This is a genomic window from Methylosinus sporium, from assembly GCF_003113265.1.
Classification (GTDB): domain Bacteria; phylum Pseudomonadota; class Alphaproteobacteria; order Rhizobiales; family Beijerinckiaceae; genus Methylosinus; species Methylosinus sporium.
In genome coordinates this window covers 1-57,671 of the sequence record NZ_PUIV01000021.1, presented here as the reverse complement: position 1 = coordinate 57,671, position 57,671 = coordinate 1, and the positions used below count along the sequence as shown (strand labels likewise).

The 57,671-nt window shown below is 66.4% G+C and carries 41 protein-coding genes (1 of these 41 running past the window's edge); 18 read left to right on the top strand and 23 right to left on the bottom strand.

Annotated features, from left to right (window positions below; all coding sequences use genetic code 11):
* The 5 genes from C5689_RS13095 to C5689_RS13075 all read right to left on the bottom strand — a co-directional run.
* Positions 1 to 2,115: the 5' portion of a TonB-dependent siderophore receptor gene (locus C5689_RS13095; protein WP_108917716.1), read on the bottom strand. 438 nt of this gene lie to the left of the window's left edge; only the first 2,115 of its 2,553 coding nucleotides appear in the window; the start codon lies at positions 2,113 to 2,115; the stop codon falls past the left edge of the window.
* A 159-nt stretch (positions 2,116 to 2,274) separates the two neighbouring features.
* A complete protein-coding gene (locus C5689_RS13090) occupies positions 2,275 to 3,222 on the bottom strand; it encodes a FecR family protein (RefSeq protein WP_108917726.1) in 948 nt (315 codons plus the stop codon).
* A 78-nt stretch (positions 3,223 to 3,300) separates the two neighbouring features.
* Positions 3,301 to 3,801 carry an RNA polymerase sigma factor gene (locus C5689_RS13085; RefSeq protein WP_108917715.1) on the bottom strand — a complete coding sequence of 167 codons (501 nt, stop codon included), beginning with the start codon at positions 3,799 to 3,801 and terminating at the stop codon, positions 3,301 to 3,303.
* Between the two features lie 138 nt (positions 3,802 to 3,939).
* Positions 3,940 to 4,335 carry a hypothetical protein gene (locus C5689_RS13080; protein WP_108917714.1) on the bottom strand — a complete coding sequence of 132 codons (396 nt, stop codon included), beginning with the start codon at positions 4,333 to 4,335 and terminating at the stop codon, positions 3,940 to 3,942.
* A 107-nt stretch (positions 4,336 to 4,442) separates the two neighbouring features.
* Entirely contained in the window at positions 4,443 to 8,618 is a 4,176-nt protein-coding gene (locus C5689_RS13075) for an SEL1-like repeat protein (protein ID WP_108917713.1), read from the bottom strand.
* A gap of 411 nt (positions 8,619 to 9,029) precedes the next feature.
* Between C5689_RS13075 and C5689_RS13070 the strand changes: the two genes are divergently transcribed.
* From C5689_RS13070 to pgeF, 7 genes are all read left to right on the top strand, one after another.
* Positions 9,030 to 10,820 carry an acyl-CoA dehydrogenase C-terminal domain-containing protein gene (locus C5689_RS13070; protein WP_108917712.1) on the top strand — a complete coding sequence of 597 codons (1,791 nt, stop codon included), beginning with the start codon at positions 9,030 to 9,032 and terminating at the stop codon, positions 10,818 to 10,820.
* 90 nt (positions 10,821 to 10,910) lie between these two features.
* Positions 10,911 to 12,119 carry an acetyl-CoA C-acetyltransferase gene (locus tag C5689_RS13065; RefSeq protein WP_108917711.1) on the top strand — a complete coding sequence of 403 codons (1,209 nt, stop codon included), beginning with the start codon at positions 10,911 to 10,913 and terminating at the stop codon, positions 12,117 to 12,119.
* Positions 12,120 to 12,144: 25 nt separating this feature from the next.
* Positions 12,145 to 14,352 carry a 3-hydroxyacyl-CoA dehydrogenase NAD-binding domain-containing protein gene (locus C5689_RS13060; RefSeq protein ID WP_108917710.1) on the top strand — a complete coding sequence of 736 codons (2,208 nt, stop codon included), beginning with the start codon at positions 12,145 to 12,147 and terminating at the stop codon, positions 14,350 to 14,352.
* Positions 14,352 to 15,398, top strand: a complete 1,047-nt coding sequence (locus C5689_RS13055; protein WP_108917709.1) for an aldo/keto reductase — start codon at positions 14,352 to 14,354, stop codon at positions 15,396 to 15,398. The genes C5689_RS13060 and C5689_RS13055 overlap by 1 nt, the downstream gene beginning before the upstream one ends.
* A gap of 66 nt (positions 15,399 to 15,464) precedes the next feature.
* Positions 15,465 to 16,283, top strand: coding sequence for a prolipoprotein diacylglyceryl transferase (lgt, locus tag C5689_RS13050; protein WP_108917708.1), 819 nt, complete (start codon positions 15,465 to 15,467; stop codon positions 16,281 to 16,283).
* The gene (locus C5689_RS13045) at positions 16,280 to 17,362 is read left to right on the top strand and encodes a class I SAM-dependent methyltransferase (protein WP_108917707.1); all 1,083 of its coding nucleotides are present in this window, start codon (positions 16,280 to 16,282) and stop codon (positions 17,360 to 17,362) included. Before lgt ends, C5689_RS13045 begins: the two co-directional genes overlap by 4 nt.
* Entirely contained in the window at positions 17,359 to 18,156 is a 798-nt protein-coding gene (gene pgeF / locus C5689_RS13040; protein ID WP_108917706.1) for a peptidoglycan editing factor PgeF, read from the top strand. Before C5689_RS13045 ends, pgeF begins: the two co-directional genes overlap by 4 nt.
* Here pgeF and C5689_RS13035 read toward each other — a convergent pair.
* From C5689_RS13035 to carA, 3 genes are read right to left on the bottom strand one after another with little or no spacing between them, the layout of a single operon-like run.
* Entirely contained in the window at positions 18,153 to 18,515 is a 363-nt protein-coding gene (locus C5689_RS13035; protein WP_108917705.1) for a HepT-like ribonuclease domain-containing protein, read from the bottom strand. The two genes, pgeF and C5689_RS13035, sit on opposite strands and share 4 nt — an antisense overlap.
* Entirely contained in the window at positions 18,515 to 18,808 is a 294-nt protein-coding gene (locus C5689_RS13030) for a nucleotidyltransferase family protein (protein ID WP_108917704.1), read from the bottom strand. The genes C5689_RS13035 and C5689_RS13030 overlap by 1 nt, the downstream gene beginning before the upstream one ends.
* A 16-nt stretch (positions 18,809 to 18,824) precedes the next feature.
* Entirely contained in the window at positions 18,825 to 20,015 is a 1,191-nt protein-coding gene (gene carA, locus C5689_RS13025; protein ID WP_108917725.1) for a glutamine-hydrolyzing carbamoyl-phosphate synthase small subunit, read from the bottom strand.
* A gap of 135 nt (positions 20,016 to 20,150) precedes the next feature.
* On the opposite strand from carA, the gene C5689_RS13020 reads away from it, so the two are divergent.
* Positions 20,151 to 20,600 (top strand): GatB/YqeY domain-containing protein, encoded by a 450-nt coding sequence (locus C5689_RS13020; RefSeq protein WP_108917703.1) that lies wholly within the window; start codon positions 20,151 to 20,153, stop codon positions 20,598 to 20,600.
* A 94-nt stretch (positions 20,601 to 20,694) separates the two neighbouring features.
* Here C5689_RS13020 and metH read toward each other — a convergent pair whose 3' ends face one another.
* Genes metH through C5689_RS13005 form a run of 3 tightly spaced genes read right to left on the bottom strand, consistent with a single transcriptional unit; the run spans position 20,695 to position 26,320 of the window.
* On the bottom strand, positions 20,695 to 24,417 hold the full coding sequence (metH, locus tag C5689_RS13015) for a methionine synthase (protein ID WP_108917702.1): 3,723 nt from the start codon (positions 24,415 to 24,417) through the stop codon (positions 20,695 to 20,697).
* Positions 24,414 to 25,310, bottom strand: a complete 897-nt coding sequence (metF, locus tag C5689_RS13010) for a methylenetetrahydrofolate reductase [NAD(P)H] (RefSeq protein WP_108917701.1) — start codon at positions 25,308 to 25,310, stop codon at positions 24,414 to 24,416. The genes metH and metF overlap by 4 nt, the downstream gene beginning before the upstream one ends.
* On the bottom strand, positions 25,310 to 26,320 hold the full coding sequence (locus tag C5689_RS13005; RefSeq protein WP_108917700.1) for an ArsR/SmtB family transcription factor: 1,011 nt from the start codon (positions 26,318 to 26,320) through the stop codon (positions 25,310 to 25,312). Before C5689_RS13005 ends, metF begins: the two co-directional genes overlap by 1 nt.
* Positions 26,321 to 26,541: 221 nt before the next feature.
* Between C5689_RS13005 and C5689_RS13000 the strand changes: the two genes are divergently transcribed.
* The 5 genes from C5689_RS13000 to C5689_RS18255 all read left to right on the top strand — a co-directional run bounded on the left by C5689_RS13000 (position 26,542) and on the right by C5689_RS18255 (position 35,099).
* On the top strand, positions 26,542 to 27,663 hold the full coding sequence (locus C5689_RS13000; RefSeq protein ID WP_244594691.1) for a GGDEF domain-containing protein: 1,122 nt from the start codon (positions 26,542 to 26,544) through the stop codon (positions 27,661 to 27,663).
* A gap of 176 nt (positions 27,664 to 27,839) precedes the next feature.
* Complete coding sequence (locus C5689_RS12995; protein ID WP_108917698.1) at positions 27,840 to 31,136, top strand: transglutaminase family protein; 3,297 nt, start codon at positions 27,840 to 27,842, stop codon at positions 31,134 to 31,136.
* On the top strand, positions 31,126 to 33,645 hold the full coding sequence (locus tag C5689_RS12990; RefSeq protein WP_108917697.1) for a circularly permuted type 2 ATP-grasp protein: 2,520 nt from the start codon (positions 31,126 to 31,128) through the stop codon (positions 33,643 to 33,645). Before C5689_RS12995 ends, C5689_RS12990 begins: the two co-directional genes overlap by 11 nt.
* The gene (locus C5689_RS12985; RefSeq protein ID WP_108917696.1) at positions 33,642 to 34,529 is read left to right on the top strand and encodes a transglutaminase family protein; all 888 of its coding nucleotides are present in this window, start codon (positions 33,642 to 33,644) and stop codon (positions 34,527 to 34,529) included. The genes C5689_RS12990 and C5689_RS12985 overlap by 4 nt, the downstream gene beginning before the upstream one ends.
* 30 nt (positions 34,530 to 34,559) lie before the next feature.
* Positions 34,560 to 35,099: a hypothetical protein gene (locus tag C5689_RS18255; RefSeq protein ID WP_146188384.1), complete on the top strand. Its 540-nt coding sequence runs from the start codon at positions 34,560 to 34,562 to the stop codon at positions 35,097 to 35,099.
* A gap of 38 nt (positions 35,100 to 35,137) precedes the next feature.
* Here C5689_RS18255 and C5689_RS12980 read toward each other — a convergent pair whose 3' ends face one another.
* Together C5689_RS12980 and cobT are read right to left on the bottom strand one after the other, a co-directional pair.
* A complete protein-coding gene (locus C5689_RS12980; RefSeq protein ID WP_244594690.1) occupies positions 35,138 to 35,662 on the bottom strand; it encodes a restriction endonuclease in 525 nt (174 codons plus the stop codon).
* A 110-nt stretch (positions 35,663 to 35,772) separates the two neighbouring features.
* On the bottom strand, positions 35,773 to 36,804 hold the full coding sequence (gene cobT, locus C5689_RS12975) for a nicotinate-nucleotide--dimethylbenzimidazole phosphoribosyltransferase (protein WP_244594689.1): 1,032 nt from the start codon (positions 36,802 to 36,804) through the stop codon (positions 35,773 to 35,775).
* Positions 36,805 to 36,916: 112 nt separating this feature from the next.
* Between cobT and C5689_RS12970 the strand changes: the two genes are divergently transcribed.
* Complete coding sequence (locus tag C5689_RS12970; protein ID WP_108917693.1) at positions 36,917 to 37,552, top strand: PadR family transcriptional regulator; 636 nt, start codon at positions 36,917 to 36,919, stop codon at positions 37,550 to 37,552.
* A gap of 15 nt (positions 37,553 to 37,567) precedes the next feature.
* On the opposite strand, the gene glmS is transcribed toward C5689_RS12970, so the two are convergent.
* Positions 37,568 to 39,394, bottom strand: a complete 1,827-nt coding sequence (gene glmS, locus C5689_RS12965; protein WP_108917692.1) for a glutamine--fructose-6-phosphate transaminase (isomerizing) — start codon at positions 39,392 to 39,394, stop codon at positions 37,568 to 37,570.
* Positions 39,395 to 39,531: 137 nt separating this feature from the next.
* A complete protein-coding gene (gene glmU / locus C5689_RS12960; RefSeq protein WP_108917691.1) occupies positions 39,532 to 40,890 on the bottom strand; it encodes a bifunctional UDP-N-acetylglucosamine diphosphorylase/glucosamine-1-phosphate N-acetyltransferase GlmU in 1,359 nt (452 codons plus the stop codon).
* Positions 40,891 to 41,142: 252 nt separating this feature from the next.
* On the opposite strand from glmU, the gene C5689_RS12955 reads away from it, so the two are divergent.
* Together C5689_RS12955 and mdoH are read left to right on the top strand one after the other, a co-directional pair.
* On the top strand, positions 41,143 to 42,681 hold the full coding sequence (locus C5689_RS12955; RefSeq protein WP_108917690.1) for an OpgD/OpgG family glucan biosynthesis protein: 1,539 nt from the start codon (positions 41,143 to 41,145) through the stop codon (positions 42,679 to 42,681).
* Positions 42,669 to 44,906, top strand: a complete 2,238-nt coding sequence (gene mdoH / locus C5689_RS12950; RefSeq protein ID WP_108917689.1) for a glucans biosynthesis glucosyltransferase MdoH — start codon at positions 42,669 to 42,671, stop codon at positions 44,904 to 44,906. Before C5689_RS12955 ends, mdoH begins: the two co-directional genes overlap by 13 nt.
* A 3-nt stretch (positions 44,907 to 44,909) precedes the next feature.
* Here the strand turns inward: mdoH and C5689_RS12945 are convergent, their stop codons facing one another.
* Both C5689_RS12945 and C5689_RS12940 read right to left on the bottom strand, forming a co-directional pair.
* Positions 44,910 to 47,420 carry a TonB-dependent receptor plug domain-containing protein gene (locus C5689_RS12945; protein ID WP_108917688.1) on the bottom strand — a complete coding sequence of 837 codons (2,511 nt, stop codon included), beginning with the start codon at positions 47,418 to 47,420 and terminating at the stop codon, positions 44,910 to 44,912.
* Between the two features lie 436 nt (positions 47,421 to 47,856).
* Complete coding sequence (locus C5689_RS12940) at positions 47,857 to 49,101, bottom strand: glycosyltransferase family 4 protein (RefSeq protein ID WP_108917687.1); 1,245 nt, start codon at positions 49,099 to 49,101, stop codon at positions 47,857 to 47,859.
* Between the two features lie 256 nt (positions 49,102 to 49,357).
* Between C5689_RS12940 and C5689_RS12935 the strand changes: the two genes are divergently transcribed.
* Positions 49,358 to 49,810, top strand: coding sequence for an FKBP-type peptidyl-prolyl cis-trans isomerase (locus tag C5689_RS12935; RefSeq protein ID WP_108917724.1), 453 nt, complete (start codon positions 49,358 to 49,360; stop codon positions 49,808 to 49,810).
* 92 nt (positions 49,811 to 49,902) lie between these two features.
* Here C5689_RS12935 and ahpF read toward each other — a convergent pair whose 3' ends face one another.
* Together ahpF and ahpC are read right to left on the bottom strand one after the other, a co-directional pair.
* Positions 49,903 to 51,456: an alkyl hydroperoxide reductase subunit F gene (ahpF, locus tag C5689_RS12930; protein ID WP_108917686.1), complete on the bottom strand. Its 1,554-nt coding sequence runs from the start codon at positions 51,454 to 51,456 to the stop codon at positions 49,903 to 49,905.
* A gap of 210 nt (positions 51,457 to 51,666) precedes the next feature.
* Positions 51,667 to 52,230 (bottom strand): alkyl hydroperoxide reductase subunit C, encoded by a 564-nt coding sequence (gene ahpC, locus C5689_RS12925; RefSeq protein ID WP_024881072.1) that lies wholly within the window; start codon positions 52,228 to 52,230, stop codon positions 51,667 to 51,669.
* 150 nt (positions 52,231 to 52,380) lie between these two features.
* Here ahpC and C5689_RS12920 point away from each other — a divergent pair, with 150 nt between their 5' ends.
* Positions 52,381 to 53,361: a hydrogen peroxide-inducible genes activator gene (locus C5689_RS12920; RefSeq protein WP_108917685.1), complete on the top strand. Its 981-nt coding sequence runs from the start codon at positions 52,381 to 52,383 to the stop codon at positions 53,359 to 53,361.
* 18 nt (positions 53,362 to 53,379) lie between these two features.
* Here the strand turns inward: C5689_RS12920 and C5689_RS12915 are convergent, their stop codons facing one another.
* The 4 genes from C5689_RS12915 to C5689_RS12900 form a co-directional block, all read right to left on the bottom strand.
* On the bottom strand, positions 53,380 to 54,363 hold the full coding sequence (locus tag C5689_RS12915) for a threonine ammonia-lyase (RefSeq protein WP_108917723.1): 984 nt from the start codon (positions 54,361 to 54,363) through the stop codon (positions 53,380 to 53,382).
* Between the two features lie 14 nt (positions 54,364 to 54,377).
* Entirely contained in the window at positions 54,378 to 55,172 is a 795-nt protein-coding gene (locus tag C5689_RS12910; RefSeq protein WP_108917684.1) for an enoyl-CoA hydratase, read from the bottom strand.
* Positions 55,169 to 56,560, bottom strand: a complete 1,392-nt coding sequence (locus C5689_RS12905; RefSeq protein WP_108917683.1) for a DUF2252 domain-containing protein — start codon at positions 56,558 to 56,560, stop codon at positions 55,169 to 55,171. The genes C5689_RS12910 and C5689_RS12905 overlap by 4 nt, the downstream gene beginning before the upstream one ends.
* A gap of 66 nt (positions 56,561 to 56,626) precedes the next feature.
* Entirely contained in the window at positions 56,627 to 57,235 is a 609-nt protein-coding gene (locus C5689_RS12900; protein ID WP_108917682.1) for a hypothetical protein, read from the bottom strand.
* Positions 57,236 to 57,671: the final 436 nt, after the last annotated feature.

Genomic DNA, 57,671 nt, shown 5'->3' with positions numbered 1-57,671 from the left:
GATTCCGCGGCTCGTCACCTCGCCGACGGCGAGAGAGAAGGCGGGGTTGAACGGATCGGACTGCAACACATTCTTCTTGCGCAGATCGAATAGGGCGAGGCTCGTCGACAGGCGTCCGTCCATCCAGAGCTTCTTGACGCCGACTTCCCATTGCAGCCCGCGCTCCGGCGGGTAGATATCTCCCCCCGAGCTCTTGCCATTGTTCGTCCCGGCGGAGCGCGTGTAACTGCCGTAGAGAGAGGTGTCGCGATCGAGCTTGACGAGAAGCCCGGCGCGTGGCGACAGCGGCGTCTTATCGGCGTAACGGTCGAGCGGAAAAGGCGAGCAGGCGGGATAGCATTCGGCGGAATCGCTGCCGTAGGTCGTGCCGTAGCGCTCCTCGGCCTTGTCGTAGCGGCCGCCGAGAAGAAGATGCACGCGGTCGTCGAGGAAGCTGATCTGGTCCTGCACATAGGCGCCGAAATTCTGCCAGCGGCTCGCAAAAAGCGTGTTGTTGCGGCCGAGATCGGCTGTGTAATGCATGAGCGGCCCGACCCCTCTGTAGGACGGCGTCCATACATTCAGCGACGGAAAGGACGAGAGCCATCCCGTGCTCGGCCAGTCGTCGCCATAATGGAACCAGTCGACGCCGGCGAGGAGCGCATGATGGATCGGCCCCGTGTCGATCTCGCCGATCAGATTGAGATTGGTCGAGAGCTGATAACGCTTCACGACTCCGGCGTAGAAGCTGCGATTCAGGGTGACGCCATCGAATCCCGCGTTGAAGATCGCGTTCTGATTCTCATGGGCGTCGACATAGTGAAAGGCGTTCGTCACCTTCCATTTGTCGGCGAGGCGCCATGTCCAGTCGAAGGCGTAGACGGTGCGATGGACGACATAGGGAAATTGCGACCAGTATTCGGGATCGGCCTGATTATAGCGTCTCGGGAGATTGGCCGGTCGATCGTTGAAGCCTCGTATCGTGAGCGGCTTGCCGAGATCGTCATAGAGCAGATTGACTGGAATCTGACCGGGTCGGATCGACTTCATCTGCTCATAGTGCTCGAATTGCACATTGGCTTCGAAGTTTTCGGTGGGACGGAAGGTGAGATAGAGCGCCGCCGCGCCATTGTTCCGATGGTTGAAATTCACGAAAGAATCGGCGCGGTCATAGACGCCCATCACCCGGTAGAGCACGGTTTTTTGATCGTCGATCGGGCCGGTGACGTCGGCGATGGTGCGCGAGAGGCCCCAGCTCCCGAATTGCGTGTCGAGCGTCGCCGCGAATTCCTCCTGCGGCCGCTTGGTGACGACATTGACGAAGCCGCCGGGCTCGATGCGTCCGTAGAGCATGGAGGCTGGGCCTTTCACCACCTCGACGCGATCGGTGAAAGCCATGTCGACCGCGCCGCCGGTTCCGTCGATGCGCAATCCGTTGCGATAGGTGTGGCCATAGCCGCTGCTGAAGCCGCGGATGAGGAAGTCGTCGTAGAAACGTCCCGAGTTGTCGGCCTGCACGCCGGAGACGTTCTGCGCCGCCTCGAGCACGTTGAGAATCTGGCGGTCGCGAATGACCTCGCGCGGCACCACCTGCACCGATTGCGGCGTGTCGATCAGCGGCGTGTCGGTTCGCGTGGCGCTCGTCGTCGAGGAGCGGGCGTAGCCCGTCTCGCGCGAGGGACCGCCGGAGCCGCTACGCCCAGGGCCGCCTCGCTCCTTGGCCCGTCGCCCGTCCTCCGCGCCGATGTCGATCGTCGGCAGCGGTTCCGCCCCACCCGCGTCATTGCGCTGCCCCGCGTTTTGCGCCAGCACGATCAGCACGGAATTTCCGTCCGCCGCCACCTCGTAATTCAGCCCCGAGCCGGACAGCAGCTTTTCCAGCGCGGCGTTCAGCGTATGCGTTCCCTCGAGCCCGCGCGTCGTCAGCGTCCGCGTCAGCGTCGTGTCATAGACGATCAGCACGCCGCTCGTATCGGCGAGGCGCGTCAGCGCCGTCGACATGCGGCCTGCGGGAATCGAATAGGCGCGGACGATCTCGACGATCTCTTTGTCCGGCATTTGCGCATGGGCGCGGGCGTCGTCGGCGCCGCCGATCGCCAATGCGCTCAACACTGTGGCCAGCGCCGTCGCGCCCATGATCGCACTCCCGGCGTCGCCGCCGCTCCGCCTCGAAACCCGTCTCGCCATCGGCGCCCCTCGCATCTTTTCGGGGGCTCGAACGTCCCCTCACCGAGTTGGACGCGGCACGGCCTCCGGCGAGGAGGTCGATCGATGAAGTTTTTTGCGCTGCTCCTCTCAGCCTCCGATCAGCGTGACGAAGCCGAGAGAGACGGCGCGAAGTCCGAGCGATTTTTGGATAGCGCGCAACGCCGCCTCGGGGTCGCGGGTCTCGAAGACGCCGGTCACGCGCCGCCCGCGCAGGCTAGGGTCGACGAGCGCGATATATCCGCGGCGATAGCGCGAGAGGGTCGCCAGCACCTCGGCGAGCGGCTTGTCGTCGAAGATGAGCTTGCCGCGCCGCCAGGCCGTCACCTGATCCGTATCGACCGGATAGGGCGACACCGCCGCCACGCCCGGCGCGAAGGCGCTCTGTGCGCCTTCCTCGACGATGACGCTCGGGCCGGCGCCCGAAAGCCGCACGCGATGCTCGGTCACTGTGACTTCCGTGCGCGCGCCCTGGATCGAGACGTCGAAGGCGGTGCCGAGCGCGGTCGCCGTTCCCGCCGGAGTGGCGACCGAAAAGGGCCGGGCGGCGTCGGGCGCCACGGCGAACCAGGCCTCGCCCCGCAGCAGCGTCACGCGCCGCTCGCCGCCGGCGAAATTCGTCTCCAGAGCGGAGTCGGGGCCGAGCTCCACGCGCGAGCCATCCTCGAGGAGGAGGCTGCGCAGCTCGCCGGTTTCGGTGAGGTGGCCGGCGCGCCAGCGGATCGACAATTCGTCATAGGAGAGGGCGAGCGCCAGAGCGAGGCCGGCCACAGCCGCCGCGGCGCGAAGCCCCGGCCGGGTGAAACGCGGCCGGGGCTTCGCCGCCGGTTGGAGGCGCGGGCGCAAAATTTCCAGATCGCCCCACAGGCGGCAGATATCGTCGAAGGCGACCTTATTGGCGGGCTCCGCGGTCAGCCAGGCGGCGAAGGCCTCGCGCTCCGCTGGCGTCGTGGCGCCCGAGTCGAGCCGCATCCACCAGGCGATGGCGGCGCGCCTTCGCTCCAATTGCGCTTCGCCCGGGGCGTCGTCCTCGCTCATGGTCTCCGCAGAGGTCTCGAGAATGGGGCTCTCATAGGATAGGACGCGCCGATCCTGCAAAAGGGGAGGTCGGCGCCGTCAATCGAGCGCCGCCCGGCAGCGCTCCATGGCGAGCCGCAGATGCTTTTCCACCATATTGCGGGAGACGCCCATGCGCGCGGCGATCTCCTCATGGCCGAGGTCCTCGAAGCGGCGCATGACGAAAGCCTGCCGGCATTTGGGCGGCAGCGCCTCTATCGCCTCCATGAGGCGGCGGGCGAGCTCCTCCGTCTCATAGAGCGCGTCCGGCGCCACGGCGGGCTCCTCAATCTCCTCGGGCGCGTCGCCGGGGATGAAATATTTGGCCTCGCTGTCGCGGCGGCGAGCGAAGTCGCGCGTGAGATTTATGGCGATCTGCTTCAGAAAGGCGGGCGGATCGGCGACATTCTCGAATTCGTCTCGGCGGATCGCGCGCACGAAAGTCTCCTGCAGCAGGTCGGAAGCGTTCTCCGGCCCTACGCGGCGCTTGAAATAGTCGAGCAGCGCGCGCTTGTTGCGGCGAAACAGCTCGCGAAAACGGTCGGACTTCTGATCGGGCATGATCGCCTTTCGGCGGCGGAGCGGCGCGGCTGGAATCGCACGCCGGTTCGGCGTTGCGAGCGCGTCGATGCGAGAGCCTGGAATCGTGTCGGAGGTCGGCGGCCGCGGGCCGGGAGAGGTCTGGCCGCCTGCTGGCGCTCAGGCGCGCGGCGGCGCGCGCGAAAACTGCCGGAAGCCGGTCGCTCCGGCCACCGGCCGCGCGTCGATCTCCACTACGCCGCCCGTCGCCGCGGCGTCGCGCGGCAGCAGCTGGAGCAGCGTCGCCGCCGCCAGCGCCGGCAGCTCGGCGTCGCCATGGGCGTAGGAGAGCGGGCAATAGAGGCAATGGCCGGGCTGGTCGGGCGCGGTCGGCGCATGGCCGCCGTCGGGCGTCACGCTGCAGAGGCGGTTCGCCGCGGCGAGCTCTGGCTCCATCGGCGCGGGACGACTCTCGGAAAAGGCGAGGGCGACGATCTGAATCAGCAGCAGAGCCGCCATCCCCCTGGTGAGGAGAGCGCGCGCGAGCCGCCACAGGCCGGGCCGAAACTTCGCCATGGCGCCAGGGTCGGCAATGGCGGAAGAAGCGTCAAGAGGCAAAACGCCCCGCGGCTGGCGCGAGGCGTCGAATTCTGTCCGCCTGTCGCCGCGGCGACACAGGGACTTCAGAGCGCCGAGACTTTCGGCTTGCCGACGGGCTTTCCCTCCGGCTTGGCTGGCGCCTTGGCGTTCTCCCAGCCGCCGGGCGGCGGCGGCGCGTCATTGGCGGCGCTGTCCGGCTGCTTGGGATGGAAGCCGTCGACGAGGGCTTTGGCGGCCGCCATGTCCTTGGAGTCGAGCCGAGCGCGCACCTCGTCGCGCTTCTTGGCGGCGTCCTCGTCGCCCTGCGCGGCGGCGGCGGCGAACCACAGATAGGATTGCGTCAGATTCTGCGGAACGCCGAGGCCGCGGGCGCAGAGAATGGCCAGATTGAACTGGCTGTCGCGCACGCCATATTCGGCCGCCTTGCGGAACCATTGCGCCGCCTGGTCGTAGTCCGGCTTGCCGTCGCCGCCGCCGGCGAAGAGCACGGCGAGATTATGCATGGCGCGGGCGTTGCCGGCGTCGGCGGCGCGCTTGTACCAGGAGAGCGCCTTGGCGTAGTCGCGCTCGACGCCCATACCCTTCTCATAGATGGAGCCGAGCCGATATTGCGCCGGGGCGAAGCCCTTGTCGGCCGCCTTCTCGAACCATTGGAAGGCGAGCTTGGGATCGCGCGGCGCGCCGCCGCGGCCCTCCGCATAGCGCAGGCCGAGCTCATATTGCGCATGGGCGTCGCCGGAGGCGGCGATCTCCTTGATGGTCGCGAACACATCCTGGCGCGGCGTCACGGGGGCGGTCGCCGCCGGCGTTCCGATCGCGCCGACCGGCAGAGGATCGATGGTCTGCGCGCCGAAACGTCCGGGGGCCGGAACCTGCGGATTGGGCGAGAAGGAGCCGACGCCCGAAGCTCCGGGCGCGAGCGAGGGGACGCCGAGCGGTTTCGGAGAGAGGGCCGGCGCTTTGGCGGCGGGCTCCGCCGCGGAGAGCGCCGCGGGAGCGGAAGTCGCGGCGGCGGGAGCGCTCGGCTCCGCGGCGGCGTCCTTGGCGGAAGGCGCGGGCGCGGCGGCTTCCGGCGCCGATTTCTCGGCCGGGACGGAGGCGGTCGCCTCGTTCGGCTCCGCCTGAATGGCGGAGGCCTGCGGCGCCGGATCGTCGAGCGTGACGCGGGCGATCTGATAGGCGCCATAGAGCAGCACCAGCACGCCGACGCCGAGCAGCAGCGGCCGACGCCGCGATTGCAGCGCCGCGCCCACTCCGCCGCCCGTCGCCGCGACTCGCTCGGGCTCCTGCTTCTGCTCGGCGGCGATCTTCTTGGCCGCCTTGCCTTGCGCCGCTTTGCCCTGCGCCGCGGCGGCCTGGGCGTCGACCGCGGCCTGCTGGGCGGCGCGGCGCGCGGCCGCGATGAAATCCTGCTGCACCGAGCCGGAGCGATCATTCTCGCGGGAAATCGTCGGCTCGCGGCGCGGACGGCGCTCGCCCGGCTCCAGCAGCATGTCCTCGACGTCGCCGACCGGCGCCGCCGGCTTCACCCGCGCCGCGGCGCGGGGCGGGGCCTCGACGGCGACCGGCTTGGCCTTGCGCAGATCGGTCAGCTCGTCCTCGAACATGGAGAGACGTTCGACGACGCGCTGCAGCGTCTCATGGACGGCGGCGAGCGTCTGATTGGTGCGATGGCCGGCCTCGTCCTGGAAATTGCGGAGCTCGGAGAGCTCCTTTTCCAGCGCCTCCTGCAATCCGCCAGGAACGCCGTTAAGGGCGGTCGCGTCGCGCAGCGCATCCTGCGCGGCCTCGCGCGCGGCGATCTCGGCGACGCGCATGGTGGAACTGCGCGTCTCCTCGACTTTGGTCGCCAGCGCGCCGAGGGCGCGCTCTATGGCGGAGAAGGAATCGGCGTTGATATCGGAGCGGTCGAGCCGCTCCGCCAGTCGGCCGATCTGCGCTTCCAGCGCGGTGAAAGTGGTGCGGTCGGCGTCCGGATCGAGCGCCGCGTCCATCTTCTGCGCGAGCTGCCCGACCAGTTCCGCCAATTGCAGATTGGCGTCGTCGGCGCGCCGGCGCGCAGTCGAATCGATGCGCGCCGCGAGCTCGGCGTGGACATGGTCGATACGCTCGGCGAGCGCCCGCAATTGCTCCGAGCCCGCCGATTTCTGCGCGCCGGCGGCGACCGGCTGCAAACGCTGCTCGAGCTTCTCGATCTTGCGGCCGAGCTCGTCGAAGCCCGGATGAACGATTCTTGCCTCTGTCGCCGCGTCGATCTTCTCGGCCAGCGAGGCGAACAGCCGCTCGAACTGATTGGGATCGACGCCGGAGCCGCCGCGCTTGCGTTTCATCTCCGCGCGCAGCTCGTCCATATTCTTGGCGATCTCGCGCAATTGCTCCGCATCGGCGGATTGCTGCGCGGGAGCGGCGGGCTGGTGGAGACGCTGCTCGAGCTTCTCGATCTTGCGGCCGAGTTCATCCACGGGATGGACGATCTTGGCTTCGGCCGCCGCGTCGATCTTTTTGGCGAAGGAGGCGAAGAGCTGCTGGACCTGATCGACGTCGACGCCCGCGCCGCTGCGCTCTATGCGCGCGGCGAGCGATTTGTGGACCTGCTCGATGCGCTCGTTGATCTCGTCGAAGCGCTTGCCGCCGCCCGATTTCGTCGAGATGTTGTCGAGCTTGGCTGCGAAATATTCGAGCCGGCGCTCGAGCGCGGCGAAGGAGCCGCCGATCTCGGTGGAGACGATGGAGCGAATGCTCTGCACGAGCTCGCTCACATCCTTGGCCGTCGCGACATTGACGCCGGCGCTGAGCTCGTCGACCTGCGACGTCAGCGCGGCGATGCCGGCCTCGAGCTTCTCGATCGGCAGCGGACGGCGCGCGACCGCCTTCAGCAGCTCGTGAATTTCGCGCGTCTCGCCGGCGATCTCGTCGAGGGCGGCGCGATCGGCGCCGCCGGCGGCGTGCTGCTCGGCGAGCTTTTCGTTCAGCGCCCGCACTTCCTCATAGAGGACGTTGACGACCCGGCTCGGATCGAGATCGCGCAAGACCGAGACGAGATCGGCGGTGAGGCGCTCGATCGGCGCCAACACGATTTCCTCGACGCCATAGTGACGCTGCGCCGCGACGCACTCGGTCAGCTCGCGCAGAGCGGATTCGACGGCGGCGACGGAGGCGCGCGGCGCGAGATCGACGAGGGCGCGGGAGAGGCCCTCGAGATCGCAGCGCAGAAGATCGATCTGGGCGACGACGGCCGCCTGCTGCTCGCCTTGGACGTTCTGCTCGGCGCGCGTCGCCGCGAGCTGGCGCGAGAGCGCCTCGATGGATTCGGCGAGACCGTCGAAGATCGCCGGCCGCGCCTCGATCGCCGGCCGGACGACTTCCGCCTCGCGGGCGCCGATCTGCTCGCCGAGCGCGCGCTGGCGTTCGGTGATTTCGGCGACGGCGTCGGCGAGCGGACGCCGCGTCGCAGCGCGACGCTCGCGTTCCTGCCGCCTCTCGCTCTCGCGATTGTCGCGCGCGCTCTCGTCGCTCTCCTGTCGACGGCGCGCCTCCGCGGCGCGGCGCCGGTCCTCGGCCTCCTCGTCGAGTCGCGCGGCGATATCGGCGAGCCGCTGGTCGAGCGCGCCGAGCGCGCTCTCGAACTCATAGGCGCGGTCGTCGCTCGAGAGGCTGTCGATGCGCGCCTCGAGCCGCGCCAGAGCGTTGCGGATCGGCTTCACGCCTTCGTCGGGACGGGTGGAGATGCGCTCTTCTATATGGCCGAGCCGCTCCATCACGGCGCCGATATCGTCGCCGAGCCGCGCCCGGCTCGAATGGTTGCGATCGATCAGCCTGGCGAGGCCGGAGAGGGCGTTCGCGGTCTTGCGCTCGCTCTCGGCGGAGCGCCGCTCGAAAAGGGCGACGGCGTCGTCGACGATGGCTTTGGCGTCCACATCGCCGCGGCCGCGGCTGCGAATCGAAGCCGGGCGGAAATCCTCATCCGGCTCCTCCTCGCGCAAATCGCGCCTCGGCGAAGCGTCGCGGCGCAGTCGGCCGCGATCATTGCGGCCGTACATGCGGGAGCGCAGCGCGCGGCGACGCGCCGGAGCGGACGAATCGTCATCGTCGACGGCGAAGGAACGGTCGTCGATATGCGCTTTTTCTTGCGCTTTTTCTTGGATCACATCATCGAGCCAATCCGAAAGGCTCTTGCCCGAGCGCCGCGCCGCAGCGCGTGCGACATCGCGGGTCTCGTGATGTATGCCTTTGAAGCTCCAGGGAAATGCCTCTGTCATCGGATATCCGGCGGGCTCGACCCGTGTTGGCTCTGGGGAAAACTGGACGAGCGACGACTCGAGAGGCGCGAATCGCGCCGGAACGCTGTGAGGGCGGGGGACGCCATCGCCGGGGAATTTCGTTCGAAGAAGGTAAATAAAGGGTTAACGCTTGCGTGGAGCCGACCGGCGCGCGGCCTATTGCGCACGCGGGTCCGGCTCTCTACCTATTGCTGGGCAGAATGCGCCGTCGGAACCATGATTCATTCGTGGAATGAAGGGCTTGGCCGACGGCGTTCGAATTCGGCCGAGTTGCGATTTCGTAACCACGGAGGCGCATAGTCCCCATTCCCGTCGGCCGATGACCGGGAAACCGCCTATCTCGGGCGAATACCTAGCGAAAACAAACGATCCGCGCAGGGAGAGCCGCTCATGCCGATCTACAAAGCCCCCGTGGACGACACTTTATTTCTGCTGAACGACGTTCTGCATCTCGAACGTTACGGCAATCTCGCCGGCTTCTCCGATGTTCCGCCGGACGTGCTGGCGCAGATCATCGGCGAGGCGGGGAAAATCTGCGAGGAGCGGCTGCAGCCTTTGAACCGCAGCGGCGATGCGGAAGGGTGTGGGTTGGACTCTTCCGGCGAGGTGACGACGCCGGCCGGCTTCAAGGAGGCCTATCGGGAGTTCGTCGCCGGCGGCTGGGTGGGGCTGGCGGTTCCGCCCGAATATGACGGACAAGGCCTCCCCTATACGTTGGCCGTGGTGATGAACGAGTTCGCCTCGGCGGCCAACATGTCCTTCGCAATGTATCCGGGCCTGACGCAAGGCGCGCTCGCCGCGCTGCTGCGCCATGGCAGCGAGGAGCAGAAGCGCCTCTTCGCGCCGCCCATGGCGGCGGGCCGCTGGACCGGCACGATGAATCTCACCGAGCCGCAATGCGGCACCGATCTCGGCCTGCTCACCACCAAGGCGAGCCCGCGCGCGGACGGCTCTTACGCCGTCACCGGGCAGAAGATTTTCATCTCCGCCGGCGAGCATGATCTTTCCGAGAACATCATTCATCTCGTGCTCGCGCGCATCGAAGGCGCGCCGGCCGGGGTGAAGGGAATCTCGCTCTTCATCGTGCCGAAATACGAGGTGAATCCCGATGGGACTCTCGGCGCGCGCAACGCCGTGCGCTGCGGCGCGCTCGAGCATAAGATGGGCATTCACGGCAACGCCACATGCGTGATGAATTATGACGGCGCCAGGGGCTTTCTGGTCGGCGAGCCCAATCGGGGCCTCAATGCGATGTTCGTGATGATGAACGAGGCGCGGCTCGGCGTCGCCGTGCAGGGTCTCGCGCAATCGGAGGTCGCCTATCAGAATGCGGCCTCCTACGCCAAGGAGCGCCTGCAAGGACGCGCGCTCACCGGCGCGAAGAACGCCGGCGGCGGCGCCGATCCCATCATCGTGCATCCGGATATTCGGCGCGGCCTCATGGAGATGAAAGCCTTCAACGAGGCGGCGCGCGGCCTCGCTCTCGCCACCGCGCTCGACAGCGATATCGCGCATCGTTCCGAGGACGCCGAGGCGCGTCAGGCGGCGGAGGATCGTCTCGGGCTGCTGACGCCGGTGCTGAAGGGCGTGCTCACCGATCTCGGCTTCGAGAGCGCGGTGAAGGCGCAGCAGATATGGGGCGGGCACGGCTACATAGACGAGAATGGCGTCGGGCAATTCGTGCGCGACGCGCGCATCACCATGATCTATGAGGGCGCCAATGGCATTCAGGCGCTCGATCTCGTCGGCCGCAAATTGCCCAAGGACAATGGCCGCGCCGCAATGGCCTATTTCGCCGAGGTGAGCGAGTTTATCGCCCATGAGAGTTCCGACGAGATGAAGCCCTTTGTGGAGCCGCTGAAGGCCGCGCTCGGCGATTTGCAAAAGGCCACGATCTGGCTGATGCAGAATGCGCTCGCCAAGCCCGACAATGGCGCCGGCGCATCTTATGATTACATGCATCTCTTCGGCCGCGTGGCGCTCGGCTACACATGGGCGCGCATCGCCCGCGCGGCGCTCGCCAAGAAAAAGGAGGCGCCCGGCGATGGAGCCTGGCTCGACACCAAGCTGACGACGGGCCAATTCTATATGGAGAAGATGCTGCCCGAGACGGGCTTTCGTCTGGCGCGCATCACGGCGGGCGTCGATACGCTGATGAGCCTGCCTGCGGAGATGTTTTGATGAGCGGAGGCCGACGAGTCGATTGACAGCAACCCTCGACCTCGGAGTGGTTTTCGATTCTGCGCGCTCCCGAAGAAAACGGAGTTCCTCATGTCCGAAGCCTATATCTACGACGCCGTGCGCACGCCGCGCGGGCGCGGCAAGCCGGATGGCTCGCTGCATGAGGTGTCGAGCCTCGGCCTCGCCGTCACCGCTCTTTCCGCGCTGAAGGAGAGGAACAATCTCGACGGCGCGCCGGTCGATGATGTGATCCTCGGCTGCGTCGATCCGGTCGGCGAGGCGGGCGGCGACATCGCCCGCGCCGCGGCGATCGCTGCCGGCTATGGCTATGAGGTCCCCGGCGTGCAGATCAATCGCTTCTGCGCTTCGGGTCTCGACTCGGTGAATTTTGCGGCGGCGCAGATCATGTCCGGCCAGCACGAGCTGACCATCGGCGGCGGCGTCGAGAGCATGAGCCGCGTCGGCATCGGCGCCTCCGGCGGCGCCTGGCCGGTCGATCCCACCATCGCCATTCCCTCCTACTTCATGCCACAGGGCGTCTCCGCCGATCTCATCGCGACGAAATACGGATTCTCGCGCGACGACGTCGACGCTTATGCGGTGCAGTCGCAGCAGCGCGCCGGCCGCGCCTGGGAGGAGAAGCGCTTTTCGAAATCCATCGTGCCGGTGAAGGACGTCAACGGCCTCACCATTCTCGATCGCGACGAGCATATGCGCCCCGCGACCGATATGCAGTCGCTCGCTGCGCTGAAGCCGTCATTCGCTTTCTTCGCCGAGCAGGCGGGCTTCGACGCTGTGGCCATTCAGGCGCATCCCGACGTCGAGAAATTGAATCATGTGCATCACGCCGGCAATTCCTCCGGCATCGTCGACGGCGCCGCTGCGGTTCTGCTCGGCTCGAAGGAAGCGGGCGAGCGTCACGGGCTGAAGCCCCGCGCCCGCGTGCGCGCTTTCGCCAATATCGGCTCCGAGCCGGCGCTGATGCTGACTGGTCCTGTCGATGTGACGAAGAAGCTGCTCGCCAAGGCCGGCATGAGCCTTTCCGACATCGACCTCATAGAGGTGAACGAGGCTTTCGCCGCCGTGGTGCTGCGATTCATGCAGGCTTTCGGCCTCGACGATTCCAAGGTGAATGTGAATGGCGGCGCCATCGCCCTCGGCCATCCGCTCGGCGCCACGGGCGCGATGCTGGTCGGCACGGCGCTGGACGAATTGGAGCGCAGCGGCAAGTCCACGGCGCTGGTGACGCTCTGCATCGGCGCGGGAATGGGAACCGCGACGATCATCGAGCGCGTGTGAATTTCAAGCCTGCGGGAGCGACCCGATGAACCTCGTCAATTTCCGTTTCGAGACCGGCGCCGACGGCGTCGCTCTGCTCACCTGGGACAGCCCCGACCGCTCGATGAACGTCATCACCTTCGAGGTGATGGACGAGCTGGAAAAAGTCATCGACGAGGTGGCGAGCAATCCTGAGATCAAGGGCTGCGTGATCGCCTCGGGCAAGCCGGCTTTCTCTGGCGGCGCCGATCTCTCCATGCTGCAGAAGAGCGCGGTGGAATACGCCAAGGCCGTGCGCGAGCAGGGCGAGGAGGCTGCGATGAAGCAGTTCTTCGAAGGCGCGCGCAGACTGTCGCTGCTCTATCGCAAGCTCGAGACCAATGGCAAACCCTTCGCCATCGCCATTCACGGCGCCTGTCTCGGCGGCGCTTTCGAGCTCGCGCTCGCCTGCCATTATCGCGTCCTCTCCGACTCTGACAAAACCAAGGTCGGCCTGCCGGAAATCAAGGTCGGCCTCTTCCCCGGCGCCGGCGGCACGCAGCGTATCGCGCGGCTGATGCAGACGGGCGACGCGCTGCAATTGCTGTTCAAGGGCGAGCAATTGAAGGCGGCGAAAGCCAAGGCCGCCGGACTCGTTCACGAGCTCGCGCCGGAAGGCGAGATCGTCGAGCGGGCGCGCGCATGGATCGTCAATGGCGGCAAGGGCAAGGCGCCTTGGGACGTCGAAGGCTTCAAGCCGCCGTCGGGCCGTGTGTTCTCGCCGGGCGGCATGATGGTGTGGCCCGCCGCCAACGCCATTTATCGCCGCGAGACCTTCGACAATTATCCCGCCGCCAAGGCCATATTGCACAGCGTGTTCGAGGGGCTGCAATTGCCCTTCGATCTCGGCTTGCGCGTCGAGGCGCGCTGGTTCGCGCATATTCTGCGCTCCAAGCAGGCCGCGGCGATGATCCGCTCGCTGTTCCTCTCCAAGAATGAGCTGGAGAAGGGCGCGCATCGGCCGAAGGAGATTCCGCCGGCGAAATTCGCCAAGATCGGCGTGCTCGGCGCCGGCTTCATGGGCGCTGGCGTCGCCTATGTCAGCGCGCTCGCCGGCATAGAGGTGGTGCTGATCGATCGCGATCAGGAGAGCGCCGACAAGGGCAAGGCCGTCATAGACAAGCTCGTCTCCGGCCAGGTGTCGCGCGGCCGCGCCACCGCCGCCGAAAGGGAAGCGCTGCTCGCGCGCATCACAGCGACGCCCGATTATGAGAAGCTCGCCGGCGCCGATCTCATCGTCGAGGCCGTGTTCGAGGAGCGCGGCGTGAAGGCGGAAGTGACGAAAAAGGCGCAGGCCGTCGTCGGTCCCGATGTGATCTTCGCCTCCAACACCTCCACTCTGCCGATCAGCTCGCTGGCCGAGACGTCGCTTCGCCCCGAGAATTTCGTCGGCATTCATTTCTTCTCGCCGGTCGAGAAAATGCTGCTCGTCGAAGTGATCCGCGGCAAGAAAACGAATGACCGCGCCGTGGCGACGGCGCTCGATTTCGTGCGCGTGCTGAAGAAGACGCCGATCGTCGTCAATGATTCGCGCGGCTTCTACGCCAATCGCTGCGTGCTGAATTTCGTGCGCGAAGGGCACATAATGCTCACCGAAGGCGTGCCGCCGGCGATGATCGAGACCGCCGCGCGCATGGCCGGAATGCCGGTCGGCCCGCTCTCGCTCAATGACGAGATCGCGCTCGATCTCGCCTGGAAAATCCATCTCGCGACCAAGAAGGATCTCGGCGCAGCCGCCGTCGATCCGACGCAGGAGCGCGTGCTGCATTTCATGGTGGAGCAGGAAGGGCGTCTCGGCCGCAAGAACGGCAAGGGATTCTATGATTATCCGGCGAGCGGCAAGAAGAGCCTGTGGCCGGGCCTCTCGGCGCTCGCCGACAAGAAGCTCGATCCCGACGCCATAGATGTGGAGGAGCTGAAGCAGCGTTTCCTCGTCGTGCAGGCGGTGGAGGCGGCGCGCGTCTTGTTCGAGGGCGTCGTCACCGATCCGCGCGAGGCGGATGTCGGCTCCATTCTCGGCTTCGGCTTCGCGCCTTTCACCGGCGGCACTTTGTCTTACATCGACGGTCTCGGAACGGCGGCCTTCGTCGCAATTTGCGACACGCTCACGCAGAAATATGGCGAGCGCTTCGCAGCGCCCGCCGAGCTACGCGAGATGGCGAAGAAGGGCGAGAGCTTCTACGGCAAATATGGCGCGCAGGCGAAGGCGGCGTGATGCGTTACAATCAGCTCGGCCGCACAGGCCTCTTCGTCTCGGAAATCTGCCTCGGCGCGATGACGTTCGGCGAGGCGGGCGGCGCTGGAATCTGGGGCGCGATCGCCGATGTCGATCAGCAGGCGGCGACGCGCATCGTCGAGCGCGCTTTCGCGGCGGGCGTCAATTTCATCGATACGGCCGATGTCTATTCCTTCGGCCGCTCGGAGAAAATGGTGGGGCAGGCGCTCGCCGATCTCGGCGTGAAGCGCAAGGATGTCGTCATCGCCACCAAATTCTATGGCGAGACCGGCGCCGGCCCCAATGATCGCGGCGCCTCGCGCGGACACATAATGGACAGCGTCGAGGCGAGCCTCGAGCGCCTGCAGACCGATCACATCGATCTCTATCAGATCCACGGCAATGACGCCGTGACGCCGATAGAGGAGACATTGCGCGCGCTGGACGATCTCGTCTCGCGCGGGTTGGTGCGTTACATCGGCCTCTCCAATTGGCAGGCGTGGCGCATCGCCAAGGCGCTCGGCGTCTCGGAGCGGCTGGGCTTTGCGCGCTATGAGACGGCGCAGGCCTATTATTCCATCGCCGGCCGCGATCTCGAGCGCGAGATCGTCCCGCTGCTCACAGAAGAAAAACTCGGCCTCATGGTGTGGTCGCCGCTCGCCGGCGGATTGCTCTCCGGCAAATATGGACCGGGCGCGCCGGAGGGCGCCGAGGGACGCCGCGTCTCCTTCGATTTCCCGCCCGTCGATCGGGAGCGCGCATGGGCCTGCGTCGCCGCCATGCGCGAGATCGGCGCGAAGCATGGCGCGAGCGTCGCCGAGGTCGCGCTCGCCTATGTGCTCGCCAAGCCCTTCGTCACCAGCGTCATCATCGGCGCGAGGCGCATCGATCAGCTCGAGCAAAATCTCGCGGCGGTAAAGCTGCAGCTCGATGCGCAAGATATGGAGCGGCTCGATGCGGTGAGCGCGCTGGCGAAGGAATATCCGGGCTGGATGCTCGAGCGTCAGGGCGCTTTTCGTCTCCCTGCGCCATTCGAGCCGAAATGAAGCGGTCATGACAGACGCGCCGTCGCGCGCTAAGCTCGCAGCCATTCGCTGCAACCACGAGTCGTCATGCCTATCTTCGCGCTTCCCTTTCCGATGATCGACCCCGTTCTCGTCGAGCTCGGACCGCTGCCCATACGCTGGTATGCGCTCGCCTATATCGCCGGGCTCGCGCTCGGCTGGCTCTATGCGCGCCGCCTCGTCTCGCGCGAGCATTTGTGGGGCGAGGTCGCGCATCCCTCGCGCGAGAGCCTCGACGATCTGCTCGTCTATGTCGCGATCGGCGTCATCATCGGCGGCAGGCTCGGCCATGTGCTCTTCTATGAGCGCGATTTTTATTTCCAGCATCCAGAAGAGATCGTGAAAACCTGGAAAGGCGGCATGGCCTTTCACGGCGGGCTCATCGGCGCGATCGTCGCCATGACCTTCTTCGCCTGGCGCGAGAAGATTTTCGCGCTCACCATCAGCGACATTTGCGCGGCCGTCGCGCCGATCGGAATTTTCTTCGGCCGCCTCGCCAATTTCATCAAGCCGGAAATGTGGGGCCGCGAGAGCGACGTTCCTTGGGCCATGGTGTTTCCCGGCGCGGGCGATGCGCCGCGCCATCCGAGCCAGCTCTATGAGGCGGGGCTCGAGGGCGTCGCGCTCTATATTCTGCTCGCCGTCGCCGTGCAGCGCGGCGCGCTGAAACGTCCTGGCCTCGCGACGGGTCTCTTCGGCGTCGGCTATGGCGTGGCGCGCATCGTCAGCGAATTCTTCCGCGAGCCCGATCATTCGGAGGCGTTGGACAATGGCCTCACAATGGGCATGGCGCTGTCGGCGCCGATGGTGCTGATCGGCGTCGGACTAATCCTCTATGCCTTGCGCCCGCAGAGAGTCGAAGCATGAGCGCATTGCGACAAGACATCGCCGAACTCGTCGCGCAGGACGGGCCGATCACGCTCGAAACCTATATGACGCTCGCCCTGTCGCATCCGTCGAAGGGCTATTACATGACGCGCGATCCTTTCGGCGCGGGCGGCGATTTCATCACCGCGCCGGAGATCAGCCAAATGTTCGGCGAGCTCATCGGCCTCTGGGCGCAGGAGGCGTGGCGCGCCGCGCAATCGCCTTCGCCGCTGCGCCTCGTCGAGCTCGGCCCCGGCCGCGGCACGCTGATGGGCGACGCTCTGCGCGTCGCCCGCATCGCGCCGGAGTTTCTCTCGGCGCTGGATGTGCATCTCGTCGAGACGAGTCCTCTGCTCGAGGCGCGGCAGCGGCAAACGCTGGCCAATGCGCCGGCTTCGGTTTCCTGGAGCGCGGATATCGCGCGCGTGCCGGATGGGCCGGCGATCATCATCGCCAATGAGTTTTTCGACGCGCTGCCGGTGCGTCATTTCGTGCAGACGGAGCGCGGGTGGAGCGAGCGTCTCGTCGGCCTCGACGACAGCGGGGCGCTGGCCTTCGGGGTCGGCGAGGGCGTCGAGCCGGACCTCACCGTCGCGGCGCAGGAGGGCTCGATCATAGAGATCGGCGCGATCGGCGCGCGCATCATGGGCGATATCGCCGCGCGTCTCGTCGCGCAGGGCGGGGCGCTGCTCGTCATCGACTATGGCTATACGCAGACCGCGCTGGGTGAGACATTGCAGGCGGTGTCGCGCCACGCCTATGTCGATCCGCTGGAGGCGCCGGGCGAGGCCGATCTCACCACCCATGTCGATTTCGCGTCGCTGGCGCGCGCCGCCGCCGCAGCCGGCGCGAAAGTGCAAGGGCCGGTGACGCAGGGCGCCTTTCTGCGCCAGCTCGGCGTCGTCGAGCGCGCGGAGGCGCTGAAGAAGCGCGCGACCACAGAGCAGCGCGCCGAGATCGACATTGCGCTCGCGCGTCTCATCGGCGCCGGCGATCCCAAGCGCGACATGGGCGAATTGTTCAAGGTCATCGCCGTGACGCATCCAGACATGCCGCTTCTGCCAGGGTTTTTTCAATGACCGAGACGACGGAGGCGCCGGGCGCGCTCGGTGCCGGCAATCTCGCTCTGCCGGGCGTTCGCCACGCTTTCTTCACGCGCGCCGGCGGCGTGTCGGAGGGCGTCTACGCCTCGCTCAACGGCGGCGTCGGCTCTAATGACGAAACCGCGCGTGTCGCCGAGAATCGCGCGCGCATGGCGCGGCGCATCGGCGCTGAGGCGCATCGTCTGCTCGTGCCCTATCAGATTCATTCGCGCGACGCGCTCTATGTCGCCGAGCCTTGGGTCGAGACGGAGCGGCCGCGCTGCGACGGTCTCGTCACCGATGTCGAAGGGCTGGCTCTCGGCGTCACCGGCGCCGATTGTGGAATGCTGCTCTTCGCCGATGCGCGCGCTGGAGTCATCGGCGCTTGCCATGCGGGATGGAAGGGCGCGCTCACCGGCATGATCGAGGCGACGATCGCTCTGATGGAGACGCGCGGCGCGCATCGCGCCGATATTCATGTCGCGCTCGGCCCGGCCATCGGCCGCGACAGCTACGAGGTGGGCGGCGAGTTCGTCGAGCGTTTCCTCGCCGAGGATGCGGCCTTCGCGCGGTTCTTCACGCCTTCGACGCGCGATGGGCATTCCATGTTCGATCTGCCCGCTTTCATCACGCGGCGCGTCGAAGCGGCGAATGTCGCTTCTTTCGAGAATTTGCGCATCGATACTTATGCGGATGAGGCGCGCTGCTTCAGCTATCGCCGCAGCGTGCATCGCAAGGAGCCGGATTATGGGCGGCTGGTGTCGGCGATCGCGATCGGCTACGCCTGTTAATCAGAAACAGGCTTTTTTCGTATGGATTCGAGTTCCGCGCGGCAGACTTTCTCCAATGGTTGGAGGTCGCTCTGCGCGAGCTTCCATAGGACTGCGGCGGCGACTGTCTCGTAGCTGTGCCGGAGCACATTGCCGATGCCGGCCACTTTCCGCCAAGGAATTTCCGGATGACGCGTTTTCAGCTCATCATCGAGATGCCGGCTGGCTTCGGAAATGATCTCGACGCCTCGTTCGACGAGCCATTGTCGCCGCCAATCGGCTTCGAAATCGTCGAGCGAGGCCTCCGCCATGCACTCGTGAATGCGCTCTATGGCTTCGAGGATGTCCTGTAGGCGCGGAACATTCGAAGGGATCGCCATCAGAACACACGCAACGCGGTTACTTCGATCCGTTCCCGCAACGCCTTGTGCAAGCTGTCGCGAGTCATGATGTCGACTGGGGTCCCGAGAAGGTCGCGCGCATAATCCTTTAGGTCCATCAGTTCGAAAAGGCCGAGCTCGCCTTTTCGATAGTCGAAAAACAAATCGACATCCGATGTCGAGCCGGCTTCGTCGCGAGCGGTGGAGCCGAACAAATAGAGACTGAGCACACCGAGCCGTCGCAGCTCGGCTTCGTGCGCTCTCAGTCGTTCCATGGCCTCGTCGCGTCTCATGGCTCTCGCTATAGGCTCACGCCTGCGCCTTCTCCATCATATCGACGAAGCGCGCGAAGAGATAATGGCTGTCCTGCGGGCCGGGCGAGGCCTCGGGGTGGTGCTGCACGGAGAAGGCCGGGCGATCGGCCAGCGCAATGCCGCAATTGGAGCCGTCGAACAGCGAGCGATGCGTCTCGGCGACATTGGCCGGCAGGCTGTCGCGATCCACGGCGAAGCCATGGTTCATCGAGACGATCTCGACCTTGCCGGTGGTGAAATCCTTCACCGGATGATTGGCGCCGTGATGGCCCTGCGGCATTTTCTGCGTCTTCGCGCCGACGGCGAGCGCCATCATCTGATGGCCGAGGCAAATGCCGAAGGTGGGAACCTTCGCCGCCAATAGCTCGCGAATGGTCGGCACGGCGTATTTGCCGGTCTCGGCCGGATCGCCCGGCCCATTGGAGAGAAACACGCCATCGGGCGAGAGGGCGAGAATATCTGTCGCGCTGGTCGTCGCCGGCACGACGATCACCTCGCAGCCGGCCTCGGCCAGCAGCCGCAGAATATTGCGCTTCACGCCATAATCCACGGCCACGACGCGGAGCTTCTTCCCGTCGCGCTTGCCATAGCCGGAGGCCTGCCGCCACACGGTCTCGTCCCACTCATAGCGCGCGGGCGCGGTGACGGAGGGCACGAGATCCATTCCGTCTATGCCTGGCCAGGCGGCGGCCTCGGCGCGCAGCGCGGCGAGGTCGAACACGCCGTCCGGCGCGAAGGCGATGACGGCGTTCTGCATGCCCTTCTCGCGGATCAGCGCCGTCAGCGCGCGCGTGTCCAGGCCGCAGAGGCCGATGATCCCACGTGCGGCGAGCCATTCGCCGAGCGGCCGCAGCGCGCGATAATTGGACGGGTCGCTCGACGGCGCCGCGACGATCACGCCGCGCATGCCGGAGCGGCTGTCGAGATCGACGGTCTCGACATCCTCGTCATTGACGCCGACATTGCCGATATGGGGAAAGGTGAAGGTGACGATCTGCCCGGCGTAGGAGGGATCGGTGAGGATTTCCTGATAGCCGGTCATGGCGGTGTTGAAGCAGACCTCGCCGACGGCCGAGCCCACGGCGCCGAAGCCGAAGCCGAAAATCGCCTCGCCGCTGGCGAGAACCAGAACCCCCGTGTGGACCGGAACCGTCCAACCCGTCGCTGCGTCTTGATCCGGGCTCATCCGCGCTCTATGCCTCACCCTCATCCGCCGGCGCGCCGCCATCGGGCGCCCGCCATCCCTCGAAAAATCTAGATTGCCGCGATCCCTTCGGATCGCAAGCACGTCTAGAACATTTCACTGCGAAGTGGAAATACAATGCGCGAACGTTTCACGGCCGACCTCAAGGCGGCGATGAAGAGCGGCGAAAAGCAGAAGGTCGAGACGATCCGCATGATCACCGCGGGGCTCAAGGATCGCGACATAGAGGCGCGCGCCACGGGCAAGACTCTCGGCGACGACGATATTCTCGCTCTGCTGCAGAAAATGGTGAAGAGCCGCCAGGAATCGGTGGAAATCTACGAGAAGGGCGGCCGCCCCGAGCTCGCCGAGAAGGAGCGCGCCGAGATCGCCGTGATCGCGGAATATCTGCCCCAGCAGCTCGGCGAGGCCGAGGTCGCCGAGGCGATAAAGGCCGCGATCGCCGAGACCGGCGCCGCCTCGATCAAGGATATGGGCAAGGTCGTCGCCGCGCTCAAGGCGAAATACACAGGCCGTATCGATTTCGGCAAGGCGAGCGCCGCGGTCAAGGCGGCGCTCGGGGGCTAGACCAGCGCAATCCCCCTCATGCTGAGGCGGCCGCGCGAGCGGCCGTCTCGAAGCACGAGGGGCTCCAGGAGGCGCGGAGGCTACAGCCCGCACCTCACTCCGCTGGTTCGGCCACGCGCGTCTCATAGTTGAGCACGGGGGCGAGCCAGCGCTCGATCTCGGCGGCGGAGACGCCCTTGCGCGCGGCGTAATCCTCGACCTGATCGCGCTCCACTTTGGCGACGCCGAAATAATGCGCCTGCGGATGCGCGAAATAGAGTCCGCTCACCGATGAGGCCGGTGTCATGGCGTAGCTCTCCGTCAGCGCCACGCCGGTGCGCTTCGTCGCCTCCAGCAGATCGAAGAGCGTCGCCTTTTCCGTATGGTCGGGCTGCGCCGGATAGCCGGGCGCCGGGCGAATGCCGCGATAATCCTCGCCGACCAGCTGCTCTGGCGTCAGCGTCTCATCCGCCGCATAGGCCCAGAATTCGCGGCGCACGCGCTGATGCATGCGCTCGGCGAAAGCTTCCGCGAGGCGATCGGCCAGCGCCTTCACCATGATCGCCCCGTAATCGTCATTGGCGCGGGCGAAGCGCTCGGAAATTTTCGCTTCCTGCGCGCCGGCGGTGACGACGAAGGCGCCGATGTAATCCGCCTTGCCGGAGCCCTCCGGCGCGACGAAATCGCTCAGCGCGACATTGGGCTTGCCGTCGCGACGCGTGAGCTGCTGGCGCAGCGTGTGCAGCGTCGCGAGCCGCTCGACGCGGCCCTCGCCTGTATAGAGCGCGATATCGTCGCCGACGGCGTTGGCGGGCCAGAAGCCGATGACCGCCTTGGGATTGAACCAGCGCTCTTCGACGATGCGCGCGAGCATCGCCTGCGCATCCTCGAGCAATTGCCGCGCCGCCGGCCCGCGCTCGGGATCGTCGAGCAGAGCGGGATAGCGGCCCTTGAACTCCCATGTCTGGAAGAAGGGCGTCCAATCGATATAGGGAACCAGCTCCGCGACATCATAGGAAGCGAAGACGCGCGCGCCGAGGAATGTCGGCTTGGGCGGCGCATAGGCGGCCCAATCGATCTTCAGCGCATTGGCGCGCGCGGCGGCGAGCGAGACGCGCTGCTTGTCCGCTTGAGCGCGCGCATGGGCGTCGGCGACCTTCTCATATTCCTCGCGCGTCTTGGCGACATATTCGGCGCGCGAAGATTGCGACATCAGCGCCTGCGCGACGCCCACGGCGCGCGAGGCGTCGGTCACATAGACGGCCTGGCCCTTGGTGTAATTGGGGCTGATCTTCACCGCCGTATGCACGCGGCTCGTCGTGGCGCCGCCGATGAGCAGCGGCGCGTCGAAACCTTCGCGCTCCAGCTCCGAGGCGACGAAGCACATTTCGTCGAGCGAAGGCGTGATGAGGCCGGAGAGGCCGATGATATCGACCTTCTCGGCTTTCGCCGTCTCCAGAATCTTGGCGGTCGGAACCATCACGCCGAGATCGATGATCTCGAAATTATTGCAGCCGAGCACGACGCCGACGATGTTCTTGCCGATGTCGTGAACATCACCCTTCACCGTCGCGAGAAGAATCTTGCCGGCGGTGGAGCGCGTCTCCTTGTTCTCCTCCATGAAGGGCAGGAGATGCGCCACGGCCTGCTTCATCACGCGCGCGGATTTCACTACTTGCGGCAGGAACATTTTGCCCTGGCCGAAGAGATCGCCGACGACATTCATGCCTGCCATCAGCGGACCTTCGATCACATCGAGCGGACGCGTGCTCGAGAGACGCGCCTCTTCCACATCCTGCTCGATATAATCGGCGACGCCATTGACCAGCGCATATTCCAAACGCTTCTCGACGCTGGCCTCGCGCCACGCGGCGTCCTTCTCCGCGGCCTTCGCGCCCGCGCCTTTGAAGCGCTCGGCCATTTCGACGACGCGCTCGGTCGCGTCGGGACGACGATTGAGCACGACGTCTTCGCAGGCCTCGCGCAGCTCGGGGTCGATCTTCTCATAGACAGCGAGCTGGCCGGCGTTGACGATGCCCATATCCATCCCCGCCGCAATGGCGTGATAGAGGAAGACGGAGTGCATCGCCTCGCGCACCGGCTCATTGCCGCGGAAGGAGAAGGAGAGGTTCGACACGCCGCCTGACACATGCGCATGCGGCAACGTCGTCTTGATCGCGCGCGCGGCGTCGATGAAATCGACGCCGTAATTGCAGTGCTCGTCGATGCCGGTCGCGACCGCGAAAATATTGGGATCGAAGATAATGTCCTGCGGCGCGAAGCCCACTTCCTGCGTGAGAATCTTATAGGCGCGGCCGGAGATTTCCACCTTGCGCGCGAAAGTGTCGGCCTGGCCCGCCTCGTCGAAGGCCATGACGACGACGGCGGCGCCATAGCGCTTCACCTTGGTCGCCGCCTCGATGAATTTCTCCTCGCCTTCCTTCAGCGAGATCGAGTTGACGACGCCCTTGCCCTGCAGGCATTGCAGGCCGGCCTCGATCACCTCGAATTTCGACGAATCCACCATCACCGGCACGCGCGCTATGTCGGGCTCGGCGGCGAGGAGATTCAAGAACTCGACCATTGCCTTTTTGGAATCGAGCAGGCCTTCGTCCATATTGACGTCGATGACCTGCGCGCCATTGGCGACCTGATCGCGCGCCACATCCAGCGCCGCGGCGTAATCGCCGGCGGTGATGAGCTTGCGGAACTTCGCCGAGCCGGTGACATTGGTGCGTTCGCCGACATTGACGAAGGGGATGTCCTTCGTCAGCGTGAACGGCTCGAGGCCAGCGAGGCGCAGCAGCGGCGCGATCGTCGGAATCGCGCGCGGCGCGACGCCTTTCACGGTGCCGGCGATGGCGGCGATATGCGGCGGCGTCGTGCCGCAGCAGCCGCCGACGACATTGACGAGACCGGACTTGGCGAATTCGCCGACGAGCTCGGCCATATATTCCGGGCTCTCGTCATAGAGGCCGAATTCATTGGGCAGGCCGGCGTTGGGGAAGGCGCAGATTCGCGTGTCGGCGATGCGCGCGACTTCCGCGATATGCTGGCGCATCTCGCGCGCGCCGAGCGCGCAATTGAAGCCGATGGAGAAGGGCTTCGCGTGCTGAATCGAGTTCCAGAAGGCGGCCGCCGTCTGGCCGGAGAGCGTGCGGCCGGAGAGATCGGTGATGGTGCCGGAGATCATCACCGGAAAGCGCGTGCCGACCTTCTCGAAAGCGTCCTCCACCGCATAGATCGCCGCTTTGGCGTTCAGCGTGTCGAAGATCGTCTCGATCAAGAGAATATCGGCGCCGCCCTCCAACAGGCCGAGCGCCTCCTCGAGATAGGCGGCGCGCAAATCGTCGAAAGTGACGGCGCGGAAGCCGGGGTTGGAGACGTCCGGCGAGATGGAGGCGGTGCGATTGGTCGGCCCCATGGAGCCGGCGACGAAGCGCGGCACGCCGGTCTCGCGCGCGACTTCGTCGGCCGCTGCGCGGGCGAGGCGCGCGCCTTCGTAATTGAGCTCATAGACGATGTGCTCGAGCCCGTAATCGGCCTGCGCGATAGAGGTGCAGGAGAAAGTGTTGGTCTCGATAATGTCGGCGCCGGCCTCGAGATAGGCGCGATGAATCGCCTTGATCGCCGCCGGCTGCGTCAGCGTCAGCAGATCATTGTCGCCGCGCAAATCCTTCGCATGATCCTTGAAGCGCTCGCCGCGGAAATCGGCCTCGGTGAATTTGTGGCGCTGAATCATCGTGCCCATGGCGCCGTCGAGCACGAGAATGCGCTCGCTCGCCGCCTTCTCCAGCGCCGCCTGAATCTTCGGTCCGTGGGTCTTGTCGAAACTCATGCTGCGGCTTTCTCGGTGACCGGGCGCACGCCCAGAAGATGACAGATCGCGAAGACGAGATCGGCGCGATTATTGGTGTAGAAGTGGAATTCTCTCACGCCGTTCTCGGCGAGGCCCAGCACCTGCTCGGCAGCGACGGCGGCGGCGATGAGGCGGCGCGTGACGGGATCATCGTCCAATCCCTCGAAGCGATGCGCGAGCCAGTCGGGCACGCTCGCGCCCGCCTTGCGGGCGAAATTCGCCGTCTGCTTGAAGTTCTGCACCGGCATGATGCCGGGCACGATGGGAATCTTTATGCCCCGCGCGCGCGCCTTGTCGAGAAAGCGGAAATAGACGTCGTTCTCGAAGAAGAATTGCGTGATGGCGCGCGTCGCGCCGGCGTCGATCTTGGCCTCGAGCGCATCGAGATCATCGTCGATCGTGCGGCTCTCGGGATGGCCTTCGGGATAGGTGGAGACGGAAATCTCGAAATCGCCGATGGCGCGAATGCCGCGCACCAGCTCGGTGGAGCTGCGATAGCCTCGAGGATGCGGCTCGAATTTCGTGCCGACGCCGGTCGGCGGATCGCCGCGCAACGCCACGATGTGCCGTACGCCGGCGTTCCGATAGTCGCGCACGATCTCATCGATCTCCTCGCGCGCGGCGGAGACGCAGGTCAGATGCGCGGCGGGCAGAATATCGGTCTCGGCGGCGAGACGCGCGACGATATTATGCGTGCGCTCGCGCGTGGAGCCGCCGGCGCCGTAAGTGACGGAGACGAATTTGGGCTTCAAAGGCGCGAGCCGCGCGATCGAATCCCAGAGCTGCGCCTCCATCTCCGGCGTCTTCGGCGGGAAGAATTCGTAAGAAATATCGAAATGGCCCGGAGGCCACAGGCTGCGATTGTCGGACATCATGCGGTCTCGAAGCTGGCTTTGGGCAAGGGATCGGCGATGACGCGAGGATCTTGCGCCAGCCACAGGGATACGGTGAGCTTCGCGCCGTCGTCGGCGGAAGGCGCGAGATCGCGATGGCGCAGAATCTCGAGCCCGGCCTGCTCCAGCAAAGTCGTGACCTCCTGCTGCGAGAAGCCGAGGCGGCGATGCGCATGTTCGTCGCGCAAAGTCTCTTCGCGATGCGGCGCGAAATCGACGACCAGCAGCCTGCCGCCGGGCGCGAGCGCGCGCGCCGCCTCACGCAAGGCGCGGCCGGGATCGTCGAGATAATGCAGTACCTGATGCACGATGACGAGATCGCAGCTGTTGCGTTCTATCGGCAGCGCATACATGTCGCCCTGGCGCAGTTGCACATTGCGCGCGCCGGCTTTCTCCAGCCGGCCGCGCGCGACGGCGAGCATTGCGGAAGAGAGATCGACTCCCACGGCGTGCTCCGCCTGCGGCGCGAACAGCTCCAACATGCGGCCGGCGCCGGCGCCGAGATCGAGCAGGCGACGCAGCGGCGCCTCGCCCACCGCCTCGCGCATGGCGGCCTCCACCTGCGCCTCCGGCACATGCAGCGAGCGGATCGCGTCCCATTCGGGGGCATGTTCGGCGAAATAACGGGCGGCGGCGTCGGCGCGGGCCTGCCGCACCTCGGCGAGACGGGCGCGGTCGCCGGCGATGCGGGGATCCAGCGGATCGAGCCAGGAGACGACGCTGCGGGCGATCTCGCCGGGCGCGTCGGCGGAGGCGAGGCGGAAGAAGGCCCAGGCGCCCTCGCGGCGGCGTTCCACCAGGCCGGCCTCCACCAACAGCTTCAAATGGCGGGACACGCGCGGCTGCGACTGGCCGAGGATGGCCACGGCCTCGCTCACGGTCAGCTCCGTCTCGGCCAATAGACCGAGCAGGCGCAAGCGCGTCTCTTCCCCGGCCGCATTGAGGGCGGCGAGCGCGGGCTCGAGCAAAAGAGGGCGAGACTCGGTCATTTGGCCTTTGTCGGGGGCTCGGCTGATTAGATATAAAGATATCTATATGCGTCGTCTCTTCGAAAATCAAGACGCGCGGCGGCTCCCCCGGCGAGGCTGGACTTCGATTTCGTCGGCCATAGATGAGACCGCGTTGGCGGTGCGCCATGTGGCGGCGGTTAGGACAAACCTCTCGAAGCTCGGAGCGGCTACCCGACGCGGCTTATGTCGAGCTCGTCGATATGGTCGTGCGCCCGGCGCTGCCCGTGGTCTTCATGGGCGTCGCTCTTGCCTGCGTCGGCCTGCTGCTCGCCTCGCGCAAGCAGGATATCGTGCTGCTCGTTTTGACCTTCGCCGCCATGGCTGTGGATGTCGCGAGCGTTTTCATGGTGCTCGCCTATCGGCGGCGCACGGCCGAGGCGACGATCGTCGCCGATGAGGCGCGGCTCTGGGAGAGGCGCTACGCCCTCGGGCTTTTTTCCTTCGCCGCACTGCTCGGCGCGATCAATGCGCGCGGCTTGTTCTCGGCGCATCCCGTCGATTCGGCGCTGGTGCCGATGCTGACATCGGGCATGGCCTTCGTCTTCGCCGGCGGCGTGCTCTCCAATGTCGCCTTTCGACCGCGACTATGCGGCATCGGCATCGCGCTGTCGGCGACGCCGACCATCGCCGGCTGCCTCGATCGCGCGGCGCAGGCGACCGACATTCATGTCGCTGTCGGCTTCGCTTTGCAGGCGCTGCTGCTGACCGGCTTCGCGCTCGCCGGGCTCGGCTGGGCCTCGGTGACTTACGAGGGGGCGGTCCGGCAGATCGTCTCCAAGCTCGATTTCGCCATTATGGCGCGGCGCGACGATCTGACCGGCCTCTCCAACCGCGTCGAATTGCGCGACCGATTCGACGCCGCCGTCGCCGGCCTGAGCGAGGAGAGCGATCTTCTGGCGATCCTCTGCCTCGATCTCGATCGCTTCAAAGCCGTCAACGACTCTTACGGCCATTTGACCGGCGACATGCTGCTGCGCGCCGCGGCGGGCCGCCTTTCGTCGGCGGTGCGCCGGGAGGATACGGCGGCGCGGCTCGGCGGCGACGAATTCGTCGTGCTGCAGACCGAGCTTCGGCGGCCGGGCGAGGCGCTGCTGCTCGCCCATCGCATCATTCGCGCCCTCGGCGCGCCTTATGAGATCGAAGGGCGCACAATTCAGATCGGCGTCAGCATAGGCGTGGCGATCGCGCCCCGCGACGGCGTGACGCTCGAGCAGCTCATCGCCCGCGCCGATGCGGCGCTCTACCGGATGAAACGCAGCGGGCGCGGCGGAGTCGTCTTCGCGGACGAGCCGCCGCCCCCTTCCGCCGCCAATGATTTGTGAGCGCGAAAAAGGGCGCCGAATTGGTCGGCGCCCGCCGCCCCGGCGGAATGCGTCATGCGGCAATTTCCGGCAAAAGGCCGCGCTTTCCCGCTGGCGCGATTGACAGGGCGCCGAGCGCATAAGCTAATCGCCCGTCGCCCTTTCCGGCGTCGCTTCGAGGAGGCGCAGCAGCTCCCGTGTCGATCAAGGTCGCGCTCCACCATCTCACCCATTACAAATACGACCGGCCGGTCGCGCTCGGGCCGCAGGTGATCCGGCTGCGGCCCGCTCCGCATTGCCGCACCCGTGTGCCGAGCTATTCGCTCAAGATCGCGCCCGCCGAGCATTTCATCAACTGGCAGCAGGACCCGCATGGCAATTGGCTGGCGCGCCTCGTCTTTCCGGAGAAGGCGGAGGAATTCCGCATCGAGGTCGACCTCCATGCGGAAATCGCCGTCTACAACCCTTTCGATTTTTTCGTCGAACCTTATGCCGAGAGCTTTCCCTTCGCCTATCCTCAGGAACTGCGGACCGAACTCGCCTCCTGTCTCGAGGCGGAGGAGCTGGGACCGCTGACCGAGGCCTTCGTCGAGGCCGTGCGCCCGCGCGAGGCGGTCGCGATCGTTCCCTTCCTCGTCGCGCTCAATGCGCGGCTGCAACGCGACATTCGCTATGTGATCCGCATGGAGCCCGGCGTGCAGACGCCGGACGAGACGCTCGCCGCCGGGACCGGCTCCTGCCGCGATTCGGCCTGGCTGCTCGTGCAGATATTGCGCCGCCTCGGCCTCGCGGCGCGTTTCGTCTCCGGCTATCTCATTCAATTGAAGGCGGACGTCGATCCGATCGAGGGCCCGACCGGAACCGATCATGATTTCACCGATCTGCACGCCTGGGCCGAGGTCTATGTTCCCGGCGCCGGCTGGATCGGCCTCGACGCCACCTCCGGCCTCTTTTGCGGCGAGGGGCATCTGCCTTTGTGCAGCGCGCCGCATTATCGCTCGGCCGCGCCGCTCTCCGGCGTCGTCGAGCCGGCGGAGGTCGAGTTCGGCTTCGAGATGTGGGTGCAGCGCATCCGCGAGGCGCCGCGCATCACCGCGCCTTTCTCGGACGAATCCTGGGCGAGGCTCGACGCGCTCGGCGAGAAGGTCGACGAAGACATCCGGGCTCAGGACATGCGCCTCACAATGGGCGGCGAGCCGACCTTCGTCTCCATCGACGATTTCCAGGCGCCGGAATGGAACACCGCCGCCGTCGGCCCCACCAAGCGCGCCCGCGCCGACGATCTGGTGCGGCGCCTGCACGAGCGTTTCGCCAAAGGCGGCTTCCTGCATTACGGGCAGGGCAAATGGTATCCGGGCGAGAGCCTGCCGCGCTGGGCCTTCGCGATCTATTGGCGCAAGGACGGCAAGCCCGTCTGGCGCGACCCCGATCTCGTCACCCGCATCGGCTCGACTCAAATCCCGACGATCCAGCAGGGCGAGGAGTTCGTCGTCGATCTCTCCGAGCGTCTGGGGCTCGGCCGGCGCTATGTGATTCCGGCCTTCGAGGATCCCTCTCATTGGCTGCTGAAGGAGGGCTCGCTCCCGGTCAATGTCGATCCGCTCGATTCGAAGATCGACGACGCGGAGGAGCGCGCCCGCATGTTGCGCGCCTTCGAGCGCGGCCTGTCCAAGCCCGCCGGCTATGTTCTGCCCGTGCAGCGCTGGAACGCCCGCGCCGAGCGGCGCTGGGTGTCGGAGCGCTGGCCGCTGCGGCGCGGACGGCTCTTCCTCGCGCCGGGCGATTCGCCGATCGGCCTGCGCCTGCCGATCAGCTCGCTGCCCTGGATTCCGCCGAGCGCCTATCCCTATAGCTGGCAGCAGGACCCGAGCGAGCCGCGGCCGCCGCTGCCCGATCCCGCGCAATTCCAGCAGATCTACGAGAGCAGCGCGCTCTATGATCGTCAGGAGCAGAGCGAGCAATTCATCGTCGAAGGCGCGGTGCGCACCGCGCTGGCCGTCGAGCCGCGCGACGGCGTGCTCTGCGTCTTCATGCCGCCGGTTTCGACGCTCGAGGATTATCTGGAGCTGCTGACCGCGGTGGAGGCGACCGCCAAGGCGATGAATCTGCCGGTTCACATCGAGGGCTATCCGCCGCCGGTCGATCCGCGCCTCGAGGTCATCAAGGTCACGCCGGACCCCGGCGTCATCGAGGTGAACATCCATCCGGGCGACACATGGCGTGACGCCGTCGCCACCACCACGGGCCTCTATGAGGACGCCCGGCAATCGCGGCTGACGGCCGATAAATTCCTGATCGACGGCCGCCAGACCGGCTCCGGCGGCGGCAATCATGTCGTGCTCGGCGGTCGCACGCCTTTCGATTCGCCCTTCCTGCGCCGTCCGGATCTGCTCAAGAGCCTGGTGCTCTATTGGCAGCGCCATCCGTCGCTCTCCTATCTCTTCTCGGGCCTCTTCATCGGCCCGACGAGCCAGGCGCCGCGGCTCGACGAGGCGCGTCACGATTCGCTCTATGAGATGGAGATCGCGCTCGCCAATGTGCCGGAGGCGGGGACGACGAATTTCCCGCCCTGGATCGTCGATCGCCTGTTCCGCAATCTGCTCGTCGACGTCACCGGCAACACGCATCGCGCCGAAATCTGCATCGACAAGCTCTATTCGCCGGACAGTCCGACCGGACGCCTCGGCCTCGTCGAGTTCCGCTCTTTCGAGATGCCGCCGGACGCGCGCATGAGCCTCGCGCAGCAATTGCTGCTGCGCGCGCTCGTCGCCTGGTTCTGGCGCGAGCCGCAGAGAGGCGGGCTGGTGCGCTGGGGAACGGCGCTGCATGACCGCTTCATGCTGCCGCATTTCGTTTGGCGCGATTTCCTCGACGTGCTCGGCGATCTGCAAGGGGCGGGCTATGCTTTCGAGCCGGAATGGTTCGAGGCGCAGAAGGAATTCCGCTGCCCGCTCGCCGGCCGCGTCGAACATGGCGGGGTGGAGCTCGAGATTCGGCAGGCGCTGGAGCCCTGGCATGTGCTGGGCGAGGAGGGCGTCGCCGGCGGCACGGCGCGCTTCGTCGATTCCTCGGTGGAGCGCGTCGAGGTGAAGGCCAAGGGCTTCGTCCCCGGCCGCCATGTGATCGCCTGCAACGGCCGCCGCGTGCCCATGGCCAGCGCCGGCGCCTCGGGGGAGGCGGTGGCGGGCGTGCGCTTCAAGGCCTGGCAGCCGGCCTCGGGAATGCAGCCGACCGTCCCTGTCCACTCGCCGCTGACCTTCGACGTGATCGACAGCTGGAGCGAGCGCTCGCTCGGGGGCTGCGTCTATCACACGGCGCATCCGGGCGGTCGCAACTACGATACGTTTCCGGTAAACTCCCATGAGGCGGAGGCTCGCAGGCTGGCGCGGTTCCAGGATCACGGCCATACGCCCGGCAGGGTGAGGCCGCCGCGCGAGGAGCCGGCGGGAGAGTTCCCGCTGACTTTGGACCTGCGGAGGAGTTGTGCCGGCTGAGCGGACGATCGATGCGACGACGGGAGAGGCGAGGCGTCGCGTCGCCTCCTGGATCGCCCGCTATGCGCCGCCGGAGGGCGTGCCGGACGAGCTGGTCGGACCGGACGGACGCGTGCGCCCGCATTGGGCGAGCCTGCTCGACACGCTCGGGGGATTGAGCCGCGAGGATATAGACGATCGTTTCGCCGCCGCCGGACGTCGCATCCGCGACATGGGCGTCTCCTATCGCGTGCTCGGCGAGACCAAGGAGCGCACCTGGCCGCTGAGCCGGCTGCCGCTGCTGCTGCCGCAGGCCGAATGGCGGGAGATCGCCGCGGGCGTCGCCCAGCGCGCCGAGCTGCTCGACATGGTGCTGCGCGACGCCTATGGCGAGCAGCGCCTCGTCAAGGAGGGCGCGCTGCCGGCGGCGGTCATCGCCGGCTCGCCGGATTACATTCGCCCGATGAGCGGCGCGACGCCGCCGGGCGGACGCTGGCTGCGCTTTTACGCGGCCGAGATCGGCCGTGGCCCGGACGGACGCTGGTGGGTGTTGGGCGATCGCGCCCAGGCGCCTTCGGGCGCCGGTTATTCGCTGGAGAATCGGCTGGTGATGGCGCGCACCTTCCCGCGCCTCTATCGCGACATGAAGGTCGAGCGGCTCGCGCCCTTCTTCCGCGATTTCCGCGCCGCCCTCGCCAAGGCGGCGCAGCAGAAGGACCCGCGCATCTGCCTGCTGACGCCCGGCCCGTTCAGCGAATCCTATTCCGAGCAGGTGAGCCTCGCGCGCTATCTCGGCTTTCTGCTCGTCGAAGGCGCCGATCTCGTCACCAGCGAGCGCAAGCTGCATGTGCGCACCATCGCCGGGCTGAAGCGCGTCGACGTGGTGTGGCGCAGGGTCGACGCCGATTGGTGCGATCCGCTGGAGCTGAACGCCGCCTCGCATCTCGGCGTGCCGGGCCTGCTCGACACGATCCGCGAGGGCAATGTCACCATCGCCAATATGCCGGGCGCCGGCCTCATCGAATCGCGCGCTCTGCTCTCCTTTCTGCCGGCCATCGCGCGCCGGCTGCTCGGCGAGGATTTGCGCCTCGCCAATATCGCGACATGGTGGTGTGGCCAGGACGAGGCGCGCGACGCCGTACTCGCCTCGCTCGAGGACCGCGCCGTCGCCCCCGCCTTCGGCGAGCATCTCGCCGGCTTTCCCGGCCGCCGCGTGGCGCTCGGCGCCGAATTCGACGCCGAGGGGCGCGAAAGGCTCACCGACGCAATGCGCGCCCGTGGCATGGATTATGTCGGCCAGGAGGTCGTGCAGCTCTCGACGACGCCGGTCTGGCAAGATGGCGCGTTGGTTCCGCGCCCCTTTGCGCTGCGCGTCTTCGCCGCCGCCACGGCGGATGGCTGGCGGGTGATGCCGGGCGGCTTCTGCCGCGTGTCGGATCGTCTCGACGTGCGCGCCATCTCCATGGGGGCGGGGGCGCAATCGGCCGATGTCTGGGTGCTGGGCGATCGGCCGACCGACAATTCCACTCTGCTGCCGACGAGCGACGATGTCGAGATCGTCCGCATGGTCGGCGATCTGCCGAGCCGCGCCGCCGACAATCTCTTCTGGATGGGCCGCTATTTCGAGCGCGCCGAGGCGACGCTGCGGCTGGTGCGCTCGCTCTGCAATCGCCTCACCGAGGCGGACGCTCCCAATTACAGCGGCCGCCAGCCGATCGAGCGGCTGGAGCGCGTGCTGCTCGCCTGGGGCGCCGCGCCGACGCGCGACCCGCGCCTCTCGGCGGCCGAGCTCGCTCTCGCCGCCGCCGGCGGAACCGAGACGGCCGGCTCCGCCCTCTCCATCGCCCGCGCGGCCAAGCACGCCGCCTCCATCGTGCGCGAGCGCCTGTCGCAAGACATTTGGCATCTCGTCCGCCTGCTGGAGGCGCGGCTCGACGATTTCTCGCAAGGCCCCGCCTCGGAGCCGGAAGTGCTCGAGGGCGTCGAGCAATCGCTGCATATTCTGGCGGCGCTCTCCGGCCTCATCGACGAGAATTTCAACCGCGTCGCCGGCTGGTGCTTTCTCGATCTCGGCAAGCGGGTCGAGCGGGCGATCAACGCCTGCCGCTTCTCCCGCCAATTCGCCGACGAGGGCGCGACCATCGACAGTCTCGACACTCTGCTCGAGCTGATCGATTCGCAGATCACCTATCGCTCCCGCTATCTCGCCGGCGCCGCTCTCGCGCCCGTGCTCGATATGGCGGTGCTCGATCCCTATAATCCGCGCTCGGTCGGCTTTCAGGTGGCCAAGATCGAGGAGCATCTCTCCTCTCTGCCGACCCTGCGTCACGACGGATTGCTGGAGGCGCCGCGCCGTCTCGCCGTGAAATTGCGCGCCGAGATAGAGGTGGCGAACGCCGCCGAGCTGGACGCCGCCAAAATCTTCGCCCTCGAGCAGCGCTTGATGAGCCTTGCGGATGCGCTCGCCGCCCGCTACTTCCTGCAGGGCTCCAACGCGGCGCATTTCGAAGAGCCGATCCGGTTAGCGTGATCTACGACATCACCCATGTGACGACCTACAGCTACGAGGCGCCCGTCGCCGCGGCGCGCTGCGCTTTGCGCCTATTGCCGCGCGACGACGCCGGCCAGCGCGTGGTCTTCGGCCGCATCGACATCACGCCTTCGCCGCACGACTGGCGCGAGCGCGTCGATTTCTACGGCAATCGCGTCGCCGAGGCGCAGCTCGACGCGCCCCATGTGAAGCTCGGCATTGCGATGAGCGCGCGCGTGCGCGTCGAGCGCGCCGCCCCGCCGGCGGAGGCGCTGACGCCGCCTTGGGAGGTCGTGCGCGCAGAGGCGCTGGAGACGCCCTCGCTCGGACCCGACGCGCCGGCGCATTTCATCTTTCCGAGCCGGCTCGCCCCGCTCTACGAGCCCGCGACCGCCTATGCGCGCGAGAGCTTTCTGCCTGGCCGACCGATGCTGGCCGGCGCGGTCGAGCTGATGCGGCGGATCCATCGCGATTTTCTCTATGATCCCAACGCCACACATGTCGCAATGCCGCTGGCGCAGGCTTTCGACAAGCGCAGCGGCGTCTGCCAGGATTTCACCCACATCATGATCGCCGCGCTGCGCGGCCTCGGCCTGCCGGCGGCCTATGTCAGTGGCTATATCCGCACCATTCCTCCGCCGGGCGCGGTGAAGCTCGAGGGCGCCGACGCCTCGCACGCCTGGATTTCCGTCTGGTGCGGGCGCGAGTTCGGCTGGCTCGGCGTCGATCCGACCAACGCCATTCTGGCTTTGAACGATCATGTCGTCATCGCGCGTGGCCGCGATTACGCCGATGTCTCGCCGATCGACGGCGTAATTTTCGCCGCCGGCAAGCAGAAGCTCGATGTGCGCGTCAGCGTCACGCCGATAGAAGAGGCCGCCTGACGTAGTAATTTCTTTTTATTGGTGATCCATATGGTTGAGAGCGGCATTCCACCGTTCAAATGGGCTCCCGGTTTCGCTGAAACCCTTGCCGAGATTGCCAACAATTGGGCTCATATTGAATTTGCAATGAACCAGTCGATTTGGATATTGAGTGGCCTTTCTAGTGAAGCTGGGGCGTGCATCACTTCGCAAATCTTCACATTGCAGGGGCGCCTTGCGGCCGTAAAAAGCCTTCTCGAGTTTGTGGAGGCGCCGAAGCCTCTACTGAAACAAGTCAACAAATTTTCAGAGAACGTGAGAGGGGCGACCGAAAAGCGGAACCGCGCGCTTCATGATATGTGGCTTGTTGATATTAGCGACGAAAATATTATGGCGCGTATGGAAATTACGGCGCCTGGACATTTAAGGTTCGAGCCAAAGCCTCATGACTTGTTAAAAATTCAGAATGACCTTGCAGTCGTCAATGCGGCAAGGAAAGAAGCATTTGCTATTCGTAATGCAATTCAACAGCTTCCGACGTTGCCGGCACGATCAAAATCAATACGCGATCCGATGGAGAGCACCTATTAGGATTCGGAAAGTCACGCCTCGCGCGACGCTATGCGAGGTCAATTGCAAATTTGTCTGAGCAGCCGGTCGATCTTCGTTAGCTCGCAATGATGCAGCAGCAGCACCTCATTGGAGGCGGCGAGCTGCACGGCGCTCGCCGTATAGCCCTTGGTGGCGACGACGATTCCGCGCTCGGCCTCCTCATGGGCGATGGCGGCGACGATCTCCTGCACGGCCCTGTTGCCGACGGGCTTCGAATATTTCTTGCACTGGACGACGATCCTGCGCCCGCGTTTCTCCGCAACGATGTCGACGCCCTGATCGCCGCTCAGCCGCGTGACCCGCGCGCTCCATCTCGCCTCGCGCAGCAGCGCCGCGCAGAAATGCTCGTAATCCTCCGGGCTCATGTCGTCGCTATATTGCGGAAAGGCGATCTCCTCATAGGCTAGCACGGCGAGATGCAGCACGCCCACGAAAGCCGTCGCCATCGCCGCCACCCCGGCGACATGCGGCCAGAGCGCGCCCGCCGCCGCCGTGAAGACGATGATAAAGGCGAGGCAACGTCTCTTTCTGCTGCGCGTCATCGCTGTCGAGATCGCCTTTCGCCCCGCTGAAAGGGGCGGCGCCGCCATGCAAGGGGACAAAGATTAATTTGCCGCCAATGGGCGTCTGCGAGGACGGCTCGACCGCGAAATTATGCGTCCTTGCCGCTGACGCCGGCGCTCGAGAAAGTCGCCATGCCGCTGTGGCAGGCCAGCGCCGCCTTGACGAGGCCGATGGCCAGCGCCGCGCCGGAGCCCTCTCCGAGCCTCATGCCGAGATCGAGCAGCGGCTTCTTGCCGAGCCGCTCCAGCACATCCCTATGCGCGCCTTCCGCCGAGACATGGCCGGCGAGGCAATGGGAAATTGCGTCCGCATTCATGGCGTGCAGCAGCGCCGCCGCCGCGCAGGCGACATAGCCGTCGAGCAGAACCGGGACGCGATTGCGTCGCGCCGCGAGAATGGCGCCCATCATGCCGGCGATCTCGCGCCCGCCGAGCCGGCGCAAAATCTCCAAAGGGTCGGACAAATGGCCGGCGTGAAAGGCCAGCGCCGCGTCGATGACCGCGTTCTTGCGCGCGAGCCCTTCATCGTCGAGGCCGGTTCCGCGCCCGGTCCAGCGCGCGGCGGGGCCGCCATAGAGCGCGGCGTAGATCGCCGCCGCCGAGCTGGTGTTGCCTATGCCCATTTCGCCCGGCGCCAGCAGATCGATCCCGCCGTCCACCGCCTCCATGCCATAGACCAGAGTGCCGGCGGCCTCGCGCTCCTCCATCGCGGGGGCTTCCGTGAAGTCGCGCGTCGGATGGTCGAGCGCCAGCTCGAAGACCTTGAGGCCGATTCCATGGGCCTTGCAGATCTGATTGATCGCCGCCCCGCCAGCGGTGAAATTGTCGAGCATCTGCCGCGTGACGGCGGCGGGAAAGGCGGAGACGCCCTTGGCCGTGACGCCGTGATTGCCCGCGAAGACGGCGACGAGCGGCCGCTCGATCCGCGGCTCGGCGTGGCCCTGCCATGCGGCCAGCCATTCGACGATCTCCTCGAGCCGACCGAGCGATCCCGGCGGCTTGGTCAGTTCGGCGTCGCGCCGCCGCACGGCGAGGGCGCTGTCATGGCAGGGGGCGGGGAGATCGGCGAAAAGATCGCGAATGTCGTCGAAGGGTGTGCTCATCGGCGTGGGGTGGGGCATTGCGGGGGCGCGAGTCAAGCGATTCGCGCTCGACGCGGTCTTTCGAGGAAGGGGTTGACGAGACCGTTATAAGATATATCTTAGATGCGTCTAAACAAAAGGAGACATGTTTATGAAGCATCATCACTTCTGGGGATCCGCCGAGCATTCGGCTTTCGCGCTGCGCGCGATGCGCGGCGGCGGGGATGAGACTTTCGGCCGGGGCGGACGCGGCGGCCATCGCGGCTTCGGCGGAGATGGCGGGTCGCGATTTGGCTCGCGGCATGGCGACGGCGAGCGCGGCCGCGGACGGCGGCGCATGTTCGAGGGCGGCGAGCTGCGGCTCGTCATTCTGCTGCTGCTGGAGAGCGAGCCGCGCCATGGCTATGACGTCATTCGCGAGATCGAGACGCGCACCGGCGGCGCTTATGCGCCGAGCCCGGGCATCGTCTATCCGACGCTGACTTTGCTCGAGGAGCTGGGGCAGGTGGAGGTCCAGCCGACCGAGGGCGCCAAGAAGCTCTATGCGATCACCGATGCGGGCAAGGCCCATCTCACGGAGAATCGCAAGGAGGCGGAGGCGGCGCTCGCCCGTTTCGAGGAGCTGCGCGCCAGAAGCGCGGGCGTCGACACGGGGCCGGTGTTCCGGGCCATGGGCAATCTGAAGGCCGTGCTGCAGCAGCGCCTCGCCGGCGCGCCGGACAAGGAGCTGCTGTTTCACGTCGCCGATCTCATCGACGAAGCGGCCCGCAAGATCGAGCGGCTCTGACAGAGCCGCTCCCCGTCATTCCACAGTGACGCTCTTGGCCAGATTGCGCGGCTGGTCCACATCCTTCCCCATGAACACCGCCACATGATAGGCGAGCAATTGCACGGGGACGGCATAGACCAGCGGCGCGAAGGCTCCGGCGATCTCCGGCAGCTCGATGAAGCCGGCGAGCTCGGCCGCCGCCGCCTCGCGCGCCGCCGCCGAGCCGATGAGGATGAGATGGCCGCCGCGCGCGGCGACCTCCTGCAGATTGGAGACGGTCTTCTCCAGCGTCGCGTCCGGCGGCGCCAGCACGATCACCGGCATGGCGTAGTCGATCAGCGCGATCGGCCCGTGCTTCAGCTCGCCGGCCGCATAGCCTTCCGCGTGAATATAGGAGAGCTCCTTCAGCTTCAGCGCGCCTTCGAGCGCCAGCGGATAGGCGCCGCCGCGGCCGAGATAGAGAACGCTGGAGGCGCGCGCCACGTCGCGGGCGACAGGCTCGACCTTCGCCTCGCGGGCGAGGGCGGCGGCCATTTGGCCCGGCGTCGCCGCCAGCTCGCGCACCAGGCGTTTTTCGTCCGCCTCGCTCAGCACGCCGCGGGCGCGGCCGAGCGCAATGGCGAGGCTGGCGAAAACGGCGAGCTGGCAGGTGAAGGCCTTGGTCGAGGCGACGCCGATCTCGGGGCCGGCGAGCGTCAGCGCAACGGTGTCGCTCTCGCGCGCGATGGTCGAGGTCTCGACATTGACGATGGAGAGAATGTGCTGGCCCTGCGCCTTGGCGTAGCGCAGCGCCGCCAGCGTGTCGGCCGTCTCGCCCGATTGCGAGACGACGATCATCAGCCCATTCTCGGCCAGCGGCGCCTCGCGATAGCGGAACTCCGAGGCGATATCGATATCCACCGCGAGCCGCGCATGGCGCTCGATCCAATAGCGCGCGATGAGCCCCGCGTAAAAGGCCGTGCCGCAAGCCGAAATGGTGACGCGCGACAGTTTTTTCGGGTCGAAGGGCAGAGCGAAGGGCAGGCGCACCTCGCCGGCGGAGAGATCGAGATAATGCGAGAGCGTGCGGCCGACGACCTCCGGCTGCTCGTGAATCTCCTTGGCCATGAAATGGCGGTAATTGCCCTTGTCGACGAGGAATGAGCCCGGCTGCAAGGGCTGGCGGCGGCGCTCCGCCTCTTTGCCGGCGGCGTCGTAGAAAGTGATATTCTCGCGCGTCAGCACGACATGATCGCCCTCCTCGAGATAGGCGATCTGACGCGCGAAAGGCGCCAGCGCCAGAGCGTCGGAGCCGAGATAGACGCCTTCGTCGCCCCAGCCAGCGGCGAGCGGCGCGCCGCGGCGGGCGCCGATCAGCAGATCCTCCTCGCCCTCGAAGAGGAAGGCGAGAGCGAAAGCGCCATCGAGCCGAGCGAGCGTGGCCGCGACCGCCTCGCGCGGCGCGGCGCCCTTGCCGCGCTCCTCGGCGACGAGATGGGCGACCACTTCCGAATCGGTTTCGGTGGCGAAGACATGGCCCTTGCCGGTCAGTTCCTCGCGCAATTCGCGGAAATTCTCGATGATGCCGTTGTGGACGACGGCGAGCCCGCCGCTCGTATGCGGATGGGCGTTGGTCTCGGTCGGGCGGCCGTGGGTCGCCCAGCGGGTGTGGCCGATGCCGCTCGTCCCCAGCAGAGGCGCGGCGGAAAGCTTCTCCTCGAGATTGCGCAGCTTGCCGCTGGCGCGCAGGCGCGTGAGCTTGCCCTTTTCCAGCGTGGCGATTCCGGCGGAATCATAGCCTCGATATTCGAGCCGCTTCAGCGCCTCGACGAGAGAGGGCGCGACAGGCTCGCGTCCGAGAATGCCGACGATGCCGCACATGCAAATGTCTCCTCGGTCGAAGCGCTCTGGGGCGATCAGATTACCGCGATTTCGGTTACGATTATCCTAGGCAGAGCATTAGGGCATTTCTCGGAGCCGGCCAGGAGCGCTTCCTTCTCCCACAAGTGGGAGAAGGATCACGCGCCCGATTTCTTCGCCTTCTGGACGCGGCGGAAGCTCTCCGCCCAGCCTTCCTTCTCCATCTGGCGGCCGCGCGCCACGGCGAGGGCGTCCGCCGAGACGTCCTTGGTGACGACCGAGCCGGAGCCGACATAGGCGCCGTCGCCGATCGTCACCGGGGCGACCAGAGCCGAATTGGAGCCGATGAAGGCGTTTTCGCCGATGATCGTGCGATATTTGAAGAAACCGTCGTAATTGCAGGTGATGACGCCGGCGCCGATGTTGGAATGCGCGCCGACGGAAGCGTCGCCGATATAGGTCAGATGATTGACCTTGGCGCCTTCGCCGATCTCGGCCCCCTTGATCTCGACGAAATTGCCGACCTTGGCCTGCGCCGCGAGCTTTGCGCCCGGCCGCAATCTCCCATAGGGGCCGACCGTGGCGCGCTCGCCCACCAGCGCCCCCTCGAGATGCGAATAGGCGTGAATGACCGCGCCATCGGCGATCTCGACGCCCGGGCCGATGACGACGCCGGGCTCGATCGTCACATCGCGGCCGATCTTCGTGTCATGGGAGAGAAAGACGGTCTGCGGGGCGATCAGCGTCGCGCCTCCCAGCATGGCGGCGCGGCGGAGGCGCTCCTGGGCGACGGATTCGGCGCGGGCGAGTTGGACCCGGTCGTTGACGCCGAGAACTTCCTCCTCCGCCGCGACCACCAGCCGGGTCCCCAGCCCGGCCGCGGCGGCGCGGGCGACGATATCGGTGAGATAATATTCCTTTTGGGCGTTGGCGGCGTCGATCCCGTCCAATAGCGCCAGAGCCTTCGTGCCGGAGACGGCCATCAGCCCGGCGTTGCAAAGGCGGCAGGCGCGCTCCGCCGGGCTCGCGTCCTTCTCCTCGCGAATGGCGGCGGGGCGCCCTTCTGAGTCGCAGAGTATCCGGCCGTAGCCGTGCGGATCGGCGGCCTCGAAGGCGAGCACGGCGACGGCGGCGCCCTCGGCCAGAGCCGCGCGCAGCGCTGCGATCGTCTCTGCGCGCACCAGAGGCGTGTCGGCGAAGAGCACGACGATATCGTCCGCCCCGGCGAAGGCCTCGCGCGCCGCGAGCACGGCATGGGCGGTGCCGAGCTGCTTCTCCTGAACGAAGATTTTGGCGTCCGGCCGCTGGCGGCGGGCCTCGGCGGCGACATCCTCCTTGCCGGCGCCGATGACCACGGCGATCTCGTCCAAAGCGGCTGCCGCGGCCAGCACATGGCCGAGCATTGACCGTCCGGCGACCTCATGGAGGACCTTGGGCCGGCGCGATTTCATGCGCGTGCCCTCGCCGGCGGCGAGAATTACGGCGAGGGAGCGGCGGTCGGTCGGTCGAGCTTCCATCTTGCTGCGCGGCCTCGGCTCGAGGGGCGGGGGAGAGGACGTAAGGGGGGGCGCCCCGCGCTGTTTTCCTCTCGTTCATATTCGTCTTGGCAGATTCGCGGGCGAGCCGGCAAGCGCCGCCTCGGCGTGGGGTTTCCGCTCTGCGATCAAAAACGAAAGATTCGCATTTCGAACATCGTTCTTTCAGGTATATCCGATAGACAAGTCCGTCGTAATCCCACCTCGCTCGTCAGTCACGGGTCCCGGTCCCGCATGTTCGTACGCAGAGACCTGTTGAAAGCCTCGATCACCGCGCTCGTCGCCGGCGTCCCCGGCGGCCGCGCCCTCGCTCAATCGGCTCCGCCGGCCCCGCCGCCGGCGCCCCCCGTCTTCGGCCGCGATATCGTCCTCGATCTCGCCCGCGCGCTCGCCAAGCGTCCTTTCGCCGCGCCCGCGGCGGAATTGCGCGAGCCCTTCGCCAATCTGAGCTATGAGCAATATGTCGGCATAAGGACGAAGCAAGGCGCGGCCATATGGAGCGGCGAGAATCGGGGATTCTCGATCGAACCGCTGCATAGGGGATTCATCTTCGGCGCGCCGGTCGAGCTCTTCGTCGTCGAGGACAAAATCGCCAGGCGCATCGGCTATGAGCCGGGGAAATTCGATTACGGCGGTCTGAAAGTCGGCGACAAATCGCCGGACATCGGCTTTTCCGGCTTTCGCATTCTCGCTCCTCAGGCCGCCGGCGCGCCGGACACGGAGCTCGCTCTGTTCCAGGGGGCGAGCTTCTATCGCGCCCAGGCGCGTGGGCAGACGCTCGGCGTCACCGCCCGCGGCCTCGCCATTCGTACCGCCGATCCGCGCGGCGAGGAGTTTCCGATCTTCCGCAGCTTCTGGATCGAGAAGCCGACGCTGGCCGACAACGCCCTCGTCATTCACGCTCTGCTCGATTCGCAGAGCGTGACGGGCGCTTATCTGTTCACGCTGCGGCCGGGCGAGGCGACGATCATCGACGCCGAACTCACTCTGTTCCCGCGCGTCGCCATCGATCATCTGGGGCTCGGCGGCGCGGCTGCGGCCTCACTGTTCACGCCGCTCGACCATCGCCGCGCCGACGATCCGCGGCCTTTCGTCGCCGAGACCAATGGGCTGCAAATGCTCACCGGCAAGGACGAATGGCTGTGGCGCCCCGTCTCCAATCGCGACACGCTGCAAATCTCGGCCTTCGTCGACGCCAATCCGAAAGGCTACGGATTTTTGACGCGGGACCGTGACATAGAGACCTATCAGGACGACATACAGCATTGGGAGCGGCGCCCCTCGCTCTGGGTGGAGCCGATCGGCGATTGGGGCGAGGGCTCGGTGCAGCTCGTCGAGATTCCGTCCGAATCGGAGGTGAACGCCAATATCGTCGCCTATTGGCGGCCCAAGCAGCCGCTCGCCGCCGGCAAGGAGGCGACTTTCGCTTACCGTCAGTTCTGGTGCTGGAGCCCGCCGGCGCGTCCGCCTTTCGCGGTCGCCGTCGCGGCCTATGGCGGTCGCGCGCCGGCGCCGAAACTGCGCCGCTTTATCGTCCAGTTTGCGGGCGACACTCTCGGCGATCCGCAACGAATCGCCAATTTGCGGCCCGTCTTGACGACCTCGCCGGGATCGGCGACGAACATTCGCGCTTATCCCAATCCGAAGGCCAAGACATGCCGGATCGTCTTCGACGTCGATCCGGCCGGCGAGACCTTTTGCGAGCTGCGCCTCGTCCTCCAATCGGGCGACGAGCCGATCAGCGAAACCTGGCTCTACAGATGGACGGTGTAGCTCTCTCTCTCGTCGAACCCGTTCCGCCGGACGCCGCCGCCCCGCCGCCGCCGCCCGTCGATCCCGCCGCCGCGCCGCCCATGCCGGCGGAGCGCCGGCTCGACATGCCGACGCAATCCTTCTGGCGCTTCAAGGCCAAGGAGCGCCGCCGGCGCGCGGCGCCGAAGCTCTGGCGCACGCCCTGGATCTCGCGCTTCGTCACCTTCGGCGGCGGCCTCGCGCTCACCGCCTATGGCGGACACGAGATGTATCGCGTCATCGACGTCGGCGGCGTCACCACGCTGAAATGGGCGTTGCTCGCGCTCTTCGTGCTGAATTTCTCCTGGATCGCGCTCTCATTCGCCAGCGCCGTCGTCGGCTTTTTCGCGCTGCTGTTCTCGCGCCGGCCTCCGCCGCTGCCGGAATCGCTCGCCGCGCGCACCGCCGTCGTGATGCCGATCTACAATGAGGCGCCGAGCCGCGTCTTCGGCGCGCTGCAGGCGATATTGCAAGATGTGGAGGCGACCGGCCTCGGCGCGCATTTCGACTGGTTCCTCCTCTCCGACACCACCAACCCCGATATTTGGGTCGCCGAGGAGCGCGCTTTCGCCGCCATGCGCCGCCGGCTGGGGCCGGACGCGCGCGTCTATTATCGTCGGCGCGAGAAGAACGTCAGCCGCAAGGCCGGCAATATCGCCGATTTCGTCACCCGCTGGGGCGGCGCCTATGAGCATATGGTGGTGCTCGACGCCGACAGCCTGATGGCCGGCGAGACCATCGTGCGGCTCGCCGCGGCGATGGAGGCGGACCCCGACGCCGGCATCATCCAGACGCTGCCGCTCATCATCAACCGCAACACTTTGTTCGCGCGCGTGCAGCAATTCGCGGCGCGCATCTATGGTCCCGTCATCGCCGCCGGCCTCGCGCAATGGATGGGGCGCGACGGCAATTATTGGGGCCATAACGCGATCATTCGCACGCAGGCTTTCGCGCATCATTGCGGCCTGCCCGATCTCAAGGGCCGTCCGCCCTTCGGCGGGCATATTCTCAGCCATGATTTCGTCGAGGCGGCGCTCATCCGCCGGGCCGGCTACTCGGTCTATATGATGCCGACGCTCGGCGGATCATTCGAGGAGAGCCCGCCATCGCTGATCGATCTCTCGATCCGCGACCGCCGCTGGTGCCAGGGCAATCTGCAGCATTCGCGCATTTTGGGCGCGCGCGGATTCCATTGGGCGACGCGGCAGCATTTCCTCACCGGAATCTTCGGCTATCTCACCTCGCCGCTGTGGCTCTGCCAGCTGCTCGTCGGCATAGCGCTCGTCTTTCAGGCGAGCTATTTCCGGCCGGAATATTTCACCGCCAAATTCACGCTCTTCCCCGTGTGGCCGCGCTTCGACGCAGAACGCTCGCTGGCGCTGTTCGCGCTCACAATGGCGATATTGCTGGCGCCGAAATTCCTCGGCCTCATTCTCGCGATGATCGATCGTGAGACGCGGCGCGGCTCTGGCGGCGTCGTCATGCTGCTGGTCTCGACCTTATTCGAGGTGCTGATGTCGGCGCTGCTCGCGCCCATCATGATGCTGATCCAGACCGGCCACGTCTTCCATATCTTGTTCGGCTTCGACACCGGCTGGGACCCGCAGCGCCGCGACGACGGCTCGGTTCCCTTCAACGCCATCGTGCGACGCCATCAATGGCATGTGGCGCTCGGCGCGCTGACCTTGGTCGCCGGCCTGATGATCTCGCCCTCGCTCGTCGCCTGGATGTCGCCGACCATCGCCGGCCTCATATTGGCGATCGGCATTTCCTACATCACCGGCCAGCGCTGGCTCGGCCTCGTGTTCCGCCGCGCGGGCGTGCTGATCACGCCGGAGGAGACGACGACGCCCAAGATCGCGCGCAAGGGCCGCGCGCTGCATCGCCTGCTGGCGCGCGCCGGGCAGGACGAAGAAAATTGCCTCGTCGCCATTCATGGCGATCCCGAATTGCGCGCGCTGCACGAGGCCTGGCTGCCGGCGCGCCCGCCGCGCAAACGCGGCGTCGTCTCGGCCGATCGCGCTTTGGCGGAAGCCAAGCTCGCCGACGCCGAATCGCTCGAGGATGCGGTGGCATGGCTCGATCGCGGCGAGCGGCTGGTCGTGCTCGGCGACCGCGCCCTGCTCGGCATGTTGGCGCGCCTGCCGCGCCGGGCCGAGAAGGAAGAGGCCGCGGCGCAAGAGGATGCGACGCGGCTCGCGAGCTGAGCGTCAGAACTTCAGCGATGCGCGGACGTAGTAGTAGCCGCCGTTGACGCCGAAGGGCGAGAAGGCCGGAAAGATCGAGGCGCCGAAACTGCGCGTCCAGGGCAGGGTCTGATCGGGCCGCACGCCGAAGAGATTGTTGCCGCCGATCGCCGCGCGCAGGCCCGAGCCGAAATCATAGGCGATCTCGCCGTCGGTGATGAATTTCGGCGTGATGACATTGGTGTAGAAGGGCGCGCTGCCGGTGAGCGGCGAGGCGACGACCGAGCTGACGTTGCCATATTGCGTGAAGTGCAGCGCGAAGGTCCAGGCGTCATAGCTGTAGGACCCGCCGAACACGACCTTGGTTCGCGGCGTGAGATCCGTGATGTTCGATCGCGCCGCCGCGTTGAGCAGCGGCGCGCCGTTGAACGCCGCTGGCGACTGCGAGACAGATAGGATCGTCGTCTCTAAGAAGCTCGCCGCGGCGTCGAAGCGCAGCGCGCCATAGGGGCCGAGATCGTAAGCATAATCGGCCTTCACATCGACGCCGCGCGTGCGCGTGAAGGCGCCGTTGACGAAGAAGCTGACCGTGCCCGCCGCGCCCGCCTGCAACGCATTGCCGCTCGCGGCGATGGCGGCGAGCGCGGAGGGGCCGGTGAGGCTGCCGGTCGCGACGATGCGGTCGCGAAGGTCGATCTGATAGGCGTCGACCGAGACATGCAGATCGCGGAGCGGCTCGGTCACCACGCCGAGGCTGATATTCGTCGATTTTTCCGGCTTGAGCGGCTGCGCGCCGGCGACGCTCGCCGCGGAAGAGTTGGGCGGCAGGACGATATTGGCGATGGTCGGCGAGACGGTCGTCTGCGAGAAGAACTGCTCTGCGAGCGTGGGAGCGCGAAAGCCGGTGCTGACGGTGCCGCGCAGCGCGATCGCGGGAGAAATGTCGTAGCGCGTCGAGAGCTTGCCGTTGATCGTGTCGCCGAAATCGCTGAACGTCTCGTAACGGCCGGCGATGTCGATCTTCCAATCGGGCAGCGGCTTGCTGCTGATGTCCGCATAGCCGGCGAAGGATTCGCGGCTGTGATCGCTCGCGTCGGTCGGCCGGATGCCGACCCAGGCGGCCGGACCAGAGGAGTAATAAGAGAAGAAGTCGCCCTGCCGAACCGCATAGGTCTCGTGGCGATTCTCTGCGCCGATGGAGACATTGACGGGCGCGGGCAGGAAGCTCGGCGCGAACTCCTTGCCGAGATCGAGATTGATGGTGCGCAGCGTGCGGAAATATTGGCCGATGTAGAATTGCCGCGGCGTCCAGCCGGCGCCGAAGGCGGCGAGCGTGTCATTGAACAGCGCGACATTGGCGGATTGGTTCAGGCCGACGTCGATCTTGTCGGAGCCGTAGGTCAGGCTGAGATCCCAGCGCACATCGTCGAAGACCTTGCCCTTGGCGCCGCCGCTCAGCGACCAGTCCTCCTCGTGGATCGTCTCGGCCGGAACGAAGCCGGAAGGGTCGATGATCTTGTTCCCCGCCGTACCGTTGAGATTGGGCGCGCGATAGTTCTGGAAGGATTCGCCGCGCCGGCCCGCGCCCGTGCCGAAGAGATAGAGTTGGACGCCATTGTCGAGCTCATATCCGGCGTTGAGGCCGGCCGAGCCGGTGATATAGGCGGGATCGCCGATGATCGCCGTGACATTGGGATCGACCCAAGGGTAGGGCGTGCCGGGACCGACGCGCAGGCCGGTCCCGTCCTGCGTGCGGTCCGGGCCGGTCTGATTGCTGTGCAGATGTGAGGTGATGTCGGCGCCGAGCGTCAGAAAGCCCTGCTCGCCGAGCGCGAAGCTCTTGTCCGCCTGCAGATTGCGCGTCAGCCCATTGCCATGCGTGTTGGGATTGTAGCTCTGCCCATAGGAGCCGACGAGCGTGGAGAGTCCGCCGCCCTCGGAATCGGCTTTCAATATGACGTTGATCACGCCGGCGATGGCGTCGGACCCATATTGGGCGGCGGCGCCGTCCTCGAGAATCTCGACATGATCGACGAGCGCCACGGGAATGAGGTCGAGATCGGCCCCGGCCGCGCCCTTGGTGAAGCCGCTCGAGGACAGATTGGCGGTGCCATGCCGCCGCTTGCCGTTGACGAGCACGAGCACATGGCTGGCGGTCAGGCCGCGCAGCCGCGGCGAGCGCACCAGATTGTTGATGTCCCCGCCGACGCCGTAGATCGAATAGGAGGGATCGAGCCGCTGCAGCGCATCGACGAGATTCGTGCGTCCCGTCGCCTTCAGCCGCTCGCCGCTCACAACAGTGATCGGCGCCGTGCTCTCGCGCGCCTTGACGCCATAGTCGCGCGTGCCGGTCACGATGACGTCCTCGATCGCCGCCTCACGCGGTTTCTGCTCGCCGCTGTCGAGGGCGCGCGCCGCCGGGGACAGGATCGCCGCCGCCAGCGCCAGCACGCTCGCGCCGAGGCGTTTCGTCATCGGATGCAACGAAGGAGAGGCGGCGCGAGCGGGACAGAGGTCGGCGCTAAGGAAAGTCATGGCTATTCTCCTCAGAAAAGAACGAATTGGTGTTGCCGCGAACGCACGAACACTCGCGCCGGCCGATGTCGATCGACGGCCTTCTGGCTGAATTATTCACAGCTTAAGCGTTGTATTCGAGCTTCTGCAAGGCAAAATTGCCAACAAATTCAATGTCGATAGCGATGTCTGTAGAATTAATTCCATTATTATCGAGGATATTTCGAACGGCTATTTCAAATAGGCGATGCTATTCGTCAATTCCGTCTATCATTCGCCGTAATACGAGAATTTTCATGCGTCCACAGTCGCAGGGCCTGGGAATGCTGCGTTCATACAGTCGGCGTCGGGCGCTCAGTCCAGACCAGGGACTCGGAACAGAGAAGAAAGTCTTGGTAAGCTCGTCTTCGCGACGAATATTATCATCACGGATCACGAAATCAGGACGAGCTACGCCTCACGCCGCCGTCTTGTGGCGCTCGGCGATCTCGCGATAGACCGCGAGAATGCGCTCGATATGCCGATCCAACGTCGGCGGATCGCGCCAATAGGCGGCGTGCGCGCCCGCCGACAGACGCGCGACCAGCGCATCATCCTTCATCTGCGTCAGCGCGCCAGCGAGCGATTCGACATTGGCGCTCGCGAACCAGAGCCCGCTCTCGCCGTCGCTCACTTCCTCGCGTCCGGCGCAGACGTCGGAGACGATGACGGGCGTTCCCATCGCTTTGGCTTCCATTACAGTGAGCGGCTGGCCCTCGTACCACAGCGAGGGAAAGACCAGCGCCCGCGCTGCGCGCATATGCGCGCGCGCCTCGGCGGGCGGCAGCCAGCCGAGGAAGCGCGCCTGCGGATAGCGCGCGCGCAATTCCTCGCCGATCGGCCCATCGCCGATGAAGACCGGCGTGACCCCGGCGCGCGCCGCCGCTTCGGCGAAGAGAAAGGCGCCCTTCTCCGGCGACAGGCGGCCGACGAAGATGAAATCGCCGGAGGCAGGATCGCTCTTGCGGCCGAGGTCCTGCGCGTCCACCGGATTGGAGACGCGATGCAGCCGCACGCCCTTCGGCAGATAGCGGCCGATGATCTCCTCCTGATAATTCGAGATGCAGATGTAATCGGAGAAGAGCTCGGCGAATTTGGCCGGACCGCGCGCATAGGCGAGGCGTGCGCTGCGCCAGATCTTGCGCGGATAATTCACCGCGTCGCAGGCCGTCGCCCAGCAGGCGGCGGAGAGCGGCTCCAGCCGGCAGAGCTCGTGCTTCTGGTAATTGTAGAAGCCGCCATTGGGGCAGAACAGGAAATATTCGTGCAGCGTGTAGACGCGCGGCAGGCCGGAGGCGCGGATCGGCGCGGCGATGGCCGGCGACAGCGCCTTGGCCCAGCCATGCACATGGACGATCGTATTGTCCTTCGGCAGCCGGGCCAGCAGATCGCCGAGCGCACGGGCCGCGCGCAAATTCCATGTGCCCTGAAAGGCGGCGGCGATGCGCGATGGATTGCCGAGCAGATCATGCTGGCCGAGGCAGACGACCTCTATCCCCGCCGCGGTGAGCCGCTCGTCCACCGGCGCGGCGGAGGCGAAGACGATGGGCCGCGCGCCATGGGCGGCGAGGCCGAGCGCGCTTTCGATCGCCACTTTGGCCTGGCCCCCGGTGACGGAGCCGTGGTCGATGCAGATGACGACATTGGGCGCGAAACCGGCCATGGGGGCTCCGGGAAAAGACCAGGGCCGCGACTTTAAGCGCCGCGCCTTAAGCCGAAGTAAGCGCCCCCGCGCCCGCCGCCCTTATAGACCCGATCGCACGCCGGAGTGAGCCCCTGCGCGCCGCTCGTGTTGACACTGGCGTGCGGCGCTGGCAGACAGCGGCGCGGCGGCGATATTGCCAAAATCGACGCGATATCGACGTTTTTCGCCGATGCGAGCGCAGCTGCTTCGCCGCGCTTTATCCTCGAGGATTCTCATGCGCGCCGCTTTCCGTCTCCATGTCCTGCCCGCTCTCGCCGCATTGGCGCTCGTTGTCGCGCCCGTCCCGACGCTCGCACAGAGCCCCGCGACGACGACGACCGCCGACGGTCTCAAGATCACCGACACGAAAGTCGGGACCGGCTCCGGCGCGGAGCCGGGGCAGATGCTGAAGATGCATTACACCGGCTGGGTCTCGCAGAACGGCGCCAAGGGCAAAAAGTTCGACAGCTCGCTCGACCGCGGCCAGCCTTTCGAGTTCCGCCTCTCGGCCGGACAGGTGATTCCCGGCTGGGACAAGGGCATTCTCGGCATGAAGGTCGGCGGCAAGCGCACGCTCGTCATTCCGCCGGAGATGGGCTATGGCGCGCGCGGCGCCGGCGGCGTCATTCCACCCAACGCCACGCTCATCTTCGATGTCGAGCTGATCGAGATCAAAGGCCAGATCTGACGAGCGAAGCGAAGCGATCCGGGGACGAGGGGAAAAGTCCCCGGATCGCTTCGTCGCTCACGCTCCGCGCATGACGCGCGCAGCGCGCATCCTCACATTCTCACCAGATGATCGAAGGCCGACAGCGCCGCCGTCGCGCCTTCGCCCATGGCGATGACGATTTGCTTATAAGGAACCGTCGTCGCGTCGCCGGCCGCGAATACGCCCGGCGCCGATGTGTTGCAGCGGCGGTCGATCTCGATCTCCTTATAGCGCGTGAGCGTGACGGCGCCGTCGAGCCATTCGGTGTTCGGCAGCAGGCCGATCTGCACGAACACGCCTTCCAGCTCGACAGTGCGCGTCGCCTCGCTCTCGCGGTCGCGATAGACGAGGCCCGTCACCTTGGCGCCGTCGCCGAGAATCTCCGTCGTCTGCGCCGAGACGAGAATCGTCACATTGGGCAGCGAGCGCAGCTTCTCCTGCAAGATTCCATCGGCGCGCAGCTTCGCGTCGAATTCGAGCAAGGTGACATGCGAGGCGAGGCCGGCGAGGTCGATCGCCGCCTCGACGCCGGAATTGCCGCCGCCGATCACCGCCACGCGCTTGCCTTTGAACAATGGCCCGTCGCAATGCGGGCAATAGGCGACGCCCTTGGTCATATATTCCGTCTCGCCCGGCACATTGATGCGCCGCCAGCGCGCGCCCGGCGCCAGAATGATCGTCTTCGATTTGAGCGTCGCGCCATTGGCGAGCTTCAGCTCCGCGAGACCGCCGGCCTCCGCCGCCGGAACCAGCGCCGAGGCGATCTGACCGTTCATCACATCGACGGAATATTCCGCGACGTGACGCTCCAGCGCGGCCGCCATTTGCGGCCCTTCCGTGTGCGGAACGGAGATGAAATTCTCTATGCCCGCCGTGTCCTGCACCTGACCGCCGAAACGCTCGGCGACAATGCCTGTGCGCACGCCCTTGCGCGCGGCGTAGATCGCCGCCGCGGCGCCCGCCGGGCCGCCGCCGACCACCAGCACGTCGAAAGGCTCCTTGGCGGAAATGGACGCGGCCTTCTTCTCGCCGGCGCCGGCGTCGAGCTTGTCGAGAATCTGCTCCAGCGTCGCGCGGCCGTGCTGGAAGGGCTCGCCGTTCAGATAGACGGCGGGCACGGCCATTATGCCGCGCTCCTCCACCTCCTCGGGGAAGAGGCCGCCGTCGATCGCCACATGGCGCACGCGCGGATTGAGCGCCGCCATGGTGTCGAGCGCCTGCACCACCTCGGGGCAGTTCTGGCAGGTGAGCGAGAAATAGGTCTCGAAGCGATACTCGCCGTCGAGCGCCTTTATGCGCGCAAGGGTTTCCTCGTCCTCCTTGGGCGGATGGCCGCCGACATGCAGCAGCGCCAGCACGAAGGAGTTGAACTCGTGGCCGCCCGGAATGGCGGCGAAGCGCAGGCCGACATCGGCGCCCTGGCGCTCGATCGCGAAAGAGGGACGGCGCGAATCATCGTCGCTGCGCACATAGGAGATATTGTCCGAGACGCTCGCGACCTCCTGCAGCAGCTCGGCGAGCTCTGTGGATTTCTCGCTGTCGTCGAGCGAGGCGCGGAGCGTGATGGGCGTGACGATGCGCGCGAAATAGGCCTGCAGCTGTGTTTTCAGAGCGGCGTCCAGCATCTTCGACTCCCGATTTTCGAGAACAATCCCCTCACCCTGAGGAGCCTGCGCAGCAGGCGTCTCGAAGGGTGCGCCGCAGCGCGTTCTGGAGCATCCTTCGAGGCTTTTTGCGTTCCGCAAAAAGCGCCTCAGGATGAGGGACGGAAGCTGCGGGCGAGGGGCGGGTAGAGCGCCCCCGGCCGGCGAACCGGCCGGAGGCGTGAAGCGAAATCAGATCTTGCCGACGAGATCGAGCGAGGGAGCGAGGGTCTTCTGGCCCTCTTCCCACTTGGCCGGGCAGACCTCGCCCGGATGCGCCGCGACATACTGCGCCGCCTTGATCTTGCGCAGCAGCTCGAGCGCGTTGCGGCCGACGCCGCCGGCGTTGATCTCGACGATCTGAATCTTGCCGTCGGGATCGATGACGAAAGTGCCGCGGTCGGCGAGGCCGGCCTCTTCGATCAGCACGTCGAAATTGCGGCTCAGCGTCAGCGTCGGATCGCCGACCAGCGGGTACTCGATCTTGCCGATCGCCGGCGAGGTGTCGTGCCAGGCCTTATGCGCGAAATGCGTGTCGGTGGAGACGCCGTAGATCTCGACGCCGACCGCCTTGAAGGCGGCGTAATTGGTCGCGAGGTCCTCGAGCTCGGTCGGGCAGACGAAGGTGAAGTCGGCCGGATAGAAGAAGAACACCGACCACTTGCCCTTGAGCGTGGCTTCGGTGACGTCGACGAATTTGCCGGCGTGGAAGGCGGTCGCCTTGAACGGCTTGATTTCGGAGCCGATGAGAGACATTCGATTTCTCCTCTTCATGGTGAAGGCGCGCCGGAGAAAAATCGTCCGTGGGCCCTCGGGGAAGACGCGCGGAAACTAGAGGGGTTTCATCATCGATAAAAGCGAAAAAAACCGGCTTCACTAATCGAATTTAGCGATTATATTGGACCGATGGCGGTTTTGCCCACACTTCGGCAGCTGCGTTTTCTGGTCGCCGTCATCGACGAGCGGCATTTCGGCCGCGCGGCCGAGGTCTGTCTCGTCGGCCAATCGACTCTCAGCGCCGGAATATTGGAGCTCGAGCAATTGCTCGGCGTCCGCTTGTTCGAGCGCACCAAGCGCAAGGTCTCGCCGACGCCGGTGGGGCGCGAATTGGCCGAGCGCGCCCGCACGCTGCTGCGCGAGGCGCAGGATATCGTCGAGCTGGCGCGCGCCGCCCAGGCGCCCATGTCCGGGCCGCTGCGGCTCGGCGTCATCCCGACCATAGGGCCGTTTCTGTTTCCGCGCGTGTTGCCGCGGCTGCGCTCCGCCTTTCCAGAATTGAAGCTCTATCTGCGCGAGGAGCAGACCGAGCCTCTGCTCGCGCGTCTCGACGCCGGCGAGCTGGACGCGGCCGTGCTGGCGCTGCCCTATCCCTCGCGCGGCATGGAGACGATCGACATAGGCGTCGATCCTTTCGTCGTCGTCTGCCCGCCGGGACACAGGCTGAGCCGCCTGTCGGCGGTCGGCCATGACGATATGGCGGCCGAGGATCTGCTGCTGCTCGAGGAAGGCCATTGCCTGCGCGATCATGCGCTCGCCGCCTGCGCGCTCGAGGGCGCGCGCCGCAATGTCGCCTTTCAGGGCACGAGCCTCTATACGCTCGCGCAAATGGTGGCCAATGGGCTCGGCGTGACGCTGCTGCCGCAAATGGCGCTGGACGCCGGAATATTGCGCGGGCTCGATCTCGTGGTGCGACCGCTCTCGGGTGAGGCGCCCTTCCGCCGTATCGGCCTCGTCTTTCGCGCCTCCTCGGCGCGCAAGGAGACCTTCCGCCGCCTCGCCCGCGCGCTCGAGGGGTTTTTGGAGGAGGCCGCGCAGGAGAAAGGGAAAACCTTTACAGCGCCCGCGCGCGGCGCGCGGAGGAGCGGCGCGGCGCGCCTGGATTCGTGACGCGCGGCGCCGCTCGCCTCAGCGCGAACGATCGAGAATCGACGCGAAATCCGCGCGATCGACATTGCCGCCGGAGGCGACGACGACCACTGTCTTTCCCGCGAAGCTCTCGCGCTCGATCAGCGCGCAGGCGAGCGCCGCGGCGCCGCCGGGCTCCAGCACGATGCGGAAATGCTCGGCCGCGACGCGCATCGCCGTTTCGACTTGCGCATCGCTCGCCGCGAGCCCTTGCGCGCCGCAGGCGAGCAGAATGGGCAGAGTGTGGCGGCCGGGCGTCGGCGCCAGCAGCGCGTCGCAGATCGAGCCGGTGAGCGCGGCGTTCACCTGCGGCTCGCCGCTGTCGAGCGAGCGGCGCATGTCGTCGAAGCCCGCCGGCTCCGCTGTGAATATTTGTGGCGCGCGCTCGAAGAGTTGCAAGGTCAGCGCAATGCCGGCGGCGAGCCCGCCGCCGCTGCAGGACGCGATAATCGCGTCCGGCGCAATGTCCTTCGCTCGCGTCTGCGCGAATATCTCGAGGCCGATGGTTCCTTGTCCTGCGATGGTGCGCGGATCGTCGTAAGGGTGGATGAAGCGCAAGCCCTCCTGCTCGGCGAGCCGGCGCGTCAGCGCGTCGCGATCATTGCTCAGCCGATCATAGAATTCGACGCGCGCGCCCAGCGCCTTGGTGCGCTCGAGCTTTACGCGCGGCGCGTCGCGCGGCATCACGATCGTCGCGGAAACGCCCATGGCCCGCGCGGCGAAGGCGACGGCCTGCGCATGATTGCCGGAAGAAACCGCGATGATTCCGCGGCGCCGTTCCTCTTCCGTCAATTGCAATATTTGATTGAAGGCGCCGCGCAGCTTGAAGGCGCCGATCGGCTGAAGATTCTCCGCCTTCACCAAAAGGCGAAAGCCGATCTCCTCGTCGAGCAGCGGCGCCGCGAGCAGAGGCGTCGCCTCCACATGCGGAGCGATACGCGCTGCTGCGGCTTCCACATCGGCGAGTGTGAGCGGCGCGCTCATGTCATTTCCCCAGCTCATTTCCCAGTGAATTTCGGCTCGCGCTTCTCGAGAAAAGCCGTGCGGCCTTCCGCATAATCGGCGCTGTCGAAACAGGCGGCTGTGAGCTTCTCGCAATCTTCCGCCGAGAGCGCGTGAGGAAGGCCGGCGGCGCGTCTTATCGCGGCCTTGGCGGCGCGCAGCGTGAGCGGCGCATTGGCGGCGATCCCGCGCGCGATCGTCATGATCGCCTCGTCGAATCCGTCTTTCGGCAGCACGCGCGAGACGAAGCCCGCGGCGCGCGCTTCATCGGCGTTTATGCGCCGCGCGGTGAAGAAGAGATCCATGGCGTTCTGCGGGCCGACGGCGGCGACGACATAGCTCATCGCTTCCGGCGGATAGCCGACGCCGAGCCGTCCCGCCGGAATGCCGAACACGCAAGCCTCCGCCGCTATGCGCAGATCGCAGGCGGCCGCGAGCCCCATGCCGCCGCCCATGCAAAAGCCGGCGATCGCCGCAATCACCGGCTTGCCCGATCGCGACAACGCGTCGAAGGCTTCGACATTGGCCTGCTCATAGGCGCGTCCCCCTTCCGCCGTCGCGCGGACAGTGGAGAATTCCGAAATATCGGCGCCGGCGCAGAAAGGCAGATTCGGCGCGCCGGTCAGCACGATGACGCGCACGGTCTCGTTCGCGTCGAGCGACGCGAGCAGATCGGGAAGCGCCCGCCACATGGAGAAGTCGAAAGCGTTGCGGCGCTCGGCGTTGTCGATGAGGATGCGCGCGACGCCGTCCTCGATGATGATGCGCAGCTTCGATGTCGAATCATTCATCGGCCTTTATCGCTCCCTTCGGATTCGTCTTTCGCCCGCGCGCGCCAGGCCAGAAACTCCGCGTGATCGCATGTGTTGCGCGCGGCGTAGAGCATGGCGAAAGAGGCCATCGCGTCGTCGAAGGCGCCGCTCTTGCCCATATAGCCGCAGATTATGGCGGGATCGGCGGAGCGCGCATGGGCGCGCGCCAGCACGCGGCCGCAGAGCGCGGCGTAATCATCGAGCGCGTGCTCCTCGAAGAGCTCCGCCACCGAGCCGAGGCGGCGATTCTTCAAATGGCGCACATAGAAGTGACGGCCCGTCGATTCGTCCTTCGCCCAGCCGAGGAAGAGATCGGTCGAGGCCTGCATCACGCGTTGGCCATGCACGACGCGCTTGCCTTCGGCGTCCTTCCATTGCGCGGCGGCCTCCGGCGCGAGCCGCGCCAGCACGGAGGGGCGCGCTTCCTTCAATTGCAGGAACAAAGGCTCGTCGTCGGCGGTGGCGAAGAGGCCGATGGCGCAGAATGTGCCGACGCTGCCGATGCCGACGACCTTGAACGCCGTATCCGTCAGCGCATAGCGGCGCAGCAGCGCGACGACTTCCGGAGTGAGCGTCGCGCCGCAGCTCGCGAATGTCGCGGGTATGTCGAAGCGCGTCGCGGCGCCGCCGCCATTGCCGATGTGATAGATGAGCGGAGGCCGCTCCTCTATGCGCAGGCCCATGGGCGTCGATTCGAGATGCGGGAAATTATCATCCTCGCGATCGGGCCGCGTCGCCGCGACGAGGCCGCGCAATTTGCGCGCGAGCCGCTCGTCCAGCCCATCCGCGACATGGACGAGATCGATGCGGTCGCGCCACGCCTTCAACGGCGACAGGCGCGAGAGGCCGCGCATATGTTGCCGATAGGCGCGCGCCGCGCGCTCGGCCGCTTGCCGCGCGCGCTTGTCGGAGCGCCCGGCGTCCAGCGCCGCGACAGCGAAGCTCGCGCAGAGGCGCCGCAGATCGACGGTGAAATCGACATTGGGCAAAGTCTCGTCGAAATCGTTTATGTCGAAGAGCACATTGCCCTCCGACGACAAGAGCGCGCCGAAATTCATCAAATGGCAGTCGCCGCAAGATTGCGTCGAAAGGCCCGGCGTCGGCAGAGCGGCGAGGTCTTCCGCCATGATCGAGGCCGCGCCGCGCAGAAAGGCGAAGGAGGATTGCGCCATCCGCTCATAGCGAATGGGCAGCAGCGAGGCGACGCGGCCCTCGTCCGTCGCGGCGAGAATGGCGGTGGGATCGCGCTCCACGGGCGAGAATTCCGCGAGGCTCTCGCGCGGGACGAAGCGCCGCCGCTCCTTGCCGGCGGCGTAGCGCTCGGCGAAAACGAGATGATGCGAAGGCGCGTCTTTATGATCCTGCATCGCAATTCTCCCTGGCGCCGAGGCCGAGCGGCGCGAAATCTCGACGAGCCGCTTTCCTGCCGATCGCTAATCGATCGCCGCCTCTATGACGCGCGCCAGAGCGCCGAGCCTCTGCTCGATCAGCGCGGGCGTCTCGCAGACATAGGACAGCGCATGGCGCCGCTCGTCGAAGACGCGCAAATCCCATTGCAGCGCCTCGCTGGCGTCCTTGATCTTTTGTGCGTCTTGCGGGTTCTTGTCCTGCTCGGCGCGCATCGCCTGCGTCTCCTCGCGCAGTCTTTCGGCGAGCAGCTTCTGCTTCGCGCCATAGCGATCGAGCCCGGAGAGCACCTCGCGGCGCTCGGCCTCCAGCGTGTCATAGACGCCGGCGAACAGCGTCGTCAGCCGCGCCTTGCGCCCAGCGCCGGCGGCCGCGGCGAAGTCGGAGACGAGCTTTTGCGCGGTCTCGATCGGCGTGCGCCGGGCGCTGACGCGGGCGACGAGATCGGCGAGCGCGGAATCGTCGCGCCAGGCCTTCGCGCCCTCGAGCGAGGGGCCGGTCCAGACGCCCGCGACCGCGACGCTCTGCACCTTCACCTGACGGCAGGGCCAATCGCCCTGCCCCTGCGGCTGGGCGCGCGCCGCGCCGGCGCAGCAGAGAGCGAGAGCCAGAGCGGCGGAGAGGCGAGTCTTCATGGCGGAGCGATCTGCGGCTGTGAGCGACGGGCCCCGTTTACGCCTTTTCGCCGCGCGTCGCAAAGGCGCGCCGAAGCGCCCGGCGCCTCGCGGCGGCGGGGTAGGGAGGGGCGGTTCGGGACGCTCCGGCCCCTTTGGCCGCAGCGCTATGAGATATGTGTCGGTTCCGGAGCGTCCCGAAACGCGGCTTCGCCTTCTCGTCGACGTCCCGAGGCGCATTCAGACCCGCGAATCCTGGGCTTTCGCATTCAAGATCCGATCGCTTCCGAAGGCTTGGGCTCACGGAACGGCTCTCGCTCTTCCCTGTGGACGGGAGAGAAACACCGATCCGGCGACGCGCCGCCTGTCCATGGACGGGGGTCGCCGTCCCGGATGGAGCCGGCCCCCGCCCGCGTTCCCTGACCCGAGAAACGCGCCCTTGCGTCAGCGGGAGCGA

Coding starts and splice junctions, on each gene's coding strand:
- C5689_RS13090 (WP_108917726.1), bottom strand. CDS start 3,222: ATGAGCGAGGACGACGCCCCGGGCGAAGCGCAATTGGAGCGAAGGCGC.
- C5689_RS13085 (WP_108917715.1), bottom strand. CDS start 3,801: ATGCCCGATCAGAAGTCCGACCGTTTTCGCGAGCTGTTTCGCCGCAAC.
- C5689_RS13080 (WP_108917714.1), bottom strand. CDS start 4,335: ATGGCGAAGTTTCGGCCCGGCCTGTGGCGGCTCGCGCGCGCTCTCCTC.
- C5689_RS13075 (WP_108917713.1), bottom strand. CDS start 8,618: ATGACAGAGGCATTTCCCTGGAGCTTCAAAGGCATACATCACGAGACC.
- C5689_RS13070 (WP_108917712.1), top strand. CDS start 9,030: ATGCCGATCTACAAAGCCCCCGTGGACGACACTTTATTTCTGCTGAAC.
- C5689_RS13065 (WP_108917711.1), top strand. CDS start 10,911: ATGTCCGAAGCCTATATCTACGACGCCGTGCGCACGCCGCGCGGGCGC.
- C5689_RS13060 (WP_108917710.1), top strand. CDS start 12,145: ATGAACCTCGTCAATTTCCGTTTCGAGACCGGCGCCGACGGCGTCGCT.
- C5689_RS13055 (WP_108917709.1), top strand. CDS start 14,352: ATGCGTTACAATCAGCTCGGCCGCACAGGCCTCTTCGTCTCGGAAATC.
- lgt (WP_108917708.1), top strand. CDS start 15,465: ATGCCTATCTTCGCGCTTCCCTTTCCGATGATCGACCCCGTTCTCGTC.
- C5689_RS13045 (WP_108917707.1), top strand. CDS start 16,280: ATGAGCGCATTGCGACAAGACATCGCCGAACTCGTCGCGCAGGACGGG.
- pgeF (WP_108917706.1), top strand. CDS start 17,359: ATGACCGAGACGACGGAGGCGCCGGGCGCGCTCGGTGCCGGCAATCTC.
- C5689_RS13035 (WP_108917705.1), bottom strand. CDS start 18,515: ATGGCGATCCCTTCGAATGTTCCGCGCCTACAGGACATCCTCGAAGCC.
- C5689_RS13030 (WP_108917704.1), bottom strand. CDS start 18,808: ATGAGACGCGACGAGGCCATGGAACGACTGAGAGCGCACGAAGCCGAG.
- carA (WP_108917725.1), bottom strand. CDS start 20,015: ATGAGCCCGGATCAAGACGCAGCGACGGGTTGGACGGTTCCGGTCCAC.
- C5689_RS13020 (WP_108917703.1), top strand. CDS start 20,151: ATGCGCGAACGTTTCACGGCCGACCTCAAGGCGGCGATGAAGAGCGGC.
- metH (WP_108917702.1), bottom strand. CDS start 24,417: ATGAGTTTCGACAAGACCCACGGACCGAAGATTCAGGCGGCGCTGGAG.
- metF (WP_108917701.1), bottom strand. CDS start 25,310: ATGTCCGACAATCGCAGCCTGTGGCCTCCGGGCCATTTCGATATTTCT.
- C5689_RS13005 (WP_108917700.1), bottom strand. CDS start 26,320: ATGACCGAGTCTCGCCCTCTTTTGCTCGAGCCCGCGCTCGCCGCCCTC.
- C5689_RS13000 (WP_244594691.1), top strand. CDS start 26,542: ATGGTCGTGCGCCCGGCGCTGCCCGTGGTCTTCATGGGCGTCGCTCTT.
- C5689_RS18255 (WP_146188384.1), top strand. CDS start 34,560: ATGGTTGAGAGCGGCATTCCACCGTTCAAATGGGCTCCCGGTTTCGCT.
- C5689_RS12980 (WP_244594690.1), bottom strand. CDS start 35,662: ATGACGCGCAGCAGAAAGAGACGTTGCCTCGCCTTTATCATCGTCTTC.
- cobT (WP_244594689.1), bottom strand. CDS start 36,804: ATGCCCCACCCCACGCCGATGAGCACACCCTTCGACGACATTCGCGAT.
- C5689_RS12970 (WP_108917693.1), top strand. CDS start 36,917: ATGAAGCATCATCACTTCTGGGGATCCGCCGAGCATTCGGCTTTCGCG.
- glmS (WP_108917692.1), bottom strand. CDS start 39,394: ATGTGCGGCATCGTCGGCATTCTCGGACGCGAGCCTGTCGCGCCCTCT.
- glmU (WP_108917691.1), bottom strand. CDS start 40,890: ATGGAAGCTCGACCGACCGACCGCCGCTCCCTCGCCGTAATTCTCGCC.
- C5689_RS12955 (WP_108917690.1), top strand. CDS start 41,143: ATGTTCGTACGCAGAGACCTGTTGAAAGCCTCGATCACCGCGCTCGTC.
- mdoH (WP_108917689.1), top strand. CDS start 42,669: ATGGACGGTGTAGCTCTCTCTCTCGTCGAACCCGTTCCGCCGGACGCC.
- C5689_RS12945 (WP_108917688.1), bottom strand. CDS start 47,420: ATGACTTTCCTTAGCGCCGACCTCTGTCCCGCTCGCGCCGCCTCTCCT.
- C5689_RS12940 (WP_108917687.1), bottom strand. CDS start 49,101: ATGGCCGGTTTCGCGCCCAATGTCGTCATCTGCATCGACCACGGCTCC.
- C5689_RS12935 (WP_108917724.1), top strand. CDS start 49,358: ATGCGCGCCGCTTTCCGTCTCCATGTCCTGCCCGCTCTCGCCGCATTG.
- ahpF (WP_108917686.1), bottom strand. CDS start 51,456: ATGCTGGACGCCGCTCTGAAAACACAGCTGCAGGCCTATTTCGCGCGC.
- ahpC (WP_024881072.1), bottom strand. CDS start 52,230: ATGTCTCTCATCGGCTCCGAAATCAAGCCGTTCAAGGCGACCGCCTTC.
- C5689_RS12920 (WP_108917685.1), top strand. CDS start 52,381: ATGGCGGTTTTGCCCACACTTCGGCAGCTGCGTTTTCTGGTCGCCGTC.
- C5689_RS12915 (WP_108917723.1), bottom strand. CDS start 54,363: ATGAGCGCGCCGCTCACACTCGCCGATGTGGAAGCCGCAGCAGCGCGT.
- C5689_RS12910 (WP_108917684.1), bottom strand. CDS start 55,172: ATGAATGATTCGACATCGAAGCTGCGCATCATCATCGAGGACGGCGTC.
- C5689_RS12905 (WP_108917683.1), bottom strand. CDS start 56,560: ATGCAGGATCATAAAGACGCGCCTTCGCATCATCTCGTTTTCGCCGAG.
- C5689_RS12900 (WP_108917682.1), bottom strand. CDS start 57,235: ATGAAGACTCGCCTCTCCGCCGCTCTGGCTCTCGCTCTCTGCTGCGCC.